The 57,671-nt window shown below is 51.9% G+C and carries 52 protein-coding genes and 1 tRNA gene (2 of these 53 cut by a window edge); 39 read left to right on the forward strand and 14 right to left on the reverse strand.

Features of this window, described 5'->3' with window-relative positions:
- Positions 1-42: the start of a S9 family peptidase gene (locus DWB84_RS09210; RefSeq protein ID WP_187409466.1), read on the reverse strand. The gene continues 1,905 nt to the left of window position 1, outside the view; 42 of the gene's 1,947 nt are visible here — the first part of the coding sequence; it begins with the start codon at positions 40-42; its stop codon lies off the left edge, out of view.
- A gap of 45 nt (positions 43-87) precedes the next feature.
- On the opposite strand from DWB84_RS09210, the gene tilS reads away from it, so the two are divergent.
- The 7 genes from tilS to ispF all read left to right on the forward strand — a co-directional run bounded on the left by tilS (position 88) and on the right by ispF (position 7,159).
- Positions 88-1,404, forward strand: a complete 1,317-nt coding sequence (gene tilS, locus DWB84_RS09215) for a tRNA lysidine(34) synthetase TilS (protein WP_187409467.1) — start codon at positions 88-90, stop codon at positions 1,402-1,404.
- Positions 1,405-1,697: 293 nt separating this feature from the next.
- Positions 1,698-3,341 (forward strand): CTP synthase, encoded by a 1,644-nt coding sequence (locus tag DWB84_RS09220; RefSeq protein ID WP_187409468.1) that lies wholly within the window; start codon positions 1,698-1,700, stop codon positions 3,339-3,341.
- Positions 3,338-4,186, forward strand: coding sequence for a 3-deoxy-8-phosphooctulonate synthase (gene kdsA, locus DWB84_RS09225; protein WP_187409469.1), 849 nt, complete (start codon positions 3,338-3,340; stop codon positions 4,184-4,186). Before DWB84_RS09220 ends, kdsA begins: the two co-directional genes overlap by 4 nt.
- A gap of 84 nt (positions 4,187-4,270) precedes the next feature.
- Entirely contained in the window at positions 4,271-5,560 is a 1,290-nt protein-coding gene (gene eno, locus DWB84_RS09230) for a phosphopyruvate hydratase (RefSeq protein WP_187409470.1), read from the forward strand.
- Between the two features lie 90 nt (positions 5,561-5,650).
- The gene (locus tag DWB84_RS09235; protein WP_187409471.1) at positions 5,651-5,944 is read left to right on the forward strand and encodes a septum formation initiator family protein; all 294 of its coding nucleotides are present in this window, start codon (positions 5,651-5,653) and stop codon (positions 5,942-5,944) included.
- Between the two features lie 3 nt (positions 5,945-5,947).
- Positions 5,948-6,649: a 2-C-methyl-D-erythritol 4-phosphate cytidylyltransferase gene (gene ispD / locus DWB84_RS09240; protein WP_187409472.1), complete on the forward strand. Its 702-nt coding sequence runs from the start codon at positions 5,948-5,950 to the stop codon at positions 6,647-6,649.
- A 30-nt stretch (positions 6,650-6,679) separates the two neighbouring features.
- Positions 6,680-7,159, forward strand: coding sequence for a 2-C-methyl-D-erythritol 2,4-cyclodiphosphate synthase (ispF, locus tag DWB84_RS09245; protein WP_187409473.1), 480 nt, complete (start codon positions 6,680-6,682; stop codon positions 7,157-7,159).
- Here the strand turns inward: ispF and DWB84_RS09250 are convergent, their stop codons facing one another.
- On the reverse strand, positions 7,160-7,741 hold the full coding sequence (locus DWB84_RS09250) for a phosphoribosyltransferase (RefSeq protein WP_187409474.1): 582 nt from the start codon (positions 7,739-7,741) through the stop codon (positions 7,160-7,162).
- A gap of 240 nt (positions 7,742-7,981) precedes the next feature.
- Here DWB84_RS09250 and truD point away from each other — a divergent pair, with 240 nt between their 5' ends.
- The 4 genes from truD to rpoS all read left to right on the forward strand — a co-directional run bounded on the left by truD (position 7,982) and on the right by rpoS (position 12,051).
- Positions 7,982-8,950, forward strand: a complete 969-nt coding sequence (gene truD / locus DWB84_RS09255; RefSeq protein WP_187409475.1) for a tRNA pseudouridine(13) synthase TruD — start codon at positions 7,982-7,984, stop codon at positions 8,948-8,950.
- Between the two features lie 168 nt (positions 8,951-9,118).
- The gene (locus DWB84_RS09260) at positions 9,119-9,757 is read left to right on the forward strand and encodes a protein-L-isoaspartate(D-aspartate) O-methyltransferase (protein WP_187409600.1); all 639 of its coding nucleotides are present in this window, start codon (positions 9,119-9,121) and stop codon (positions 9,755-9,757) included.
- 248 nt (positions 9,758-10,005) lie between these two features.
- A complete protein-coding gene (locus DWB84_RS19265; RefSeq protein WP_304610848.1) occupies positions 10,006-10,788 on the forward strand; it encodes a peptidoglycan DD-metalloendopeptidase family protein in 783 nt (260 codons plus the stop codon).
- A gap of 324 nt (positions 10,789-11,112) precedes the next feature.
- Positions 11,113-12,051, forward strand: coding sequence for an RNA polymerase sigma factor RpoS (rpoS, locus tag DWB84_RS09270; protein WP_222868120.1), 939 nt, complete (start codon positions 11,113-11,115; stop codon positions 12,049-12,051).
- A gap of 67 nt (positions 12,052-12,118) precedes the next feature.
- Here rpoS and fdxA read toward each other — a convergent pair whose 3' ends face one another.
- Together fdxA and mutS are read right to left on the reverse strand one after the other, a co-directional pair.
- Positions 12,119-12,442 carry a ferredoxin FdxA gene (fdxA, locus tag DWB84_RS09275; RefSeq protein WP_187409477.1) on the reverse strand — a complete coding sequence of 108 codons (324 nt, stop codon included), beginning with the start codon at positions 12,440-12,442 and terminating at the stop codon, positions 12,119-12,121.
- Positions 12,443-12,556: 114 nt separating this feature from the next.
- Complete coding sequence (mutS, locus tag DWB84_RS09280) at positions 12,557-15,199, reverse strand: DNA mismatch repair protein MutS (RefSeq protein WP_255428910.1); 2,643 nt, start codon at positions 15,197-15,199, stop codon at positions 12,557-12,559.
- A gap of 122 nt (positions 15,200-15,321) precedes the next feature.
- Between mutS and DWB84_RS09285 the strand changes: the two genes are divergently transcribed.
- From DWB84_RS09285 to DWB84_RS09305, 5 genes are all read left to right on the forward strand, one after another.
- Positions 15,322-15,828 (forward strand): CinA family protein, encoded by a 507-nt coding sequence (locus DWB84_RS09285; RefSeq protein WP_187409478.1) that lies wholly within the window; start codon positions 15,322-15,324, stop codon positions 15,826-15,828.
- Positions 15,829-15,964: 136 nt separating this feature from the next.
- The gene (gene recA / locus DWB84_RS09290; RefSeq protein WP_187409479.1) at positions 15,965-17,002 is read left to right on the forward strand and encodes a recombinase RecA; all 1,038 of its coding nucleotides are present in this window, start codon (positions 15,965-15,967) and stop codon (positions 17,000-17,002) included.
- A 51-nt stretch (positions 17,003-17,053) separates the two neighbouring features.
- A complete protein-coding gene (locus tag DWB84_RS09295) occupies positions 17,054-17,524 on the forward strand; it encodes a regulatory protein RecX (protein WP_187409480.1) in 471 nt (156 codons plus the stop codon).
- A 155-nt stretch (positions 17,525-17,679) separates the two neighbouring features.
- On the forward strand, positions 17,680-18,345 hold the full coding sequence (locus tag DWB84_RS09300; protein WP_187409481.1) for an SDR family oxidoreductase: 666 nt from the start codon (positions 17,680-17,682) through the stop codon (positions 18,343-18,345).
- Between the two features lie 139 nt (positions 18,346-18,484).
- Positions 18,485-19,063 (forward strand): hypothetical protein, encoded by a 579-nt coding sequence (locus tag DWB84_RS09305; RefSeq protein WP_187409482.1) that lies wholly within the window; start codon positions 18,485-18,487, stop codon positions 19,061-19,063.
- Between the two features lie 26 nt (positions 19,064-19,089).
- On the opposite strand, the gene DWB84_RS09310 is transcribed toward DWB84_RS09305, so the two are convergent.
- On the reverse strand, positions 19,090-20,256 hold the full coding sequence (locus DWB84_RS09310; RefSeq protein WP_187409483.1) for a TonB family protein: 1,167 nt from the start codon (positions 20,254-20,256) through the stop codon (positions 19,090-19,092).
- A gap of 275 nt (positions 20,257-20,531) precedes the next feature.
- Between DWB84_RS09310 and DWB84_RS09315 the strand changes: the two genes are divergently transcribed.
- The 3 genes from DWB84_RS09315 to DWB84_RS09325 all read left to right on the forward strand — a co-directional run bounded on the left by DWB84_RS09315 (position 20,532) and on the right by DWB84_RS09325 (position 22,408).
- Positions 20,532-21,182: a cyclic nucleotide-binding domain-containing protein gene (locus tag DWB84_RS09315; RefSeq protein ID WP_187409484.1), complete on the forward strand. Its 651-nt coding sequence runs from the start codon at positions 20,532-20,534 to the stop codon at positions 21,180-21,182.
- Positions 21,183-21,239: 57 nt separating this feature from the next.
- Positions 21,240-21,800 (forward strand): hypothetical protein, encoded by a 561-nt coding sequence (locus DWB84_RS09320; RefSeq protein WP_187409485.1) that lies wholly within the window; start codon positions 21,240-21,242, stop codon positions 21,798-21,800.
- A gap of 179 nt (positions 21,801-21,979) precedes the next feature.
- Entirely contained in the window at positions 21,980-22,408 is a 429-nt protein-coding gene (locus tag DWB84_RS09325) for a biopolymer transporter ExbD (protein WP_187409486.1), read from the forward strand.
- Between the two features lie 252 nt (positions 22,409-22,660).
- On the opposite strand, the gene DWB84_RS09330 is transcribed toward DWB84_RS09325, so the two are convergent.
- The 3 genes from DWB84_RS09330 to DWB84_RS09340 all read right to left on the reverse strand — a co-directional run bounded on the left by DWB84_RS09330 (position 22,661) and on the right by DWB84_RS09340 (position 26,312).
- Positions 22,661-24,367 carry a hypothetical protein gene (locus DWB84_RS09330; RefSeq protein WP_187409487.1) on the reverse strand — a complete coding sequence of 569 codons (1,707 nt, stop codon included), beginning with the start codon at positions 24,365-24,367 and terminating at the stop codon, positions 22,661-22,663.
- Between the two features lie 44 nt (positions 24,368-24,411).
- The gene (locus DWB84_RS09335) at positions 24,412-25,728 is read right to left on the reverse strand and encodes a conjugal transfer protein TraF (RefSeq protein WP_187409488.1); all 1,317 of its coding nucleotides are present in this window, start codon (positions 25,726-25,728) and stop codon (positions 24,412-24,414) included.
- 173 nt (positions 25,729-25,901) lie between these two features.
- Positions 25,902-26,312 (reverse strand): SMI1/KNR4 family protein, encoded by a 411-nt coding sequence (locus DWB84_RS09340; RefSeq protein WP_187409489.1) that lies wholly within the window; start codon positions 26,310-26,312, stop codon positions 25,902-25,904.
- A 725-nt stretch (positions 26,313-27,037) separates the two neighbouring features.
- Between DWB84_RS09340 and DWB84_RS09345 the strand changes: the two genes are divergently transcribed.
- On the forward strand, positions 27,038-29,242 hold the full coding sequence (locus DWB84_RS09345; RefSeq protein WP_187409490.1) for a FimV/HubP family polar landmark protein: 2,205 nt from the start codon (positions 27,038-27,040) through the stop codon (positions 29,240-29,242).
- 46 nt (positions 29,243-29,288) lie between these two features.
- Here the strand turns inward: DWB84_RS09345 and uvrA are convergent, their stop codons facing one another.
- Positions 29,289-32,159, reverse strand: a complete 2,871-nt coding sequence (uvrA, locus tag DWB84_RS09350; protein WP_187409491.1) for an excinuclease ABC subunit UvrA — start codon at positions 32,157-32,159, stop codon at positions 29,289-29,291.
- Positions 32,160-32,291: 132 nt separating this feature from the next.
- Complete coding sequence (locus DWB84_RS09355) at positions 32,292-32,939, reverse strand: LuxR C-terminal-related transcriptional regulator (RefSeq protein ID WP_370589693.1); 648 nt, start codon at positions 32,937-32,939, stop codon at positions 32,292-32,294.
- Between the two features lie 269 nt (positions 32,940-33,208).
- Between DWB84_RS09355 and DWB84_RS09360 the strand changes: the two genes are divergently transcribed.
- The 3 genes from DWB84_RS09360 to DWB84_RS09370 all read left to right on the forward strand — a co-directional run bounded on the left by DWB84_RS09360 (position 33,209) and on the right by DWB84_RS09370 (position 36,107).
- Positions 33,209-34,567 carry an MFS transporter gene (locus DWB84_RS09360; protein ID WP_370589694.1) on the forward strand — a complete coding sequence of 453 codons (1,359 nt, stop codon included), beginning with the start codon at positions 33,209-33,211 and terminating at the stop codon, positions 34,565-34,567.
- 75 nt (positions 34,568-34,642) lie between these two features.
- Entirely contained in the window at positions 34,643-35,164 is a 522-nt protein-coding gene (ssb, locus tag DWB84_RS09365) for a single-stranded DNA-binding protein (protein WP_187409492.1), read from the forward strand.
- Positions 35,165-35,240: 76 nt separating this feature from the next.
- A complete protein-coding gene (locus DWB84_RS09370; protein WP_187409493.1) occupies positions 35,241-36,107 on the forward strand; it encodes a sugar nucleotide-binding protein in 867 nt (288 codons plus the stop codon).
- A gap of 67 nt (positions 36,108-36,174) precedes the next feature.
- On the opposite strand, the gene fabB is transcribed toward DWB84_RS09370, so the two are convergent.
- Together fabB and fabA are read right to left on the reverse strand one after the other, a co-directional pair.
- Entirely contained in the window at positions 36,175-37,392 is a 1,218-nt protein-coding gene (fabB, locus tag DWB84_RS09375; protein WP_187409494.1) for a beta-ketoacyl-ACP synthase I, read from the reverse strand.
- 179 nt (positions 37,393-37,571) lie between these two features.
- Positions 37,572-38,096: a 3-hydroxyacyl-[acyl-carrier-protein] dehydratase FabA gene (gene fabA, locus DWB84_RS09380; protein WP_187409495.1), complete on the reverse strand. Its 525-nt coding sequence runs from the start codon at positions 38,094-38,096 to the stop codon at positions 37,572-37,574.
- Between the two features lie 259 nt (positions 38,097-38,355).
- Here fabA and galU point away from each other — a divergent pair, with 259 nt between their 5' ends.
- The 8 genes from galU to secF all read left to right on the forward strand — a co-directional run bounded on the left by galU (position 38,356) and on the right by secF (position 47,115).
- A complete protein-coding gene (galU, locus tag DWB84_RS09385) occupies positions 38,356-39,186 on the forward strand; it encodes a UTP--glucose-1-phosphate uridylyltransferase GalU (protein WP_187409496.1) in 831 nt (276 codons plus the stop codon).
- A gap of 17 nt (positions 39,187-39,203) precedes the next feature.
- Entirely contained in the window at positions 39,204-40,544 is a 1,341-nt protein-coding gene (locus tag DWB84_RS09390; protein ID WP_187409497.1) for a phosphomannomutase, read from the forward strand.
- A gap of 66 nt (positions 40,545-40,610) precedes the next feature.
- Positions 40,611-41,573, forward strand: a complete 963-nt coding sequence (locus DWB84_RS09395; protein ID WP_187409498.1) for a DUF523 and DUF1722 domain-containing protein — start codon at positions 40,611-40,613, stop codon at positions 41,571-41,573.
- An 85-nt stretch (positions 41,574-41,658) separates the two neighbouring features.
- Positions 41,659-41,735: transfer RNA gene (locus DWB84_RS09400), tRNA-Met, on the forward strand.
- A gap of 168 nt (positions 41,736-41,903) precedes the next feature.
- Complete coding sequence (queA, locus tag DWB84_RS09405) at positions 41,904-42,965, forward strand: tRNA preQ1(34) S-adenosylmethionine ribosyltransferase-isomerase QueA (RefSeq protein WP_187409499.1); 1,062 nt, start codon at positions 41,904-41,906, stop codon at positions 42,963-42,965.
- 31 nt (positions 42,966-42,996) lie between these two features.
- Positions 42,997-44,130 carry a tRNA guanosine(34) transglycosylase Tgt gene (gene tgt, locus DWB84_RS09410; protein ID WP_187409605.1) on the forward strand — a complete coding sequence of 378 codons (1,134 nt, stop codon included), beginning with the start codon at positions 42,997-42,999 and terminating at the stop codon, positions 44,128-44,130.
- Positions 44,131-44,266: 136 nt separating this feature from the next.
- Positions 44,267-46,156, forward strand: coding sequence for a protein translocase subunit SecD (secD, locus tag DWB84_RS09415; RefSeq protein ID WP_187409500.1), 1,890 nt, complete (start codon positions 44,267-44,269; stop codon positions 46,154-46,156).
- Between the two features lie 14 nt (positions 46,157-46,170).
- Entirely contained in the window at positions 46,171-47,115 is a 945-nt protein-coding gene (gene secF, locus DWB84_RS09420; RefSeq protein WP_187409501.1) for a protein translocase subunit SecF, read from the forward strand.
- A gap of 66 nt (positions 47,116-47,181) precedes the next feature.
- Here the strand turns inward: secF and DWB84_RS09425 are convergent, their stop codons facing one another.
- Positions 47,182-47,379, reverse strand: a complete 198-nt coding sequence (locus tag DWB84_RS09425) for a hypothetical protein (protein ID WP_187409502.1) — start codon at positions 47,377-47,379, stop codon at positions 47,182-47,184.
- A 290-nt stretch (positions 47,380-47,669) separates the two neighbouring features.
- On the opposite strand from DWB84_RS09425, the gene DWB84_RS09430 reads away from it, so the two are divergent.
- Positions 47,670-49,709: a PAS domain-containing protein gene (locus DWB84_RS09430; protein ID WP_187409503.1), complete on the forward strand. Its 2,040-nt coding sequence runs from the start codon at positions 47,670-47,672 to the stop codon at positions 49,707-49,709.
- A gap of 34 nt (positions 49,710-49,743) precedes the next feature.
- Here DWB84_RS09430 and DWB84_RS09435 read toward each other — a convergent pair whose 3' ends face one another.
- Positions 49,744-50,544 (reverse strand): inositol monophosphatase family protein, encoded by an 801-nt coding sequence (locus DWB84_RS09435; protein ID WP_187409504.1) that lies wholly within the window; start codon positions 50,542-50,544, stop codon positions 49,744-49,746.
- Positions 50,545-50,648: 104 nt separating this feature from the next.
- Between DWB84_RS09435 and trmJ the strand changes: the two genes are divergently transcribed.
- The 7 genes from trmJ to DWB84_RS09470 all read left to right on the forward strand — a co-directional run.
- A complete protein-coding gene (gene trmJ, locus DWB84_RS09440) occupies positions 50,649-51,455 on the forward strand; it encodes a tRNA (cytosine(32)/uridine(32)-2'-O)-methyltransferase TrmJ (RefSeq protein WP_187409505.1) in 807 nt (268 codons plus the stop codon).
- A 65-nt stretch (positions 51,456-51,520) separates the two neighbouring features.
- The gene (gene iscR / locus DWB84_RS09445) at positions 51,521-52,006 is read left to right on the forward strand and encodes a Fe-S cluster assembly transcriptional regulator IscR (protein ID WP_187409506.1); all 486 of its coding nucleotides are present in this window, start codon (positions 51,521-51,523) and stop codon (positions 52,004-52,006) included.
- Positions 52,007-52,027: 21 nt separating this feature from the next.
- The gene (locus DWB84_RS09450; protein WP_187409507.1) at positions 52,028-53,176 is read left to right on the forward strand and encodes an IscS subfamily cysteine desulfurase; all 1,149 of its coding nucleotides are present in this window, start codon (positions 52,028-52,030) and stop codon (positions 53,174-53,176) included.
- 81 nt (positions 53,177-53,257) lie between these two features.
- Positions 53,258-54,697, forward strand: a complete 1,440-nt coding sequence (gene sufB, locus DWB84_RS09455) for a Fe-S cluster assembly protein SufB (protein ID WP_187409508.1) — start codon at positions 53,258-53,260, stop codon at positions 54,695-54,697.
- Positions 54,698-54,749: 52 nt separating this feature from the next.
- On the forward strand, positions 54,750-55,499 hold the full coding sequence (sufC, locus tag DWB84_RS09460; RefSeq protein WP_187409509.1) for a Fe-S cluster assembly ATPase SufC: 750 nt from the start codon (positions 54,750-54,752) through the stop codon (positions 55,497-55,499).
- Entirely contained in the window at positions 55,499-56,818 is a 1,320-nt protein-coding gene (gene sufD / locus DWB84_RS09465; protein WP_187409510.1) for a Fe-S cluster assembly protein SufD, read from the forward strand. Before sufC ends, sufD begins: the two co-directional genes overlap by 1 nt.
- A 13-nt stretch (positions 56,819-56,831) precedes the next feature.
- Positions 56,832-57,671: the 5' portion of an aminotransferase class V-fold PLP-dependent enzyme gene (locus tag DWB84_RS09470; protein ID WP_187409511.1), read on the forward strand. 381 nt of this gene lie beyond the right edge of the window; 840 of the gene's 1,221 nt are visible here — the first part of the coding sequence; it begins with the start codon at positions 56,832-56,834; its stop codon lies off the right edge, out of view.

Consider the following 57,671-nt stretch of genomic DNA (forward strand, 5'->3'; position numbering starts at 1 on the left):
CAGGCGCGAGGTCCAGGTACCATAAGCAGCAATTTTCTTCATGATGTTGGCTCAGGTTCGCAATCAAAAGTGGCTCAATATACCCAAATGAATAGGTTGCCCCAACTCGTTCGCGGTTTTGTCGCACTAACTCCGCAGGTGCGTCGAGTGGTTTTGGCTGTGTCCGGCGGGCTGGACTCCATAGCGCTGCTGCATGCCGCTGTGCAGGCCGAGCTTGAGCTCCCGCTGCTTGCCATCCATATCAATCACCAGCTCTCACCTAACGCAAACAACTGGCAAGACTTTGTCATGCGCGAGTGCACACGCCTGGGTGTGAGGCTTATCTGTATAAAAGTTGAAGTCAACCCGGCCGGCGTGGGGGTGGAGGAGGCGGCCCGCTCAGCGCGCTACGCCGCCATCGAAAGTCAGTTGCAGGTAGGCGATCTCGTATTGATGGCCCACCATCAGCTGGATCAGGTCGAGACCTTTTTCTTGCGGCTGGCTCGCGGAGCCGGCGTTAAAGGGTTGGCTGGCATGGCCGCTTTGCGCCCCTGGGGAGCCGCTACACTCGGGCGCCCATTTATAGAGGTGGGCAGGGAGGAAATCGAACAATTCGCCCGTTCGCTGGGCTTGAGTTGGGTGGAAGACGAGAGCAACGCAAGCGAGAAATACGACCGCAATTTTCTGCGTCTCAACATTCTGCCGAACCTGCAGAAACGCTGGCCGGAATTGCCTGCGCGGGTGCAGCAAACATCCCAGCTACTGCGGGAAAGCGATGAATTGCTTGGTGAATATGCAGAACAGGACTTGAGTAGTTGCAGTCCGCGCACGGAAAGAGTTGGCTGCAGTATCGGATTCAAGCTGTTGATGTGCTGGTCAAACGCCCGCCGCCGCAATCTTCTGCGGCATTGGCTGACGAAGCAGGGTTATCGTCTGCCGTCACTCAAGCGCTTGGACGAGTTTGAGTCGGTATTGAATGCTCGGCAGGACCAAAACCCTTTGCTCCATCTCGGCGATTGCGAAATCCGCCGCTATCGCGAGCGGATCTACTGCCTGCCTGCGCATTGGGATAGAGCGATTTTCCAAGAAGTACAGACTGTCAGCACCAACAAACCGTATCCATTAAGCGACGGCAGCGAGATTGTTTGGCAGGCTGCTCAATGGGGCCTGCCATCGGGCAATTACCGGATAATGCCGCGGTATGCGGCCTCGCATATCCAACGCGCCCATCCCAAGGGGCGCCAACATTCGCAATCCCTCAAAAAACTGTTGCAGGAATACGCGCTGGAGCCATGGTTGCGCGAGCGGGTGCCGCTGGTGTTCGATGGCGAGCGGCTGGTGGCAGTAGCAGATCTTTGGGTCGAGCACACGGCAGCGGTGGAGCAGGGCTTATGGCCGCAATGGCACTATCCATCGGTCATATAGAACCCGGTATCGGATTGAGGCAAAAAGGCTTTTCTGTTACCCTGGCGCCCCATCTTGAAAGCGATGGTACAGCCAGAGAAGCCTGCAACCGAACTGACAGTCTGCTGCTCTGGTTTGCAAAATCTCACCGTTTGATTGGCTCCCGCTTTAATACGAAATGCACCCGTTTGACGGGCTCCGCGTGTTTTTTTCGCGGTATACCGGTGCAAGGGTTGCGGGCTTTCTTTTGTGTCCGCACCGCTGCCGCCGGGCCGCAGCAGAAGTTTGACCCTGGTTTTACATAAAGGCATTCAATGACTCGATTTATTTTCGTTACAGGCGGCGTAGTTTCGTCACTGGGTAAAGGTATTGCTGCAGCTTCTTTGGCGGCGGTTTTGGAAGCCCGAAAATTAAAAGTCACGATTCTTAAGCTCGACCCCTATATCAACGTCGACCCAGGTACCATGAGCCCGTTCCAGCACGGCGAGGTATACGTGACGGAAGACGGCGCCGAAACGGATCTGGACCTCGGCCACTACGAGCGTTTCCTGCGTACCAAAATGACTCGCCGCAATAACTTCACCACCGGCCGAGTCTACGAGACCGTGCTGCGCAAAGAGCGCCGTGGCGATTACCTCGGCGGTACAGTGCAGGTGATTCCGCATATCACAGATGAAATCAAACGCCGCATTCTGGAAGGCGGTAAGGGTTATGACGTCGCCCTGGTGGAAATCGGTGGAACCGTGGGTGATATCGAATCCCAGCCTTTCCTCGAAGCGGTGCGCCAGCTCAAAGTCGAGCTCGGACCGCAGCGCTCATTGCTGATCCATTTGACCCTGGTGCCCTACATCGCCACGGCGGGTGAAACCAAAACCAAGCCGACGCAGCACTCCGTTAAAGAACTGCGCTCCATAGGTTTGCAGCCCGAAGTTTTGTTGTGCCGCTCCGACAAAGTGATCGATGACGATTCACGCCGCAAAATTGCCCTGTTTACCAACGTGGAAGAGCGCGCGGTCGTTCCACTTCCGGATGCCAATACCATTTATGCCATTCCCCGCATGTTGCAGGGCTACAAGCTCGATCAAATCGTGTGCGAGCGCCTGAATATAGATGCGCCGGAAGCCGATCTCTCCGAATGGGATCGCGTGGTCGACGGCAAGTTGAATCCGGAACACGAAGTGACCATTGCCATGGTCGGCAAATATATGGATTTGTTGGATGCGTACAAATCGCTCAACGAAGCCCTGACGCACGCCGGTATCCACACCAAAACCCGCGTCAATGTCCGTTATATCAACGCGGAAGACATTGAAGAAAAAGGCGTTGAATTGCTGAAAGACGTAGATGCGATTCTGGTTCCCGGCGGTTTTGGCGAACGCGGCATGGAAGGCAAATTGGCCACGGTGCGTTATGCGCGTGAGAACAAGATTCCCTATTTGGGAATTTGTCTTGGCATGCAGTCAGTCGTTATCGAATTTGCGCGCAATGTATTGAATTTGCCCGAAGCCAACAGCACCGAATTCGATCGCAAAACGCCTCATCCGGTAGTGGGCTTGATCACCGAATGGACCACTGCGGAAGGCTCAGTCGAAAAACGCGATGAAACCTCTGATCTCGGTGGCACTATGCGCTTGGGTGCACAGGAATGCCGCTTGGAGAAAACCTCGAAAGTGCGCGAAATCTACGGCGAAGACGTGATTGTTGAGCGTCACCGCCACCGCTACGAAGTCAACAATCGCTATCTGGATCAATTGCGTCAGGCCGGTCTCTCCATCGGTGGATGGTCTGCGGACGACACTTTGGTAGAAGTCGTAGAACTGCCCGACCACCCGTGGTTTATCGCCTGCCAATTCCACCCGGAATTCACCTCCACTCCGCGCGACGGCCACCCGCTGTTTATCAGCTACATCAAAGCGGCGTTGGAGCAACATGAGCGAACAAAGGCTGCAGCTAAATGAAACCTGTCATCGAAGTCGGCGCTGTAAAAGTCGGTAATCATCTGCCCATGACGCTGTTTGGCGGCATGAATGTATTGGAATCGCGCGACCTGGCGTTGCGCACTGTGGAAAAATACGTCGAAGTTACCCAGCGGTTGAATATTCCTTACGTTTTTAAAGCGTCCTTCGATAAAGCCAACCGTTCTTCCATACATTCCTACCGCGGTCCAGGTATGGAAGAGGGGTTGAAAATTTTTGCCGAAATCAAAAGCACTTTCGGCGTGCCCATCATTACCGATGTGCACGAAACCTGGCAGGCACAGCCAGTGGCCGAAGTGGTGGATGTGATTCAATTGCCGGCATTTTTGGCGCGCCAGACGGATCTGGTAGAGGCAATGGCGCGCACTGGCGCGGTGATCAATATCAAAAAGCCGCAATTTTTAAGTCCCGGCCAGATGAAAAACATCGTGGAAAAATTCCGCGAGTGCGGTAACGACAAAATCATTTTGTGTGAGCGCGGCACCTGCTTTGGTTACGACAATCTCGTCGTCGACATGTTGGGTTTTCGCACCATGCGCGAAGTCAGCGGCGATTTGCCGGTGATTTTTGATGCGACTCACGCGCTGCAAACCCGCGATGCACTCGGTGCTGCGTCCGGCGGTCGCCGTCGTCAGGTGCACGAACTGGCGCGCGCCGGGTTGGCGGTTGGCTTGGCGGGATTGTTCTTGGAAGCGCATCCCGATCCGGATAACGCCAAATGCGACGGACCTAGCGCTCTGCCGCTGCATTTGTTGGAGCCATTTTTGGCGCAAATGAAAGCGCTGGATGACTTGGTCAAAAGTTTTCCTGAGCTGCAAATTAATTAATTGCAAGCACGACTAAATCCATTCGCCAGGCCTTTGCGTCTGGTTCCCATTCAGTAAATGCGACTAAACGGAGACGAAACTCCCATGAGTAAGATTGTTGATATCAAAGGCTTTGAGGTGATGGACTCCCGCGGCAACCCGACCGTGATGGCGGAAGTCATTCTGGAATCTGGCGCAGTTGGCGCTGCCTGTGCTCCGTCTGGTGCTTCTACAGGTACTCGCGAAGCGCTCGAACTGCGCGATGGCGATAAAAGCCGTTACCTCGGCAAAGGTGTATTAAAAGCCGTAGCCAACATCAATGACGTGATCAAACCTCTGTTGCTCGGCAAAAATGCCGCTGAGCAGCGCGTACTCGACCAGATCATGATCGACGCTGACGGCACTGAAAACAAATCCAAACTCGGTGCTAACGCAATTCTCGCCGTATCTTTGGCCGCTGCCAAAGCTGCTGCGATCGATAAAAAAGTTCCTCTGTACGCCCACATCGCGGATATCAACGGCACTCCTGGCCAATACACCATGCCTGTTCCGATGATGAACATCGTCAACGGTGGTGAGCACGCCGACAATAACGTCGACATCCAAGAGTTCATGATTCAGCCAGTTGCTGCTCCGACTTTCGCTGAAGCTCTGCGCGTAGGTGCAGAAGTATTCCACTCACTGAAAAAAGTGTTGGCAAGCCGCGGCTTGAACACTGCTGTAGGTGATGAAGGTGGTTTCGCTCCTAACCTGCCGTCCAACGAAGCTGCTTTGCAAGCGATTGCAGAAGCGGTAGCCAACGCTGGTTATCAACTCGGTAAAGATGTGACTCTGGCACTCGACTGCGCGTCTTCTGAATTCTACGAAAACGGCGTCTACGATCTCGCTGGTGAAGGCAAGAAATTCACTTCTGCTGAATTCGCCGATTATCTGGCTGACTTGGCAAACCGTTACCCGATTCTGTCTATCGAAGATGGTATGGATGAGAGCGACTGGGAAGGTTGGGCTGGTTTGACGCAAAAAATCGGCAACAAAGTTCAGTTGGTGGGTGACGACCTGTTCGTAACCAACACCAAAATCCTGAAAGAAGGTATCGAAAAAGGCATCGCCAACTCCATCCTGATCAAATTCAACCAGATCGGTTCTCTCACCGAAACTCTGGATGCCATCAAAATGGCGAAAGATGCGGGATACACTGCGGTTATTTCTCACCGCTCTGGCGAAACCGAAGACACCACCATTGCTGACTTGGCAGTTGCAACTTCTGCTGGCCAAATCAAAACTGGTTCTCTGTCTCGTTCAGATCGCGTTGCCAAGTACAACCGTCTGCTCCGCATCGAGGCGGAATTGCAAGGCAAAGCACCTTATCGCGGTCGCGCGGAATTTAAGAACTAAGCCGCGCCACTGCGATCACAATAAGGACTATGCTATAAGGGCCGGCGTTATGCCGGCCTTTGATATTGCACGCAGGAATGCACCACTTATATGAAATCGTTGTTGGCTGCTTTTTTTGTTGTTTTTGTGTATCTCCAATCCCGTTTGTGGATTGGCGAGGGCAGTATTGCCAATCTGGTGCAGCTGCAAGGGGAAATTGAGACACAGCGAGCGGAAAATGCGCGTTTGCAAGAGCGCAATCGTTTGTTGGCGGCGGAAGTCCTCGCTCTCAAAACCAATAAAGATGCAATTGAAGAGCGTGCCCGCACCGATCTCGGCATGATTAAAAAAGGCGAAACCTTCTTTATGGTTCTCCAGCCTTCCACTGCAAAAAAATCTCTCTAGCCTATGACAGCTTCAGCGGACTTATGGGTCCTTGTGCCTGCGGCCGGATCCGGGCGCCGTATGGGCATTTCTCAGCCCAAACAATATTTACAGATTCAGGGCAAAACCGTTCTGGAAATCACGCTGGCAAAACTTTTGTCAGTGCCGGGTATCCGCAGTGTTGTTGTCGCCTTGGCGGAAAACGATCCCTATTTTGCGACTCTGTCGTTGAGCGGCAATATTCACACTGTAACTGGTGGAGCCGAGCGCGCGGATTCCGTATTTCAGGGGTTAAGTTACATTCTCGAGCACGGCCGCAAAGAGGATTGGGTATTGGTGCACGATGCCGCCAGACCCTGTGTTCGACCGGATAATATTCGCCGCTTGATCGAGAAGGTTTTACAGGAAAATTGCGGCGCAATTCTGGCAGCACCAGTATCCGATACTTTGAAAAAGGCAGATGGCGAGAATATTTCGCACACGGTCAGTCGCGAGTACTTGTGGGCTGCTCATACGCCGCAGATGTTTCGTGTCGGCGAATTGCACGCAGCCTTGCGCAAAGCCTTGGAAAATTCTCTGCCCGTAACTGACGAAGCCTCTGCAATCGAATTGGCAGGCGGCAGAGTCATGTTGGTGGCTGACAGTCGCGACAATATCAAAATCACCCAACCGGAAGATTTACCACTGGCGGAAATTATCCTGCACCAGCAAATTTCCGCCGAATAATTTCACTGTTATATCCGCACAGGAATTTCTATGGGTTTTCGAATAGGGCAGGGCGTAGATGTTCACGCGTTTGGGCCGGGTGACAAAATTGTGATCGGCGGTGTGGTGATTCCGCACACGCACCGCTTAATTGCTCACTCCGATGGCGATGTATTGGTCCATGCGTTAAGTGACGCGCTCCTGGGGGCTGCGGCTCTCGGCGATATAGGACGCCATTTTCCCGATACGGATCCGCAATACGCCAACGCGGACAGCCGCGCGCTGCTGCGTTTGGTAATGTCAAAACTCAAAGCCAAAGGCTTGCGTGTTGTTAACGCCGATATGACGATCATCGCGCAGAAACCGCGTATGGCGCCTTATATTCAGCGCATGCGGGAAAATATCGCGGAAGATCTCGGTTGCTCCGTAGACGATATCAATGTCAAAGCAACTACCACAGAAAAACTCGGCTTTAACGGGCGGGAAGAGGGGATTACGGCTCTGGCGGTTGTGTTACTTGAAACTCCCTGACTATTCGGGATTTTTCCGCTGCCGTGACGCACGATAAATAATGTCGCCGATTTCGGTACCTTTGCCTTCGAGGATTTCTTTCAGCGTCAGCCCTTGCAGCTCGTGGGGGAACACCAGCCAATTATCAGTCGCATGCACATAAAAATCCGGTGTGAGATTGGTTGCATTGCGGCTGGGTTTATACCAGGGGCACGCCGTTTTGATGACCGCCGGTGTATTTTCTCCGGCGCGCAGGCGGATCTGCTCGATAATTGCCTGCAGTGAACGCCCGGAATCAAAAACGTCGTCGACAATCAGTAGCGAGTGGTTCGGTCGCAGATTGTCGAGTACGTAATTCAAGCCAAACACTTTGACTTCCTTGTGCTGCTCGTCGATTCCGTAATAGGACGCCGTGCGGATCGCGATATGGTCGCTGTGTACCCCCATAAACTCCAGATACTCCTGCACAGCAATCCCTACCGGTGCACCTCCGCGCCACACCCCGACGATAAAATCGGGATAAAAATTGCGCTGATAGATCAATTCGGCCAGGCGAAAAGAGTCCAAAAGCAATTCATTGGCGGAAATAAATTGTTTTTTCATGTACAGGGGTTCCGTAAAACGGCGTTTTAGCGGCGATATTGAGAGTATAAGTTAGACCCTTTGGCTGGCGCTGGATATAGATGCAACAGCCGTCACCAAAAAGCCTGCACTTGTCATCTCAGTTGCTGATATCAGATGCGTGCGGATGATGCAGCGGTAACCAGATGCTGTGAGTTCTGCTAAGATTCCTCAGCCCAAACCCCAGGCAATGCCTGGGGTTTTTTGTTTCAGGAGTCTTTGATGAGCTACACACTCGATACCCCTTTTGCCCATGGCGGGCCGCTCGGTCGAGCCGCTTTCCGCCAACAGCCGGAAGATTTTATTGTGCAAGAGGAGTTAGGTTTTGCGCCGGAGGGGGATGGTGAACACCATTATTTGCATCTGCAGAAGCGCGGCGTGAACACTGACTGGGTCGCGCAGAAAATTGCGCGCCTGGCCGGAGTTAAACCCGCTGATGTGGGTTTTTGTGGACTGAAAGACCGGCATGGCGTGGCCGATCAGTGGTTCAGTGTCTATCTTCCTAAAGGGAATGTTCCAGATTGGCACAAGCTCGAAGAAGACGCTGCTATTAAAGTGCTGTCTTTATCCAAAGGTCGACGTAAATTGCGCCGCGGCCAACATGCGAGCAACCGCTTTGTCATTCTGCTGCGCAATGTGTCCGGCACATCGGAAAATGAACTCCAAGAGCGATTGTTGGCGATATCGAAATCAGGGGTTCCAAATTATTTCGGTGAACAACGTTTCGGTCGCAATGGCAGCAATTTGGTATCGGCGAAACGCTGGCTGGAGGATGGTGTGCCGCTGAATAAAATGAGCGGTAAATCCATGATCATGTCGGCTGCACGATCGCATTTGTTCAACTGTGTTGTGGCAGAACGTGTTCGTCAGGCGAATTGGAATACGGAAATTCCCGGGGATGTCTTGCTTGAGGGGACACCAACTGGTCCGTTATGGGGGCGCGGCCGCAGCCGGGCGAGTGACGAGGCTTTGGTGTTGGAGCAAAACGCATTGGCCGAGTATTCATCCTGGTTGAACGGTTTGGAGCATTGCGGGCTGTCGCAAGAACGACGATCTATTGTGCTGTCCCCGGTGAAATTGGATTGGGCACTCGAAGGACAAAATCTGCGGTTGTCATTGGATCTGCGACCCGGAGAATTTGCCACTGCGGTTCTGCGGGAAGTGCTGCAACTTGATAATCTCAGCGCTTGATTAGTTGGAGCTCGGCTTCGATCAGGGTGCTATCGGTTTCGATCAAGGTATTATAGGCAGCGCTGATATATGCGTACGGTATCGATTATGCGGGTTCGCCACACAATCGATGCGATGTTTTTGAGGTGAAAAACAGTTTTGAGCGAACTTCATTTTGATGGCATAGGTATGACTTCCCGGCGCACTCGCGATCGTATGATCCAGCGCCTGGAGGAGCAGGGCATCCGCAATCAGCGTGTTTTACAGATTATGGCGAACACGCCGAGACATTGGTTCTTGGACGAAGCTCTATCTCACAGAGCCTATGAAGATACAGCACTTCCTATCGGCTACGGCCAGACGTTATCCCAACCTTATATAGTGGCGCGGATGACGGAGTTACTTCTCGATAATCATGCCGCCCCGAGACGGGTGCTTGAGATAGGGACTGGGTCGGGTTATCAGACCTCAATATTGGCCCAACTGGTGGAGAGAGTGTGGACTGTTGAGCGTATTCGCCCTTTACAAAACAAAGCGCAACGTCGCCTCGGCCGCCTCAAGCTTTACAACGTTCAATATAAATATGCCGATGGTGGGTTCGGCTGGCCGGAGCACGGCCCATTCGACGGCATTATTTCCACTGCCGCTCCCGCGGAAATTCCTCAGGATTTATTGTCTCAACTGGCTCCGGAAGGCGTTTTGATCATCCCGGTAGGACCTGATTCCGCGCAAAATCTGGTACTAGTTAAACGCGAAGCTGATGGAAATTTGCGCCGAAAAGTTATTGAACCGGTGAGATTCGTCCCGCTTTTGCCTGGTGTTTCGTAATGCTTGGTGTATCAAAATTAATACTTTCTTATTGGTTTAAAAAATTTGTTATTGGTTACTAAGTGAATATTTTCGACCTTGATAAGCCAAAAATATTCAGAAAAAGTCGGATTTATGGCCCTATTACTCCTCTTTTTTTCCTATTTTTTTAGACTAATTTCTAATAAGTTTTTTGGTTCTATTCATTTCAGTTATAAAAAAGAAAGGTTAAATTTTGACCATAAAGGCCATGGCGGAGGAGGGAAAATATGCGGTGCAGCAGAAAAATGATTAGGTTGATCATTATTTCAATCGCTTTTGGGGTGTTTATTGGATGCTCTTCCACGCCTTATAAAGCGCCGGTTGTCGACGCCACCCCTATCCCGGATCACCGCATCAAAACCCACCATGTCGGACCGGGTGAAACACTGTATTCCATCGCGTTGCGCTACGACCTAGACTATAAAAAACTAGCTGCAGTCAATAAGTTAGATTCATCTTATCGAATTTCGCCGGGACAGATTTTAAGCCTCGATACGAGCAGTTACCGCCCGCCAACTGCCTCCGTGGTTCCAGCCAAAAAGCCCACTTCGTCAACTTCAATCACGCAGGCTGCTAGTTCAAAAATTGAATCGGTTGCCAAAATAGTTTTTCCGGCGCCAGCCAAGCAGGCCGGGGCATTGAAATGGCAGTGGCCAGTTAAGGGAGAAGTATTAGAAGCGTTTCAAGCTGGAGACGGTCTGAATAAGGGTATTGATATTCGTGGAAAATTGGGGGAGCCTGTGCTTGCGGCCGCCGATGGAGAAGTTGTCTACTCCGGTACGGGGCTGCGGGGATATGGACAGTTGGTCATCGTCAAACACAACGAACAATTCTTAAGCGCCTATGCGCATAACAGAGTGTTGGTGGTGGCCGAAGGGGATAAGGTTAAGGCGGGCCAGAAAATTGCTGAGGTTGGTTCATCGGGTACTAACACGGCAAAGCTGCATTTCGAAATTCGCCTTGATGGTCAGCCTGTAAATCCGCTGGCTTATTTGCCGCGTCTCCAGTGATCCCCTCAACTTAGTTGAGTACCTGCCGATAAGCATCTACCTGTGCCCGGCGGGGTGGTGCGAAGCCAAAAGCAAAGCCTGCGCCTGTAACGAGTTGAGATATACGGTTTAGCGCGCCAATCCGCTAACTGTAAAAAGGCAATTTTGGACGGAAATTGTCGATATTCAGCTTAGGGTACATCTTTCAAAAAGCAAGTTCTTGAAGTTACGCCAATTAGGTGCGTATTAGAGCTTAAAAAAATAACCTATTGGTCCGAGGATTATGCGATGGCAGCTCAACATTTCGATCTTGACGTGTTCAAAGGTGATGACGACTCCATATTTATGTCTGACTTCGATCTCGATGAGGACATTGATTTAGCGGAGGACGAATTCGAACAGATAACCCGCAGCAGTCATCACATAGAAGAGGACCTGTACCAGAAAAATCTGGACGCAACCCAGCTTTATCTGAACGAAATTGGTTTTTCTCCACTGCTGAGCGCGGAAGAAGAAGTTTTTTATGCCCGCAAAGCTTTGCGCGGTGACGAAGCTGCCCGCAAACGCATGATCGAAAGCAACCTGCGTTTGGTTGTCAAAATTTCACGCCGCTATGTGAACCGTGGCTTGGCGCTGCTGGATCTGATTGAAGAGGGCAACCTCGGATTGATCCGCGCCGTAGAAAAATTCGATCCGGAGCGCGGTTTCCGCTTTTCCACATATGCGACTTGGTGGATTCGTCAGACCATCGAGCGCGCTATCATGAACCAAACCCGTACTATCCGCCTGCCAATTCACGTCGTAAAAGAATTGAACGTGTATCTGCGTGCGGCGCGTGAGCTGTCGCAAAAACTCGACCACGAACCCTCTCCGGAAGAAATCGCCAAGCTGTTGGAGAAGCCGGTAGAAGATGTCGAAAAAATGCTGAGCCTCAACGAGCGTGTCACTTCCATGGATACGCCGATTGGGCCTTCATCCGATAAGACCCTGGTCGACACGGTTGCTGATCAGCAGGTGTCCGATCCGGTTGAGCTGCTGCAAGACAGCGACTTGAGCGCCAGTCTTGACAGTTGGTTGGATGAGTTGAGCGAAAAACAGCGCGAAGTTGTGGCCCGCCGCTTTGGTTTGCGCGGTCACGAGTCCAGTACTTTGGAAGAAGTCGGCCGTGAAATTGGCTTGACCCGTGAGAGAGTGCGTCAAATTCAGGTCGAGGCGTTACGTCGCCTGAGAGATATCCTGGAAAAACAAGGTTTGGATGCAGAAGCTCTATTTGGCGGGGCCTAATAGGCGGCTGTATTGAACGAGAGCGAATTAAAAAGCGCGCTGTTGCAAAACAGCGCGCTTTTTTGTTTTAGCGCTCCAGATACTGGAGTTTGTTAGGTACGCCGTCCCATTTTTCGGCTTCGGGCATGGAATCTTTTTTCTCGGTGATATTGGGCCAAATGGCTGCCAATTCAGCGTTGAGTTCGAGATAGACTTCCTGGCCTTCCGGCAATTCATCTTCTGAGAAGATCGCGTCTACAGGACACTCTGGTTCACACAGGGCGCAGTCGATGCATTCGTCAGGATGAATAACCAAAAAATTAGGGCCTTCGTAGAAACAATCTACTGGGCAGACTTCGACACAGTCGGTGTGTTTGCAATTGATGCAGTTATCGCCCACTACGAATGTCATGAATTACACCTCTTGAATTGGCTTGATCTTCAGGCGGAGCCGGCGCGGCATTTTAAACAGGAGTTCTCGGAATTTAAACCCTGTTTCACCTCTATACCATTCGGTTGTACCGATTTACTTCTTCACTAATGCTTTTAAATCGTAAAGCGTCTGCAGCGCAGCGAGCGGTGTCAGATTATCGAGGCTCAGATTTTTCAGCCGTTCCTCCACCAGGCTGGGAGAGGATTGAGCAAAAAGATCTGCCTGCAACGCGTCAGCCGCTGAACTTTTGCCGCGTTTGTTTGGTTGCTGCAGATTGTCGCTTGGTTTGAGGCTTTCGCTGGCGGTCAGCGCATCTGTGGAAACCTTGCTGCCAGACTGCTCCAGATTGGCGAGCTGTTGTTTGGCGGATTCCAGCACTATCGAGGGAATACCTGCGAGCTTGGCAACCTGCAAACCGTAACTTTTGCTGGCCGGCCCCTGGCGAATATTGTGCAGAAAGACGATGTTGTCATTGTGCTCGGTCGCATCCAGGTGCACGTTGGCCATTTCGCTGATCACCTCCGGCAGGGCGGTGATTTCGAAATAGTGAGTGGCGAAGAGCGTAAAGGCGCCGACATATTTGGCCAGGTGTTCCGCGCAGGCCCAAGCCAAGGCCAAACCGTCGTAGGTGCTGGTGCCGCGGCCGATTTCATCCATCAACACAAGGCTGGAATTGGTGGCATTGTGCAGGATATTGGCGGTTTCGGTCATTTCCACCATGAAGGTCGAACGTCCGCCAGCGAGGTCATCGGAAGAGCCTATGCGAGTGAAAATGCGGTCGACCAGACCGATACGGCAACGACTGGCAGGTACAAAACTGCCGATTTGCGCCAGCAGAACGATCAGCGCCGTCTGCCGCATATAAGTTGATTTACCGCCCATGTTAGGGCCGGTGATGATCAACATGCGGCGCTCGTTGTTCAGCTCGAGGTCGTTGGGCACAAACGGCGTTTCCAGCACTTGCTCCACCACGGGGTGGCGCCCTTCGACTATATGAATGCCCGGTGCATAGGTCAGCTCGGGGCGGCAGTAGTTGAGCTGATCGGCGCGCTCGGCCAGTGTCGTCAGCACATCGAGTTCGCTGATGGCATTCGCCGTATCCTGCAGCGGGCGGAGATCGACGTTGATTCGCTCCACCAATTCATCATAAAGCGCTTTTTCGCGGGCCAAAGCACGGCTTTTGGCGGACAGAGCCTTGTCTTCGAAGGCTTTGAGTTCAGGGGTGATAAAGCGCTCGGCGTTTTTCAAAGTCTGGCGGCGTTGATAATCGACAGGGGCGTTATCAGCCTGGCCGCGGCTGATTTCAATGTAGTAACCGTGAATGCGGTTGTAGCCGACTTTCAGCGTCGAGATGCCCGTTCTTTCCTTCTCGCGAGCTTCCAGCTGTACAAGGAAATCGCCTGCGTTGTTACTCAGGTTGCGCAGCTCGTCCAACTCTTCGTCGTAGCCCTCGGCTATAACACCGCCGTCCCGAATCACTACCGGCGGGTTATCCACCAGGGCTCGTTGGAGCAGGTCGACTAATTCCGGGTAAACACCAACGGCGGATGCCAGCGCCTGGATATGCGGGGATTTGATTTCCGCCAGGAGTGGTTGAAGTTGTGGCAGAACCGCAAGGGAAGCTCCCAGACGCGATAAATCCCGTGGGCGGGCAGAGCGCAGGGCGACGCGGCCGAGAATGCGCTCAAGGTCGCCGATGTGCTTGAGCAATTTGCGACAACTTTCAAAAGCGTAATTTTCCAGCAGTGCCGCTATAGCATCCTGGCGAGCGTTGAGTTTTTCCAGGTTGCGCAGTGGGCGATGCAGCCAGCGCCGCAACAAGCGGCTTCCCATAGCGGTTGTGGTGGTGTTTAAGACCGCATAAAGCGTGTTGTCTTCTTGCCCTAAGAGATTGGCATCCAGTTCCAGATTTTTTCTGGTGGCGCTGTCCATGGCGACAGTTTCATCGAGATGCTCGACTATGGGCGCAGAAAGGTGTGAAAGATCGGTGCGCTGGGTTTCCTTGGCGTAGTTGTACAGGGCTGCAGCGGCAGCAATGGCGGCGCGCATATGGTCACAACCAAAGGCAACCAGATCGCGAGTGCCGAAATGTGTCGTCAGCAGACGGCGGCCGACATCCGCATCAAATTCCCAATCCGGGCGTTTGCGTAAACTGCGCACGGCCTGCAGCGGGGGCAGGTAAAAGGTTTCGGGCACCAGCAGTTCGGCGGGGCGGACACGCTCCAGTTCAGCGATCAGTGCTGCTTCAGAGTTGACCTCCTGCACAGTAAATCGGCCGCTGCCCATATCCAATGTGCCTATGCCGAAGGCATCTTCCAGAGCGGTAATGGCGACCAGAAGATTGTCGCGACCTGATTCCAAAAGAGCTTCGTCGCTGACCGTGCCCGGCGTCACAATCCGCACGACTTTGCGTTCGACTGGCCCTTTACTTGTTGCCGGATCGCCTATTTGCTCGCAGATCGCCACAGAAACGCCGTGGCGCACCAGCTTGGCCAGATAGCCTTCTGCCGCGTGGTAGGGGACGCCCGCCATGGGAATCGGCTCGCCGGCGGTTTTACCGCGGGCGGTAAGGGTCACGTCCAGCAGCCGGGCGGCAGTTTTGGCGTCGTCAAAAAACAGTTCGTAAAAATCCCCCATGCGGTAGAAGACCAATTCATTGGGATGTTGAGCTTTGATGCGCAGATACTGCTGCATCATGGGAGTGTGCTGATCGAGAAGGACTGTATCGTCTGCCATGGTTCCGCTCTGCTGGCGTCGAAGCTGATGCTAGGTTGTGCTAAGCCGAAAAAGTTGGAGATTGTAGCAGAATGACCAGCGACCCTTGCGTCTATGACATCCCATGACTTAAGTTGCCCGCCATGAATGAACTCAACTCCTTCCAACTTGCCACTCGCCTGGGTGAGCTTCTGCTAACTCTCGGCGCCAAAGTGGCCACCGCTGAGTCCTGTACTGGCGGCGGCATAGCGCACGCCATTACTGAGGTGCCAGGCTCCTCTCAATGGTTCGATTACGGTTTTGTCACCTACAGCAATCAGGCGAAACATGAGTTGTTGGGTGTCGATGAATCCCTGCTTTCTCAATACGGCGCTGTGAGCGAACGGGTGGTGCGGGCTATGGTTAAAGGGGCTATGGCGAAGGCATCTGCGCAGTTCGCGGTGGCGGTAAGCGGAATAGCCGGGCCTGGTGGTGGATCAGCCGCCAAGCCTGTTGGCACAGTTTGGCTTGCATGGGGGCATCCAGAGGGAGTTCTCGCCGAGCGTCATCAATTCGCTGGCGACCGCCATGCGGTGCGGGAGCAGGCTGTGAATGTCGCTTTAAAGCGATTGGTGGAGCTGGGTGAACGATACTGTATAAAAACACAATAGCTGTTTGCATATACAGTATCCTTGGTTTATTCTTAACGACATCAGGGCGCTTAAGGTGCGGCCGGTACAGATGCTTTGAGTGGGAATACTCGGGCGTCGATCTTGTGAACAATACTGTCAGGTAGAGGAGTGATTAATGGACGCGAATAAAGAGAAAGCGCTTCAGGCCGCTTTAGCACAGATTGAGCGCCAATTCGGTAAAGGTACCGTAATGCGCATGGGGGATTCCGAGCGAGCAGCGATTCCCTGTATATCGACAGGATCTCTCGGCCTTGATGTGGCTCTGGGCATTGGCGGTCTGCCGCGCGGGAGAATTGTTGAAATCTTCGGACCTGAGTCTTCCGGTAAAACCACCTTGACCCTGCAAGTGATTGCAGAAGCTCAACGTAATGGTGGAACTTGCGCCTTCATCGACGCCGAGCATGCATTGGATCCTATCTACGCGGAAAAACTCGGTGTCAAAGTTGATGAGTTGATCGTCTCTCAGCCCGATACTGGTGAGCAAGCATTGGAAGTGGCGGATATGCTGGTTCGCTCTGGCGCAATTGATGTATTGGTTGTCGACTCCGTTGCAGCCCTGACGCCGAAAGCGGAAATCGAAGGTGATATGGGCGACCATCACGTAGGCTTGCAAGCGCGTTTGATGTCGCAAGCCCTGCGAAAAATTACCGGTAATATCAAAAACGCTAATTGTCTGGCGATTTTCATCAACCAGATTCGTATGAAAATCGGCGTTATGTTTGGCAACCCAGAAACCACCACTGGCGGTAATGCACTGAAATTTTATTCTTCCGTACGTTTGGATATTCGCCGTATTGGCTCGGTGAAAGAAGGCGAGGAAGTTGTAGGTTCAGAAACCCGCGTCAAGGTTGTTAAAAACAAAGTTGCTCCACCTTTTAAACAAACCGAATTCCAGATTCTCTACGGCCAAGGCATCAACCGTCTGGGCGAAATCATTGATTACGGGGTCAAGCTCGGCCTGATTGATAAAGCGGGAGCCTGGTACAGCTACCAGGGCGAAAAAATCGGCCAGGGCAAACAAAATGCGATCCAGTATCTGCGCGACAATGCAGCACTGGCGCAAAGTCTGGAAGCAAAAATCAAGGAAGAATTGTTGGGGCCTGCAGGAAAATCTGTGGCTTCCAAATATGTTGAAGAAGATGTAACGGAATAATGCAGAGACGGCGGGCAGATAATCTGCCCGCCGTCAAATTTGTGTATTCCCGTGAACGATCAAGATCCCGTCAAACAAATCTATAACTTCGCTCTCGGCCTTCTGTCGCGCCGCGAGCATTCCCACCATGAGCTTCAGCAAAAATTGCTGCAGCGTTTTTCTTCTCATGCAGAATCCATCGAGCAGGTGTTGGCTCAATTAGCCGATCAGGGTTATCAGTCCGATGAGCGTTACGCAGATGCCTATATTCGCGGGCGGCGAAGCAAGGGGTATGGTGATAAGCGAATTGCTCAGGAGCTGCGTCTGCGGGGAATTGAGTCTGGTCTTATCGAAAAAACCCTGAGTGAACATTCAGTGGATGAGCATCAGGATCGTTCTTTATTCCATGTGTGGAATAAAAAATTTAAAACCCCACCGCAGGATTTACGGGAAAAATCCAGACAAATCAGTTTTTTGCGCTATAGGGGGTTTTCCATGTCCGAAATAGAGCGGTTATTCGAACAGATCGCTCAGGATCATTAGTGTTTATTAGGTATTCTGTAGACCTACCTACTAAGTGCTGCATTCTGTTCTGCTAGGCGAAACCTAATCAGTCGGCTTTATTGCCTCGTTTGAATGGAAGACTGCATACATCTACCATTTGCCGATCTTTACGGGTCATCTTGCGGAGAATACCTATGAGTAAAACTATCGTTGTGACGGGCGCGAATCGCGGAATTGGTCTGGCGTTTGTGCAGCTGTATCGGGCGCGAGGGGATCAAGTTATTGCTCTGTGCCGGAAGACTTCGCCCGAGCTCAGCGCTTCTGGAGCCAAGGTGATTGAGAATATCGATGTCACCAGTCCAGACTTGCCTGCACAGCTCAGCAAGGCGCTCGCTGGCGTTTCCATTGATGTACTGATCAATAATGCCGGCATCTTGCGCGAAGAACGCTTGGGCAGCATCAACTATCAAACCATTCTGGAGCAGTTCAATGTCAATGCAGTTGCTCCTTTGCGTGTTACTGAGGCGCTCCTTTCCAACTTGGGCAAGGGGTCCAAGGTCGCACTGATTACCAGCCGTATGGGCTCGATCGCCGACAACTCGTCAGGTGGTTATTACGGCTATCGCATGTCAAAGGCCGCATTGAATATGGCGGGGACGTCGCTTGCCAAGGATCTGAAGAGCAAGGGCATAGCTGTCGCGCTTCTCCACCCGGGGTATGTGCAGACCGAGATGGTGGGCTTCGGCGGCGATATCAGTGCCGACGTGGCAGCGCAACGGTTGGCGGCCAGGATAGACGGCCTCTCTATCGAGAATAGCGGGTCGTTCTGGCATTCCAACGGAGAAATTCTTCCCTGGTAAGGACTTCGTCACTTGGGATAGAGAAAAAGAGGGCTGGACACAGAGAAAGCTTGCCGATCACAGACTAGACTTAGATGGACTGCCGTTAGCGCATCCCCGCGCAACGGTGTAGGGCTGTGATCGGAGAGCAATTCCACCCATGTATGAAGATCTGAACAACATTGATGTCGGTAAGAAAGACGACAACAAGGATCTGATTTGGGATCTTGATGCATTCAAACAACGCAAGCGCGCGCATGAGTTTGTTTTGAATTTCGAGAACAAACTGTGTGTGTTTTCGGGCTCAGTTGAGCAGCTCTACACCAACTACAACATCTTTATGCCAGCGGAAGAGAACAGCCGGCTGGTGATCCTGCCTAACCCCTACGCCCATCACGACATTTTTCAAGGCATACCGGAATCGGCCGTTAAGGCCACGGGGCTGTACATTGTGCCGGGAAATAATGGTGAGTTGATGCTGCGCATTCCGGTGAAAAGCACGGAAAGTCCCTATCGCACTGTGCCTCTCCAGATTGGCTTTCGCATGATCAACCAGCGCCGTCCGCCGAATTTGCCGCTGTTGCCTGTACTGGTGAAAGGCGATTTGCGCGAGCTGGATGCGCGCACTCCCTGTCTGCACTTGCACGCTATTTCGCTCAGCAATATGCCTAGATTGTCGCCGCTGGAACTGAACGAAATTCGCCGCACGATCCTGGACCGAATGAAGGTGTTGATTTAGAGATAATGAGGCAGGCAGCCTCATATTTAGTTCATCCGAAAGACCACAGGGACAGTAAACAAGAAACGATCGCCTTTGATCGTATCCGGCACCGCAGGATAGGGGCTGGCACTTCTGACGGCTTTCACCGCTGCCTTATTCAGTGTTTCATGCTCGGACTTTTCCAATATCTGCACATCGCGGACGCGGCCGTCGCGGGAGAGGGTTACCGTCAGGCGTACGGTACCTTGGTGTTCGTTTCTCAAAGCATTGCGAGGATAGTTGACGAAATTGGTCGTCCATTTGGTGAGCTTGGCGATATAAATCTGTTCGCTTAACAGGTTTTCCGCTGTGAATGAAAATCCATCCTCTTCTTCGTCTGACAAAATTTCCTCGTCATTAAATAGAGATGCTTCCGTCAGCAGCTTTTCTGGCTCGGGTGGTGTTTGCGGTTGCTCGACTTCTGGCTGAGGTTCTTCTGCCTGCGGTTCGGGTACAACCGCGACAGCGGGTGGTGGCGTTGGGATTTCAGGGGCGACAGCAGGTGGAGCAGGGGGCGCTTGCCTTGCGGGTTCGGGCAATTTTGTACCTTTCAGCAGAGTTGCGATTTCCGCAATTCTTGCGCTCGTAGGGCTGATGTCGGCAAAACGCTCTGCCAGTTCAGGTTTGACGGTGCCACCACCCAATAGACTCTCTTTAAACTCGGAAGATAAAGGTACAGGGCCCAGCCAAGTGCGAAGCAGCAAATCGAAAAAGTGTGCGTCCGCGATAGTGTCCAGAGTTTGTCTATTCAGAATGACAGTAGTGGTATTTTTCGCCGCAGATCGTTCTATTCGCAGAATATCGCCTTTGACTAATTTGATTTTCAACAGATTGCTGAAATTGGCGAGGTTCTGTGCATGGCGCTCCATTTCTGTTGCGCCGGCGTTGATGGCGATCCCTTCAATCCACATACGCTGAAACCGTCGTGCATAGAGGTCGTCGGTCAATATGCGCAACTCCATTGCCTTATCTTCTTCTTTTGTTAATGCGTCGCGGGCATTGGAAGTTGGTGTGGTGAGATAAAGGGCAGCAATAAATTGCTCTTTACTGAGTTGAACATGGAGGGCCATGCCGTTGAGAGTAGGGGCGCCCTGGGCGAGTCCAAGGCTGCAGAAAACCATCAGCAAAGCTAGGGCGGCAAGAACGGTTTTGCGATATTTGGCTATCATCATAAATCTCGTTTCTGTTCTTATCTGCGGGGCGGTCTACGAAGATCCTCCCTCTGCGGTCGCTATGTTTTGAGCTTGGCCAGACACAATCGATAGCCGGCTTCATGATTTTAAGCGCAATTGATAACACTATACTTCATCGATCAGGGGTAATGCCTACTCTTAACTGTATATGTTTGTTGGGCAGCATCAAGTTTGTGGCCTGTATTAGGCCAAATGACCGGCCCTGATCCGACGAATGTTTGACCAACCGAGTTTAGCGGCGACGGTTTCGTCTTATGGAAGTTCAGTCACTTCAACATTGTTCTCAGCAGACCATAGATGGGCTGCTCGGTTCTGTGTCTTTGTATAAACAAATCTACACAATGGATCCGCAACAATTTGAGGTTTTGCTGCATTACTCTCAGCTAGTGCAGGCGCGACCCGGAGAAGTGCTGATAGAAGCTGGGCAAATTGATACGTGGTTATATTTCTTGTTAAAAGGACAATTAGCTGTTTATGCCGGCGGTAAATCCATTAAAAAGGTCAATTCCATTACGCCGGGAGAAATTTTTGGCGATATGGCGATATTGCTGGATTTACCGCGTTCAGCCACGGTTATTGCCGACGTTCGGGTTAAAACCAATGTCATTCTACGCACGGATTTCTCGGTTTTTGGCGAGCCTAAGGATTTCGGCTGCATTTGCCTGCCAGTGAAATTGCTGTTCTACCGAACTATGGTTCACAACTTGCGATGGAAGTTGGAGGTCTATAGATCCCTCTTTCCGCAATACCGCTTATCTATGGATCACCGCAAAATCCGCCTTTACGCCGGCCCGCGAGATACACTCGAAGAGCTGCTGAGTCTGGATGAGCAGGCGAGAGGGCTTGCGGAGATGCTATTCATCTGGAATTCGAAGCTGACCAATGACGATATAGATAGTGAATGAAGAGAGATGGTTGGCGGTAATGAAGATGCTGTACAGCTATTAATGAAGATTGTTGTTATGAGTAGATTTTCTGTCGCGCTGTGCTGTTTAGCGCTTTTGTTTACCAATGCCGCCCTGGCCCTGGATAAAGAACGTCTCTGGTTACCTGTAAAATATCAGTCTTTATATCTGTCCCTGGTGAAAGCGGCGGAAACCGCGGAAACCTTGGATCGCTGCGCTGCGGTTGTAGAAGGGACCTTGGATATTGACCAGAGTACGCCGGATCACCCTATCTATCGGATTTTGTGTCGTCAGGACAACGGTCTGACCTACAACGAGATGGTCGATGGACTCACATTTACGACTTTGACGACTCCGGGAGCTAATCAGGGAAACCGTTGGCTGGAGTATGTGTGGAAGGTCTGTCGTAACCAATTGATGGAGCGAACCAGCTTGATGACGGAGCTTACCTGGATTACCGACCTCAGATCTCCCCCTCAGCCGGACTTTTGGGAAGGTAACAAGGTGCAGTTTGTGGCCAACTTTGATGCACGGGGCGTGCGGGGAGAGCGGCTGCAATACGCAGCGGAATGTACCGTATCCGGAGGGACGGCCGAAGTGTCGATCCGCAAGCGCTGAATCGACACGCAGAAAGTTTGAAATGTGATGGATTCGTGAGCAATGATACTGGAGCCAAGCGAAATAATTTGATGTACACTTAGCGCCCAGACTGGTCCGCCGGTTGGGTGGAGTGCTCCACCTCTCGAACCCATAATAAAGATGTCGGCCTTTTTCAGGCCCTATTTGGAGACTTAACGGTGAGTCGTAGAAAACGTAAGCACCAAGACGACGGTGACAAGGCCGAAATCGACCTGACCCCCATGTTGGACGTTGTGTTCATCATGTTGATCTTCTTCATCGTGACAGCGTCTTTCGTTAAAGAAAGCACTCTCAACGTCAACGTTCCTGAGAATTCTAATGCGCCACCACCGCCTCCCAGCGACAATAAAACTATTCTGATAGTGGTGGATTCGGCTAACGATGTCTTTATTGACGGTCGCCGCGTGGATATCCGCTCTGTTCGTTCTTTGATCGCACAAAAAGCAGCTGCAAACCCAGGTGGTGGCGTAGTTGTAAGAGCGCACGAGAATTCCAATACAGAGACCTATATCAAAATCGCCGACGCCTCTCGTGATGCCAGTGTTTTTGATATCTCTCTGGTTCCCTACAAAGATACCCGACGTTAATTTGTATTCAGACCAGCGGATTCCCCGCTGGTCATCTCACTCTCTCACCGATCTCTCCTTTCTCTCCCTCAGCTTTCTGCACCATTGATTCATTTCTAAGCGTAAGCCCATTGCGCGCGGTCGATCTGTCTACCGTTTTAAAGGTAAATCGGCTAAACGCTATGGGAGTCAGGCGATTAGGATTCGGAGATGGAGGGAGAAGGGGAGAACCGGCACTTGTGTGCCGGTTTGCGGATAGATGCCGGTAGAAGATCAGATGCCGATACGCGATGGGAGTCGTTCAGCACAATCTGTGTTTGAAGTGGGCAATTGACCCTGAGGTTCAAAACCATTAGCGCTATACCAGGTGTTGAGATCACCGGCATAGTCAAACCTTATGGCCTGCATTTCCGCGTCATCGAATTTCGCAAAACCTGCGGGCTTTAGGATGGCTTGGTAGGTGGAGCCGAGAAATTGAATCGTCAGCAATAGGCTGTAGGATTCGCCAGCGTTTTGCTGTGCACCCAATAAACTCCAGTAGCCAGACACCAATTCACCGCGTGTATTTGCATCCCCCAATTTTCCATCGCTGCTTGCATCTTCTATGTATTTGACGCAGGCATTAAACCGGCCGCTGGTGGTCTCGCTGTCGCCGTGAAAATAAAACTCCACTTCTGAGTCATTGAGATTATTTGGGGCGAAGCCTAAATCCATGTCAGAAACGCGCAATTGTTGGCCGCCGATTTGGGAAAATGCTTGGGTGCCAGACGGTAATTGGGCAATTTCTCGAATTGAGTCGGATGAGCTGAATTTGTCGCCCGCAAAATTGTGATTTGCCAAACCATCAAGGTCGGATCGGTCTGAAATTAGAGCATCAATCAGATCTCTTACCAAACTTGCGTTATCAGATGACTGCAAAAAGCTGATCGCATTGTTGAAATCATCACTGTCGTAAGGTGCGCGCATGGCTTTTATAACCAGCGTCTCAACCAATTTGGCTACGCCGTTAATGTTGTCCTGGTCGACATCAGTGCCATCGGCGGGAACCAATTGATCGATGATTTCGTTTAATGCGCGGCTTTTCTCTATTACCGCTGCGTAATTAATGTCGATATAGGGCAGGTCCATGTCCCACTGGTCGTAGATATTGTGCGCATCCGCTTCTGTTCGGCGCAGGATATTTTCGAGGCTCTCAGCGCTGGCTACCAACGTATTAAAACTGATTTGTTGCGTCAGCAACTCATTGGCTATGTGGCGATAAATGGAAGAGGTGAGATCGTTGGCGGTGCCAGAATGATTGCCAATTTCCTCGTAGTGAAGACCGATAAAATGGTTCATCACGCTGATGGTTTTGTGCAGTTTCAGTGCAGCGTTCAGTAGAGCATGATTTAATCCGGAAGCATTGTCAGAATTGAAATAATCGACATCCAGATCCGCTTCGGTAATGCCCAGAGCTGAAAGGAGCGCATTTTTTTGCTCCGCAGAACGGACATCCGTTAAAAGAGTGGTCAATGGAGATACAACGACATCATTGACTACGCCAGAAGAGGAAATGCTGATACGACGACTCAGCTGACCATGAAATGGCTCGCCAGTGGAAACATCATACCCGCCGTCGACACGAATCACTGCTTCCGTCAATGAGCGCTTCGATTTTAAGCAGTAAATTTGTAATTCAGCGGGTGCATCAGTGGCACAATAATCCGTGTTAATGATGGGGTTGAACGAGTAATAACCGGCGTCGTCGGTGAAGGCAAAGGGTTCCCAGGGATCGCGTGTGCTGTTGTTGTCGTAATCCAGAAAAACCATGGCTCTTGCGAGGTAGCCATCAATGACTACGCCACGAAAAGATTGATTGTAATTAGCGGAGGCGCTTCCTTTGTCCTGGCCGGACCCGCCGCACCCTTGCAGGGTGACCGCTGCCGCAAGGCAGAGTGCAGCGGCTTTAATGATTGAATGTGAAGTGTGGTGGTGTGACATATCAATACTCCATTAAATTGAGCTTCTTAACGCCGGGCGCAGCATTAAAATTTCTCTTCAAATGCGATGGAAAATGCGACGCTGCGAGGAGCTTTATCACCGTCTATGGTGACCTCATCCAGGGCTATGCGGGCGTCGAGTGTGACTGTGTCAAAAAACGAAAGTCCGACTGCAGCGCTCGCCAATTTGGAGCCGGCCAGATTTTTGTGATATCCGAGGCGGATATCCGGAATCCAAAGCGATTTGGTATTGATTGCAGTTGATAAGTTAAACATCTGAGTTTCCATGCCGACTATGTCGTCATAGGAAGCGAGGTCTGCTGAGGCGCTGAGGGACCAAAAGGATGTCGGATAAAAACTGCCATCGACTGTGGCGGTCGCATGTTTTTTGTGTTTTTCGTAGGCATTGATTTCGCCTGCTTCGAAAGCGAAATAGGCCGCAGCTTCACAATTATTACGACCGAAACTGCCTTCTTCGTATTGCGCGCAATTGACGCCGACAGTTCCGTATTTAAACGAAGGAGAATTGATATTTTTCAGGGTAAAACCCGCGCTGTAGAAACGAGTCACCCAGCTGATACCGACGTCGATACCGATATTGGTAGTGGATTTCAAATTGTTGTCGTATTCGTCTTCCATAACATCTTCAATATCACGACCTTCCAGAAGTTGAAGACGCATGACTTGTTTGCTCAATTCAAGATTCATCAGCTTTAATTTGGCGCCTGCATACAGCTGGCCGCCATATTCTGCGGATTTTCTTTCATCGAGCATTGGCTTGGCGTAGCCAAGAGAAATTCTTTTTTCGATACCGCTTTTCAAATAAGCGGAAGAGCCGGTGGAAAAACTTTCGTGCTGGTCGTCATAGACCAATGGTTGATCCAGCAGGCCCAAGCGCACTTGCGCGTCGACTCCAGCTTCCATAAAGAAGGTTCCGGAGAATTCGCTGGGGCGCCAGTAAATCGGAAAAATAGGAGCAGTAATGCCGACGCCCACTTTGGCGTAGCCGTTCTCGCCCATTTCTTTTAATACGCGATTAAAACGGTCCAGGGTTTCTTCGATGGAGTCGGTCGCCAGAGATGAGTCGTCGAGGATATCGATCAACTCGTCGAGCTCGTCGACAAAGTCGTTTACATCACCCACCTCAGTGGAAAAACTGATGCTGGGCAGATATGCAATCCGCCAATTTTCATCTTTGCCAACCGTCAAAGCGGCTACAGCAGGATTGTGGGTGGCGGAATAAAGTGCGTGACCGTTGCTGACCGGTCCGGTGGTTAGAGTTGATCCTGGGGAAACGTGGCCGGAATCGGCATGAGCAAACCCTGCTGCGGCGCAGAGTATCGATAGATAAACTTTCTTCACATAGGCTCCTAGAGAACGGAAAGTGCGTGTTACGGGGCGCGTTACGTGAATCACTCTTTTCGCGCATATCAATAACAGCAGCTAAAGTCCAATCCCTCCAGGCTTATTCCAAGATAATCTGGATCCTCTAGTGGACTAATCGGCGCGCCATAAAAGCCTATGTATATCGGGTTTTAACGGCCTGCGCTTGCCAGCCAGACGTCCTCCGCCCACTCCCAAATACTGTCCCATTCCTGTTCGCCAAATTTACCTGACGCCCAATAGCCCACCAGCCCATCTGGGTCTATGCAGTAAAAGCCTTCCTTGAATCGGCAAACGGGAATGAGATGCCGCGGCAAGCCTCTGTCCCAGGCTTCTGCGGCGAGCTCCGGAATATAGGTGTGGGAGTGCGGGTCAGCGGCGGTGGCGGGTTCGAGAGTGCCGAGCACCAGGTCGCTAACACTGAGAAGAAACTCGCGGTATTCGGCCGGCAATGTTAAGAACAGCTGTTCTTCGACGTTGATTAAATCGTCTTCGGTTGGCAAATCTAAAGGGACCGGAACATCTTCAGCGGATTCGCGTAAGGTAGTGATAAGTTCTTCCATTGTGTCTCCGGATTGAGGTATGAGCGAATAGATAGGCGGTTGAGTATAGAGGGCGAACGGAAGCCCACACTAGTAGCTGTCAGTCAGATGCTATTACTATCAATTAGATCCCATTAATAGAGAGGGGAGGAACGCTCTCAGACAAATGTATTGGGAATTTTTTGTGTGCTTACGGAAAAAGGATGAGCTGGAAAGATTCGTCCGACAAATGCAGTGTTGTTTCTGTGCTCAACGCAAATGAACTGTAGTGTCTATCCCTTCTTTTCTGGATGCCAACGTATATAATGCGCCAGTTTTCTCCACGGTTTTAGAAGGCATATTTCCTGAAGTATATTGTGAAATAGGTGACGGCCATTTCACACTAGGCAAATGATTTTGCCATTTCTGCAGGACCTTATGCGCGCATCCTGATAACGCGCGCCTTGCAAAGCTAGGAGCTATTAACTGCATCGATCAGTTATATAAAGCCGTAGAACTATAAAATCGTCCGAGCACCACGCGAGACGAAATGTGATTCAACATGGAGCGCAAATCTTTCTGGTCAATTTGAGATCAGATGCTCTGGCTCATTAATTGCTTCAGGTCAGAAAATACAATAATTGATTAAATTTTGATCGCCTGCTAGGGTGATGTCGTAACGGATTTCATCACGGGAAACCGGCCTGCGCACGGGCTCGGGGCTTCTTCCAGTCAACGCCTGTAGTAAGAAAAATTGAGGTATAGACGTGAGTTCATTCGGTGACAATGGTCTGAAAAACAATAAAAGTGAAAATAGGCTATTGGCGATCCCATTCCCGCCACGTCCTAGCCTGAGGCGTGCTATAGCGGCGTTGTGCGGCGCGACCTTTGCCTCAGTTTCCTCTCTGGCCTTCGCCCTGGGGCTTGGCGAGATGAGTTCCAGCTCTTACTTGGGGCAGCCTTTGAAAGCCACCATCGATCTGGTCTCCCTTGAAGGGGATATAGATCCTCAGACGATCATCGTGCGCCAAGTGGCACCGGATGAAGCCCGCAAAATGGGTGTCGACATTTTTAACGTCCCTTACCGAATTGACTTCCAATTGGACGCTCGTAAAGGCGCTCCCTCGGTCACATTGACATCCCGCGAGCCTATTAATGAACCTTATCTCAGTTTGTTGGTGGAGCTGCGCTGGCCAAAAGGTGTGGTATATCGCGAGTATCCGCTGTTGCTCGACCCGCCCCCGCTGGTACCTGTTCGCGAAGTTCCCAAAGAAACCCCTCGTGTTGTTTCGCAGCCTGCTACTTCCCAGCCGTCTCGATCGACACCAACTTCCACCCGTTCTGCGCCTTCACAAATTCGCCTTGAACCTCTGGTGACCGACCAGGGCAAATACAAAGTCAAGCCGGGTGACACTCTGTCGAAAATCGCCGAAAGATGGCGTGAAGGCACAAGCCAGAGTATCGGCGATACCGCTCAGTGGTTGTTCGAGAACAATCCCCATGCATTCGCCAACAACAATATCAACCGCTTGCGCGCGGGCGCTGTGCTGCAGATGCCGGATCTGACAGCTTATCGATTGGATGAGACGGCTAGGACAACAGCCCCCAGCCTGGCGCCTTTGCCTAAAACCGGTTCGGGTGAAGGTTTATCCGGAGCGGAAGCTGTTGCTGATCAAGCTGCACAGGAAGCCCGCAGAAATGCAGGTAATGATGCGGCGCAAAGTGGCAGCGTCCGCGGATTGCTGACAATTGGAACCGACAGTCGGGACGATAGAACGCGCGAATTGATCGATTTGCTGGTCAGAGAAAATGAAACTCTAAAAGCGCGTATGGAGAAGCTGGAGAGTTCTGAGTATCTCGACACTCTGAAGCAATTGATCGTTTTGCAGCGCCAGCAGATCTCCGATCTGCGCGAAAAATTAGGTGTTCCTGACAATGATGTCTCCCAGGAGATGGACACTCTGTTGGGTGAAATCGGCGTTCCTGTCGACAACCGCAAAAAAGCGGATGTATCTCTGGCAACGCAAACAAGTGCGCCTGTGCCCCTGGAAAATAATGTACAAACCGAGTCCATCATCGATGTTGAACCGGCAATTACACCTCCGGTCACCGAGAAAGAATCCAAAAGTTGGCTGATGTGGCTGCTATTTGGTGCTGCCGTTGCGCTAAGCGCTCTGTTCATTGGCATGTTCGCCTACTACCGCCGCATGGTTCCGGCGAAACGAGTGGATGAAGAGCCGGTAGGGCCGCGTTATTACTCCCCTGCGACATCTGTAGCCGAAAAACGCGTTGCACCTGTGCAAGAGCCGGATCCAGTGGAATTTGATGATGGCGACTTGACGCCTGTATATGCGCATAAAAAGAAAAACGAAGAAGACTGGATCGGCGAGAAAGTCACTCCGGTTGATCCTGTTGCCGAACAGGAAGATGAAACGGTTCGGGAAGTGCAGGAAGCCTTTGAAGATTTGGTTTTGGACGAAGACATTCTCAAAAGCTTGGAGTCATTGGACGATCTCCCAATCGAAGATTTGACTCAAGCATTGCCGGAAGCTGAAGAATTTTCTGTGCAACCTGTTGTTGGTGCTGAAACTCCAATAGTGATCGAAGAGCCGACGAAAAAACGCAGCAAGAAAGATAAAAATGCACATCCGACGCGCCGTCCTGATGAAGAAGTTCGTATGTCTATCGCGGAAAAAATGGCGCAGTACAATCCGGATGAGTACCGCAAGGAAATGGAAAACCTTGAATTAATGGAATTGGATGAAGTAGAACTGAATGATGCTACGGAAGAGGATGTGGAAACGGTTGTCTATCGCGCGATGATGTTTTGTGAATTCAAAAAATACGACAAAGCGCGCGAAGTCATCGAGGGGAAAATGGCATTCACGCGCGACGCACGTTTGATTGAAGCTTTGGACCAAATTGATAGCCTCGAGCGCGAAGCTCAGGCAAATTCCAAAAAGGCAATATAGGCCAAAATCAAATCAAGCGTAAAAAATAAACCCAGATCTGCTGGGTTTATTTTTTTGTGCGGCCTTTTTCTTTTTTCGGTGGACTGGCAGGGTTGCCGGATAATAAAGGTTTTAAGAAGCGACCGGTATGTGAAGCTGAAATTTTGCAAATATCTTCCGGCGTTCCCTCGGCAATAATTTGTCCACCACCACTGCCGCCCTCCGGACCTAAATCGACAATCCAATCTGCGGTTTTGATAACGTCCAGATTGTGTTCAATAACTACGATTGTATTGCCTCTGTCGCGCAATTGATGGAGAACAGATAAAAGCTGTTGGATGTCGTGGAAGTGCAAACCGGTAGTCGGTTCATCGAGGATGTATAAGGTTTTTCCGGTATCGCGTTTGGACAGTTCGCGCGCGAGTTTCACGCGTTGCGCTTCACCGCCAGAGAGCGTGGTCGCCGACTGTCCCAAGCGGATATAGGAAAGCCCGACGTCGATCAGGGTTTGTAATTTACCTGCAATGGCTGGCACTGCATCGAAAAATGCGCGCGCATCTTCGACAGTCATTTCCAGCACTTCGTGAATATTTTTGCCCTTGTAGTGAACGTCCAAGGTCTCCCGATTGTAGCGTTTACCTTTACAGGTATCGCAGGGGACATAAATATCCGGCAGGAAGTGCATTTCCACTTTGACCATGCCGTCGCCCTGACAGGCTTCACAGCGTCCGCCTTTGACGTTGAAGCTGAATCTGCCGGGCTGATATCCGCGCGAGCGCGCCTCCGGCGTTGCGGAAAATAAATCGCGGATCGGTGTGAAAATTCCGGTATAAGTTGCGGGGTTGGAGCGAGGCGTGCGACCGATCGGGCTTTGGTCGATATCGACGCATTTATCAAACAGCTCCAAGCCATGAATAGCGTCGTAAGGCGCCGGCGTGAGCGTGGTCGCACCGTTCAATTCGGTCGCCACAATCGGATAAAGCGTGTTATTGATTAAGGTCGATTTTCCTGAGCCGGAAACGCCCGTAACGCAAGTCATCACACCAACAGGAATGCGCAGAGTGACGTTCTGCAAGTTATTGCCGCGCGCACCTTCCAATATCAGCCATTTATCTTTATCGACGGCCAATCGCTGTTTGGGAACCGCAATGGATTTGCGCCCGGAAAGATAGGCGCCGGTAATGGATTTTTTGCTTTTGAGAATATCCGGTAGAGCTCCCTGGGCAACAATTTCGCCGCCGTGCACGCCTGCGCCGGGGCCTACGTCAATAATGTAATCTGCGCTGCGTATGGCGTCTTCGTCGTGCTCAACCACGATCACGGTATTACCGAGATCGCGCAAATGGGTCAGGGTTCTTAACAAACGGTCGTTGTCGCGTTGGTGGAGGCCGATGGATGGCTCATCGAGAATATACATAACACCGACCAGGCCTGCGCCAATCTGGCTGGCCAGACGTATTCGCTGAGCTTCACCACCGGACAGTGTCTCGGCGCTTCTGCTCAGTGTTAAATAATTCAGACCAACGTCCACCAGAAAACGCAGGCGATCGCGCAATTCTTTTAAGATTTTGTCGGCAATTTTCCCGCGTGCGCCGGTGAAGGATAATTTGCAGAAATACTGGTGCGCATCGCCAACAGGCATATTGGTAATTTGCGGCAGCGTTTTGTTGTCCACAAAAACGTGGCGCGCTTCCAGTTTTAATCGGGCGCCTTCACATTCCGGGCATGCTTGGCTCGCTAAATATTTGGCGAGATCTTCGCGTACGGAGCTGGATTCAGTATCGCGATAACGTCGCTCTAAATTGGGAATGACACCTTCAAATACATGATGTCGGTGAAAAGAATCACCGCGGTCGTTGACGTAGACAAAATCAATTACTTCGTCGCCAGACCCATAGAGAATAATTTGCCGTTGTTTTTTTGTCAGTTTGTTCCACGGCGTATCCAAGCTGAATTTGTAGTGTTTGGCAACTGACGACAGCATGTGGAAATAATACAGGCTGCGTCTGTCCCAACCTCGAATAGCACCATCTGCAATGGACTCTTCGGGGAATTGCACCACTTTTTCTTCAGCAAAAAATTGTTTAACGCCGAGGCCGTCACAGCTCGGGCAGGCGCCTGCCGGATTGTTGAAGGAAAATAAGCGCGGTTCCAGTTCTGGAATTGAATAATCGCAATGCGGGCAGGCGTGTTTGGCAGAAAAAATTTGCTCGGGTTTTTCGCCGTCGATAAAACCGATCATTGCCAAGCCGCCGGAAAGCTGAATGGCGGTTTCAAAACTTTCGGCAAGTCGCTGTTGAATGTCGGGGCGCGCTTTAAAGCGGTCGATCACTACATCGATGGTGTGTTTCTTTTTTTTGTCCAGCGTTGGTACATCATCCAGGTCGACCACAATTCCATCGACGCGAACCCGGACGAAACCGTCACGTCGCAGCGATTCGAAGACGTGTAAATGTTCGCCTTTGCGCTCGCGCACCACGGGCGCCAACAGCATCAGTTTGCTGCCTTCCGGTAGGGCGAGAACCTGGTCCACCATTTCACTGATGGTCTGTGCAGCCAGAGGTACGCCGTGAATCGGGCAGCGCGGCTCACCGATGCGGGCAAACAACAGGCGTAGGTAGTCGTAAATTTCCGTGATGGTACCGACAGTGGAGCGCGGGTTGTGTGAGGTAGATTTTTGCTCGATGGAAATAGCGGGACTCAGGCCTTCGACATGATCGACATCGGGCTTTTCCATCATGGAGAGAAACTGGCGGGCATAGGCCGACAGGGATTCCACATAACGTCGCTGGCCTTCAGCGTACAAAGTGTCAAAAGCCAGAGACGATTTACCGGAGCCAGACAAACCGGTTATGACGACCAGCTTGTCGCGGGGAATATCGAGGTCAATATTCTTGAGATTATGGGTGCGCGCCCCACGAACCAAAATGCGATCCACAAGCTACCTCTTGCAGTGAGAATTGAGCTTTAAGCGGAGAGCGGGCGCCGCAGAGGGCGCCGCTAAAAGGGGGCTAGTATACGGAAAACTGGCGAGAGAGGATGAGGTTTTTCGTTGACAACCTGTATAAATCTACAGGTCTTCCATGTCGCGCACCCAGTTGCTCGCTTCCAGGCGATTGCGCACGCCGATTTTTTTGTAAACGTTGTACAGATGGCTTTTGACGGTGTGTTCGCTGACTTCCAGCGCCGCCGAAATATCCAGGTTGGTCGCGCCGTTTTTGATCAGGCGCAGGATCTGGCGTTCGCGTTTGGTCAGTTTGATATCCGTATGGCGGATTGACGGAGCGCGACGGTTCTTTTCCAGGAAATGATGCAGCAGGCGGCGGGGAACCCAGTATTCTCCCTGTAATAAACATTCCAGTCCGCGGATCAACTGTTCTTGATCGGTATCGACAAAGAACAGACCGGAAATGCACGGCCAGTCGAGCAGGTTTTCGTGCTCGCTGTTGTATTGCGCGTTAAGCAGGGCGGCGGTCAATGGCTGGCTGTGGGAGTGAACTTCGTTGATCAGTTCGCGCAGGTCGTCGCCGCTAAGTCCCTGGCAGTCAATAAGCAATAAATGATCGGCGGTGGTATCCGGGGCGAGTTGCTTGATGATGGAACAGGTAACCCCGATTTTTTCGGTAATCAGCGAGGCCAATAGTCCCGTTTGCAAGCTGTTGTTTAAAGAGTACAGCGATATACCCTTGACATCGGGGCGTGCTGAAGTCGCGGTCACAATATTGTCTGCCTTATGTTGATCCTGACCTGGGTGTCCGGAAGCGGGATTGATTACCAAAAGCGGCGGGAATTATGCCTAAATTCCTGTTTTGCCGAAAGAGTAAAAAACCATCGCTCTCGCCTGAGTTGCTTGTCAATTTATCACTTTTAGCAAAATTTCCTTTCATTTTTGTCGCTGGGCGGAGCTAATCAAGTGCGACACAAATCCTTTGGACCGACAGTCACCGCTGTTAGAATGCCGCTCTTTTGTGATTGGCGAGGAACGATGTGAGTAGCGGTCGACCGATTTCCGAAGTGCGAGTGACAGTAACTCTGGCGCTGTTGTATGTGTTTCGCATGCTCGGTTTGTTCATGGTGTTTCCTGTCATGATGATTTTTGGTTCCGAGTATGAAGGCGCCACGCCGTTCTTGCTCGGGCTGGCCTTGGGCGGTTATGGACTGACCCAGGCGATCTTCCAGGTGCCTCTTGGACTGCTTTCCGATATCTGGGGGCGCAAGCCGGTTATCTATCTCGGCTTTGCCATTTTTATGGTCGGCAGCATTGTCGCTGCCAGCACGGACTCGATTTGGGGGCTGGTTATCGGCCGGGCTTTGCAAGGCGCGGGAGCTATTGCTGGCGCGGTTATGGCCTTGGTGGGCGATCTGACCTCGGAACAAAATCGCACCCGCGCTATGGCAGTTATAGGTGCGTCTATCGGCCTGTCTTTTTCCGTTGCCATGATCTTGGGACCGCTCCTTGCCTCCATGGGCGGTTTGCCAACCGTTTTTTGGACCTCTGCCTGCCTAGCGTTTATTGGTATCGCAATTCTCCGCCTGCTCGTTCCTGACCCGCCGGCCGGCAGAAAAGCCGGGTCCGATGGTTTGGCAGTGCCGACGCTGCTAGAGAAAGCTGTCCGCAACCGTGAATTGATGCGCCTGAACGTCGGTGTGTTTGCGCTGCATTTTGCGCTGACGGCGATGTTCGTGGTTGTGCCGCTGGTGTTGGACGACGCTGGTGTCGGTACACGCCAGCACTGGCACTACTACCTGCCTGTTATGATGATTGCGTTTGTGCTGATGCTGCCGTTTATGTATGTCGCTGAGCGTCGGCGCAAAATTAAAACAGTCTTTATAGGTGCGGTTGCGTTATTGGGCCTTGCTGAAGTCTTTCTTGTTTACGTCCATAGCTTGGAATATTGGCTGCTGGGTCTGTTGATCTTCTTCACCGGATTTAATCTTCTGGAAGCTATGCTGCCATCGCTGGTCAGCAAAATGGCACCCGCGGGCAACAAGGGTACGGCTATGGGAATCTTTTCGACGTCTCAGTTTCTCGGCGCTGCATCCGGTGGTGTGATCGGAGGGCTGTGCTATCAAAACTGGGGTTTCGACAGCGTTTTGATCGCAGCCTTGTGTGTCAACATCGTGTGGTTGATTATGGCCGTCGGTATGCGTGCGCCTCGTTACCTCACCAGCGTTTGTGTGCCTCTAGAGCATGACGTGCCCGTAGAAGCCATCCAAAATGCGGTGCCCGGTGTGGTGGAAGCCTTATGGGTGAAGGAGCAGGCGCTCCTGTATCTGAAAGTAGATGATCAGTTTTTCCAGAAAAGCGAGTTGAATGCATTCCTGCAAAAGGCTGCGGTTCCCTGAGGCCAATATCCTTGGCAGTGATTTTTTCCTGTAGACTTGTGCGTTCAGCATGGTATTTGAAATTTGGAGGGTAGAGTGGCGAGCCGTGGCGTAAATAAAGTGATATTGGTGGGTAACCTCGGACAAGACCCCGAAGTCCGTTACACACCGGGTGGAAGTGCCATAGCAAACATCAGTGTGGCGACGTCGGAAACTTGGAAAGACAAGCAGACTGGTCAAGCGCAAGAGCGCACTGAATGGCACCGCGTAGTTCTGTTCAATCGGCTGGCTGAAATTGCGGGAGAATACCTGCGCAAGGGCAGCAAGGTTTATATCGAAGGATCTCTGCGTACTCGTAAGTGGCAGGATCAGCAGGGGCAGGATCGTTACACGACTGAAATCGTTGCCGCTGAACTGCAGATGCTGGATAGCCGCGCTGGCGGCGTCGATACTTCATCATCGTCTGCTCAATACGGCGGTCCGGATTACGGCGCGCCGCCATCGGCCCCCTCAGCTCCGCGTCAAAGCCCACCGCAACACTCCGCTCCCCATTCCTCTCCGGCGGGCTCATCTCAAGTGCCCGACTTTGACGGATTCGACGACGACATTCCGTTTTAAAATTGGCCGGCGCCATCTTCAATGATGGCGCTCCTTCAATCCAGAGTTCTCGACTCTCGCGAGCGGTGGCAACGCAGTGGCGTTCAAAGTTCTAGTTACGGATCAGTTTTCACCCTTAGGCGCTGCGCATGTGAAGGCTTTAGAAGCCAACACAATTCCCGTGGTATATCCGGATGCGCCCGATAGCGATGCCCTCAGTATTCAAATTGAGCGCAGCAAGCCCTCTGTTGTTGTCGATACCCGCCTGTGGAGCGATTGGCTGGAGCCGGAAGCCGCAGTGGATTATGCCCGCCATCTGGCTGATCTGTGCCGCCAGCATCAGATTGTGCTGATCAGTCTTTCCTCCCATGAAGTATTTGGAGTGGCGCAGCAAACCATTGGTATGTCGGAACAGGATCAGCCGGAGCCAGATACGAATATCGGGGCGTTATTGCTCGCCAAAGAGCAGGAGGCTGCCCGCTGGGAGAAGTCGATCATTATTCGTTTACCTTGGGTGCTGGATCGTCCTTCAGGTGTTTTGCATCGTCTCTGCGAAGCCCTTTTGTATCGAGGAGAATGTGTCGTCTCCGATACCTGGAGAGGATCACCGGTGTTCATAGAGGACGTGGTGAGATTGGTTCAGGCGATGATCCAGCAGATTTTTTGCGGCGCGCAGAACTGGGGGGTGTTTCATCTCCACGCCAGTGACAGCTGCTCGGAAGCTGAGTTGGCCGACCATGTGGCTCGGCTGCTGCAAAAGGCGGGGTATGAGGCCGGCGCCATCTCTCTCGGCGCGCTGGAGCAGAGATTTACTCCTTACAGCGGCTGGCTGAAAGGGCAGCGCTGTACCAATAATTTCGGTTTCCAATACCGCAGCTGGCGCCAGGGAATCAAAAGCAAGGTATCGGAATGGTTGGAGAGGGAGATCCAAATGGGGCGTCTGGTGCGGGCAATGTCAGCTTAAGCTGATTTGAGATTTGAGCATCAATGGCCGCGACTCCTTTCGCGGCCATTTGGTTTTTAGCGGGTGATTAACCGTTGTAACGTTGGAAAATCAATGTTGCGTTTGTACCGCCGAAACCAAAGCTGTTTGACATAACTTTGTTCAGTGTTCTGTATTGGTTTTCCAGCGCAATCGGCATGCCTTCAGCTTCAGGATCCAATTTGTTGATGTTGGCAGAAGCAGCGATAAAGCTGTGCTGCATCATCAGCAAGCTGTAAATCGCTTCTTGCACACCAGTGGCTCCCAAAGAGTGGCCAGTCAGGGACTTGGTGGAGCTGATAGTCGGGATCTTATCGCCGAACACTTCTTTGACTGCGCGCAACTCTGCGATATCACCGACTGGAGTACTGGTGCCGTGAGAGTTGATGTAATCGATGGCGGTGCTGTCGGTCATGGCGATCGCCTGACGCATGCAGCGCGCCGCGCCTTCCCCGGACGGAGCGACCATGTCGTATCCATCGGAGGTGGCGCCGTAGCCGACCAGTTCGCCGTAGATTTTGGCTCCTCTGGCGAGGGCATGGTCGAGTGATTCAATCACCAGGCAGCCGCCGCCGCCTGCGATCACAAAACCATCGCGATCCGCGTCATAAGCGCGCGACGCCTGGGAGGGGGTGTCATTGTATTTAGTGGACAGGGCGCCCATGGCGTCAAACAAGCCGGTCAGGGTCCAGTGTTCTTCTTCACCGCCGCCTGCGAATACAACGTCTTGTTTGCCGAGTTGAATCAGTTCCATCGCGTTGCCGATACAGTGCGCGCTGGTAGCGCAAGCGGAGGAGATGGAGTAGTTGATGCCTTTGATTTTGAAGGGGGTGGCCAAGCAAGCAGAGGCAGTGCTTCCCATGGTTTGGGTTACACGGTAGGGACCGGCTTTTTTAACGCCCTTACTGCGCATTATGTCGGCAGATTCCACTACGCTCTTGGTCGAGGCGCCGCCAGATCCCATGATGATGCCGGTGCGCTCATTGGAAACGTCCGCTTCACTCAGGCCGGAATCCCGAATGGCGTTTTGCATGGCAACGTAAGCAAAACCAGCTGCGTCGCCCATGAAGCGTAAACTTTTGCGGTCGATATGCTCGGCGAGATCTATCTCTACTGACCCGGACACTAGGCTACGAAAACCCTGCTCTTCATAGCTCGGGTTGTACTTAACCCCGGATTTACCGTTTTTCAGAGCGTCCAGTACGGTTGCGATATCGTTGCCTAAACAGGACACAATTCCCATTCCGGTAACAACAACACGTTTCATAAAAAGCCTCTTGTAACTGGATCAGAATTGAAATGCATTAATCCGGAGTGGTCCGGATGGTCTTCCGGATAGAGCATCCGGTTGATAAGCGGATCGGTCGGGAGATATGTAAGACAGATGTCTGACAACAATTCTCCCTTCCTGCTTCGCTTGGCGCGCATCGGTTTTATGCTGCAGCCTTAAAAGGTTTCTGTATTGGTAAACAGGCCAACTCGAAGGTCTTTGGCAAAGTAGATGTCTTTTCCATCTACGCTCACTCTACCGTCTGCGATTCCCATCACCAGCTTTCGTTCGATTACGCGCTTCAAATTGATGTGATAGGTAATCAGCTTAGCGGATGGAAGAACTTGGCCGGTAAATTTCACCTCTCCTGCGCCCAGGGCTCTGCCTCGACCGGGGTTGCCTCGCCATGCCAAATAGAACCCGACGAGCTGCCACATGGCGTCGAGGCCCAAGCAACCTGGCATAACGGGGTCGCCGGGGAAGTGGCAAGAGAAAAACCACAGATCGGGATGAATGTCCAGCTCGGCTACGATTTCGCCTTTGCCAAACTCACCACCTGTATGGCTGATATGGGCAATCCGATCAACCATCAACATATTTGGCTTGGGAAGCTGCGCGTTGCCGGGTCCAAACATGGCGCCATCGCCACAGGCGAGCAATTCATCGCGTCCGTAGGAGGGTTTCGGCTCGAAAGGCTGCATAGGGTACTCGTTGTTTAATCGTATGTGGTTGATCGCGTGAGAAGAATCTACGGGCGTCGGATTAGTTTTATTCTGAGCTGCGACGATTCGGCCGCCAACACAGGTGCCAAGTCGCCGGGGAGTGCCATTCTAGCGGTAAAACGCATGATGTCCAGCAAAAAGCGCTCAGCTGTGGGGTCTCCGTTGTATTTCGTTAAAAGCCGTATGGTATAGTCGGCGCCTTGTTTAATCGAGCCATCAGCCCTAAGGATTGATTTTTATGATTAAGAAGTGCCTGTTCCCTGTTGCGGGTTATGGTACCCGTTTCCTCCCCGCCACCAAGTCCATGCCCAAAGAAATGCTTCCGATTGTAAATAAGCCACTGGTGCAATATGGAGTGGAAGAATCGTTGGAAGCAGGGCTCAACGAAATAGGTTTTGTTACAGGTCGAGGAAAAAGGGCAATTGCTGACCATTTCGATGTCAGCTATGAATTGGAACATCAAATTGCCGGAACTTCCAAAGAGGAATATCTCAGCTCGATTCGTTCTGTTATGGCCCGGGGCTCTTTCTCCTTTACCCGTCAAAGTGAGATGAGAGGGTTGGGGGACGCCATATTAAATGGTAAACGTTTGATCGGTGATGAGCCCTTCGGTGTTGTACTGTCTGACGACTTGTGCGTATCTGATGGTGACACTCCCGGGGTTTTGGCGCAGATGGTCAGCCTTTACCGCCAATTTCGCTGCAGTATCGTTGCTATCCAGGAAGTACCAGAAGACCAGATTTCCAAATTCGGTGTGATCGCTGGCAGTCAGATCAAAGCTGATCTGGTGCAAGTCTCCAACATGGTGGAGAAGCCGGATCCTAAGGATGCCCCTTCCAATCTGGCGGTAATCGGCCGCTACATTCTTACTCCTGATATTTTCGACATCCTGGAAAAGACTCCTCCAGGGAAAAATGGCGAAATTCAGTTGACTGACGCGCTGCTGACTCAGGCGCAGACTGGATGCGTGTTGGCTTATAAATTCAAAGGTCGTCGGTTTGACTGCGGTAGCGTTGAAGGCTTCGTCGAAGCGACCAACTACGTCTACCACAACATCTACAAAGGCTAAGTATTACGGACGATGCGATGAAGATTGAATGCTTCAAGGCCTACGACATCCGCGGCCGCGTTCCTGAAGAGTTGAACGAAGAGGTCGCCTACAGAGTCGGCAGAGCTTTTGTCGACTTTCTCGATGCCAAAAGTGTTGTTGTTGGACACGATATACGTTTGACCAGCGCATCCCTAACGGATGCGCTGGTGCGTGGGCTGACGGAAGCGGGTGCGGATGTAACTCATATAGGCCAGTGCGGTACCGAAGAGGTGTATTTCGCCACCTTTCATTTAGGCGTTGATGGTGGTATCTGCGTGACTGCCAGTCACAACCCGATGGACTACAACGGGATGAAGCTGGTGCAAAAAGGCTCACGTCCTATATCCAACGATAGTGGCTTGAGTGAAATCCGTGCGCTGGCCGAAAGCGGCATCTTCAAAGCGGCAAAGCGTGTGGGGTCGGTCACCAGACAAGATATGCGGGCAGCCTATGTGGACCACCTGCTCAGCTATGTCGATGTCAGCAAGATCAAGCCTCTCAAGGTAGTGGCGAACCCGGGTAATGGTGGTGCTGGTGCAGTGGTAAATGCGTTGGAATCCTACCTGCCGCTGGAGTTTGTCAAAGTCCATTTCGAGCCGGATGGCAATTTCCCCAATGGCATTCCCAATCCGATCCTGGTGGAAAACCAAGGCGTTACCTCGCGCGCTGTCATTGAAGCCAAAGCCGATATCGGCATTGCTTGGGATGGGGATTTTGACCGCTGTTTCTTCTTCGATGAAAAAGGCAATTTCATTGATGGTTACTATGTGGTCGGTCTTTTGGCGGAGTCCTTTTTGGCCAAATACCCCGGCGCTTCCATAGTTCACGATCCACGTCTGGTGTGGAACACGGTGGACTTGGTGGAGAGCAACGGCGGCAAAGCGGTGCAGAGCAAAACTGGTCATGCCTTTATTAAGGAGCGCATGCGCCTGGAGGATGCCGTTTACGGTGGCGAAATGAGTGCGCACCATTATTTCCGCGATTTTGCCTATTGTGACAACGGCACCATCCCCTGGTTGTTGCTGGTTGAATTGATGAGTCGCCGCGGGCAGACATTGTCGGAAATGGTCAGTGAGCGAATCGCCAAATTCCCTTGCAGTGGTGAAATCAACCGCAAAGTGGCCGATCCTGTCGCTTTGTTGAAGCGCATAGAAGAAATCTATTCTCCAGAAGCATTGCAAGTGGATAAAACGGATGGTTTGTCGATTGCTTTTGCTGACTGGCGCTTTAATGTACGCAGTTCCAGTACTGAACCGGTATTTCGCTTGAATGTGGAAGCGCGCGGCGACGTCGATTTGATGAAGCGGAAAACCGAAGAATTGCTCGCTTTAATGTAAAGCGTTTTTTATCGCGACAAAGCCGACCACGAGTCGGCTTTGTCATTTCTGGGGCCGCAAAATTTCATGCAAGAACCGCATAACGAAAAAATTCCTGTAGGTATTTCTTCCTGTTTGTTGGGAGAACGGGTGCGGTATAACGGTGGCCACAAATACCATAGTTTTTGTGCCGAACAATTGCATTTGTATTTTGACTTCAAGCCATTTTGTCCCGAGGTGGCCATTGGTTTGGGAGTTCCTCGCGAAACCATTCATCTGGTTGCTGATAAAGACGGAAGCGTGCGTGCAGTTGGCACGGCAAATTCGAATATGGATGTTACGGATCGATTAAGGGAGTTTGCTGAATCTATTGCTGACCAAGCCAAAACTCTGCGCGGCTATATTTTTATGAATAAATCGCCGAGTTGCGGTCTGGTCAGTGCCAATGTTTACAGTAATGATGGGAAAACGGTTGTTAAAGGCTCGGGCGTATTTGCGGAACGTTTGCGCAATTTATTTCCATTGTTGCCGGTGGAAGAGGCAGTGCACTTGGATGATCTCTATGTGCGGGAAAATTTTATAAGCCGGGTTTTTCTCTACGATCGATGGATAAAAGAAGTAATGGAAAATCCCAGTGCAAAAAATCTTATTGAGTTTCACTCCCGGCAAAAATATCTGGTGATGTCCTATGGGCAAGCGCTTTATCGGCAAGCTGGTGCGATTATTTCCGGTGCCAACCGCAAAAATCTTCAAAATGTCATGGGGCGTTATATTGAAGTTTTAATGCAAGGAACCGTGAGGCCACCGACGCGAAAGGGACATGTGAATGCTCTTCATCATGTGGCGGGATATTTGCGAGACAGTTTGTCTGGAGAGTTGCGGCAAAATCTGGCGGAAGTCATCGAGCAGTATCGCATCGGCCAAGTTGCGCTCGCTGTGCCAATCAATCTGTTGCTTCAGTATTTGGAGACCAGCACCAATGCATACATTAAGCAACAAACCTATTTGCGCCCTTATCCCGTCCAATTGAGATTGCGGGAAGAAATTTAATGCAAATGAAAATAATGGTTGACGCCCCTGTGGGTGCTCCCTATAATTCGCGGCCTCAGCTAAGCCGCTAGGTTAGTTGATCAGGTGCGGGGTGGAGCAGCCTGGTAGCTCGTCGGGCTCATAACCCGAAGGTCGTTGGTTCAAATCCAGCCCCCGCTACCAATTCTTAATTTCTTGTCTTTTTTCTTTTCTCAAAAATCCCTTTTGTCGTCTCTCATGTGCCCAATCTGGGTTTGAGCTTGTCAAGTGGATTTTGCCGGCGAACAAGCGATGCATTACCTGGCATTTTCCTATACCCTTGCGCCTTTCTTTTTTTGAGCCTTGATCTCCATGTGGCGCCAGGATTTTTATTTCGACCTGCCTGAAGAATTAATCGCCAAAGCGCCCCCTGCGGAGCGGCGCGCTAGCCGTTTGTTGTGTCTCGAGGGTGCCAGCGGTAATTTGCAGGATCGCCAATTTGCCGATGTGCTATCGCTGGTGCAGCCGGGCGACTTAATGGTCTTCAACGATACGCGCGTTATTCCTGCGCGTGTGTTTGGCCAAAAGGCGACGGGCGGAAAAATCGAAATTCTGGTGGAGCGTGTCCTGTCAGACAACAAAGTGCTGGCCCACGTCCGTGCCAGCAAGTCGCCTAAAATCGGCAGCCGTTTATCCCTGGAAAACCTAACAGAAGTAACCGTCGTTGGGCGCAGTGAAGATCTTTTTGAACTGAGTTTCCCTGCGGACCGTTCGGTGATGGATGTTCTGGATGAAATCGGCCATATGCCGCTACCTCCATATATTGATCGCCCGGATCAGCCAGAAGACCGCGAGCGGTATCAAACTGTTTACGGACGCAACCCCGGCGCCGTAGCGGCTCCCACTGCAGGTTTGCATTTCGATGATCTGCTGCTTAAACAGCTCGCAGAAAAAGGTGTGGAAACGGCTTTTGTGACGTTGCATGTGGGAGCGGGTACCTTCCGCCCCGTGCGCGTCGACGATGTGCGCACCCATACCATGCACAGTGAGGTGATGGCGGTGTCGGCAAAAGTGTGCGAGCAAGTCGCAGCAGCCAAAGCGCGCGGCGGACGGGTCATAGCGGTGGGCACCACCAGCGTGCGCTGCCTGGAAACGGCGGCGAAAAGTGGCACGCTCGCGCCATTTGAAGGGGAAACCAATATTTTCATCTACCCGAGCTACCGTTTTAAGGTGGTGGATGCCCTGGTAACGAATTTTCATCTGCCTGAATCAACCCTATTGATGTTGGTCAGCGCTTTCGCCGGATACCGCCATACTATGGCGGCTTACCAGCATGCAGTCGCTCAGAGGTATCGCTTCTTCAGCTACGGCGATGCCATGTTTATCACCCGCAATCCGCAGGCAGAGGCGGATTTGCCCAACTCTAACGCCTGACACTTAGTTAAGAATTCAGCCTATGTCGTTTATGCAGTTTGAATTGGATTGTGAGGACGGGCTTGCCCGTCGCGGTCGCTTGCGCTTCCCGCGCGGTGTGGTCGAAACGCCCTGTTTTATGCCGGTTGGCACCTATGGCACCGTCAAAGGTATTTTGCCGCGAGACATAGAGGCGACCGGTGCTCAGATTGTTTTGGGCAATACCTTTCACCTGTATCTGCGTCCGGGCACACAGGTGATTCAGGCGCACGGAGATTTGCACGATTTTATGGGTTGGAAAGGACCGATCCTGACCGACTCGGGCGGTTTCCAGGTCTTCAGCTTGGGCGATCTGCGCAAGATTACCGAAGAGGGCGTTACCTTCCGCTCGCCCATCGACGGCAGCAAGGTGTTCCTGAATCCAGAAGTTGCCATCCAAGTCCAACGTGAGCTGGGGTCGGACATTGTGATGATTTTCGACGAGTGCACCCCTTACCCGGCGACTTGGGAGCAGGCAAAAGAATCCATGGAGCTTTCCTTGCGCTGGGCAGAGCGCAGTAAACGTGCGCACGGCGATAATCCTTCGGCTCTGTTCGGTATTGTGCAGGGTGGCATGTACGAGGATTTGCGCTCGATCTCGTTGCGAGGTTTAAAAGAAATCGGCTTCGACGGCTATGCCATCGGTGGCTTAAGCGTCGGAGAACCCAAGGCGGATATGCTGCGCGTTCTCAATCATTTGACACCGCAGATGCCGAACGACAAACCGCGTTATCTGATGGGAGTAGGCAAGCCGGAAGATATAGTGGAGGCCGTAGTGCGCGGCGTGGATATGTTCGACTGCGTAATGCCGACGCGCAACGCGCGCAACGGTCATCTCTTTACCAGTACTGGCGTGGTCAAGATCCGCAACGCCGCGCATAGACACGATACTGGTCCGTTGGACGCTGAATGCGATTGCTACACTTGCCGCAACTTCAGTCGCGCCTATCTGCACCACCTGGATCGTTGCGGCGAAATGTTGGGCGCTCAACTCAATACCATTCACAACCTCCATCATTACCAACAAGTCATGAGAGAGTTGCGTGCTGCGATTGAGAACAAGCGCTTATCTGCGTACGTGGAAGAGTTTTATCGCCGCCGGGATATGTCGCCACCTGCACACTTGCAGGATTTGGTGGAAGGCTGAACTGTCAGCCTTGCGCAGGCCGGTTATAATGCGCCCCCGCTGTGGCGGAAGTGGCCGCGGGACCATGTGGCTACCGCTGAAGTGAAAGCTTTTAGATACGAATAACTATTTTTAACAAGAAACGTTGGACTGACTCATGAATCGTTTTCCTTTATGGAAGTACGTCTTGCTGATTGTCGTCATCAGTGTCGGCTTCATTTATGCCTTGCCAAACCTTTACAGCCCGGACCCCGCCATTCAGGTCACCGCCAACTCCCGCGCCGCCAATGTGGATGATGCTCTGTTGAAAACCCTTGGCGCTGCTTTGTCAGAAGCGGGTATCGAACATTTTGGTGAGGAAATCACCGAGGCTGGCAGCGCTATGATTCGTCTGCGTGACGGATCTCAACAGCTTGCCGCCCAAAAGGTTGTGCAGTCGACCTTGAACAGTGCCGAATTTCAGGCGGCCGACAAGCGTTATGTGGTTGCGCTCAACCGCGCTTCCAATACCCCTGATTGGCTGTTGTCCATAGGCGCAAATCCGATGAACCTCGGGTTGGACTTGGCCGGCGGTGTGCACTTCTTGTTGGAGGTGGATACGCCGAGAGCCGTTGCTGACCGTATGACGGATATGCAGGAAACGATTAGAAAAGGCATCCGCGAGCGCCGTTTATTCAATGTGGATGTGAAGCAGGAAGAACGTACTTTCGTCATCACTGCGCCGAGTGAAGAAACTCAGCGCGAGCTGATGAAATTCCTGCAAGACAACCTGCCAGACCTGGTGCGCCAGCGCGGCAGCGACAGCAAAGGCTATTGGATTCGCGCGCAGATTTCCGATCAGACGATTCGCGAAATCGAAGATCACGCGGTCTCGCAGAACCTGACCACCTTGCGCAACCGGGTGAATGAATTGGGTGTGAGTGAACCCTTGGTGCAACGTCAGGGCCGCAATCGCATAGTAGTCGAGTTGCCGGGCGTGCAAGATGCCGCTGGTGCCAAGCGAATTCTCGGCAAAACTGCCAACCTCGAATTCCGTCTTGAAGCTCTGCCGGAAACTCCAGTGACGCAAAAAGAAAAGTTCGAGTTTTATACCGAACAGGATCGGCAAATGCGCGGACCCAAATACCTGGAGCGCCGGCGCATTATTACCGGTGAGCGTGTAATTAACGCGATGGCGGGTTTCGACGACCAGAGTAACAGCCCCAAAATCGATATCACCCTGGACAGCGAGGGCGGCAACCTGATGCACCACGCCACTCGTAATGAAGTGGGCCGCAATATGGGTGTGCTGTTTATCGACTATTACACCGAGAAGCAGCGAGTAGTGGAGAACGGCGAAGTCGTAGAAAAAGATGTGACCAAGGAAGATCGCAAAATCATCAACTTGGCGACGATTCGCAGTGCACTGGGTGCACGCTTCCAGATCACTGGTTTGGACAGCTCACGCGAAGCCAACGACGTGGCTCTTCTGTTGCGCGCGGGATCTCTGGCAGCGCCTATGGTGTTCGTCGAAGAGCGCACCGTGGGTCCATCTCTGGGAGCGGAAAACATCGCCATGGGTATCAAATCCGTGCAGATCGGATTGCTGCTGCTCGTGATCTTCATGTTGGTTTACTACAAGGTTTTCGGCATTGTCGCGAATATAGTGCTGACCATGAACCTGGTATTGCTGACGGCGCTTATGTCGATTTTGGGCGCGACACTTACCATGCCGGGTATCGCCGGTATCGTTTTGACCTTGGGTATGGCGGTGGACGCGAATGTGTTGATCTACTCGCGCATCAAGGAAGAGCTTAAAGCAGGGCTGTCGCCGCAAGGCGCCATTCGTGCCGGCTTTGATCGTGCCTTTACTTCCATCATAGATGCCAACCTGACAACTTTGATCGTTGCCTTCATTTTGTATGCGATCAGCTCTGGCTCGGTGAAAGGTTTCGCCGTTACTCTGTCTCTCGGGATTGTCACCTCAGTATTCACTGCCGTGGTAGGTACTCGCGCAATTGTGAATCTCATTTACGGCAATCGAAACGTTACCAAACTGTGGATCTGAGCGGGGTATAGTCCATGAATAACGAAAAAATCATTAATTTTATGGGCGCCCGCAATTGGGTGATGGGCGTTTCTTTAGTTTTATGTTTGGTCGCTTTGGTTTCGTTTGGGGTCAGAGGTTTCAATCTCGGATTGGACTTCACCGGCGGGACCTTGCTCGAACTCCACTACGATCGTCCTGCGAACCTGGAAACTGTGCGCCAGCAGCTGAGCGAGGCGGGATATCCAGGTGCGGTTGTCGTGCATTTCGGTTCAGAAAATGAGCTTTTGGTGCGCCTGCAAAGCGATACGAGTGAAGACGGAGAAAAGGTAACAGCCAATATTGGGGAAGCCATTGCCGATGCTCTTCGCCAGCGTACACCGGGTGTTGATATCACTCTGACGCGCAGTGAAATCATAGGGGCGCAAATTGGTGAAGAGATGGCCACCAACGGTATTCTCGGTCTGCTGGTCGCATTTGGAACTGTGTTCATCTACGTCGCCGTGCGCTTCCAGACCAAATTCTCGGTTGCGACCATAGTTTCCCAAGTATTTGACGCGCTGATTCTATTAGGGGTGTTCTCTTTATTTCAGCTCGATTTTGATCTGACGGTTCTGGCTGCGGTTTTGGCGGCCAATGGCTATTCATTAAACGACTCGATCGTTGTGGCAGACCGTATTCGGGAAAACTTCCGCATTTTGCGTACGGAAACGACGGAAGAAATTATCAACATATCCCTGACCCAGGTACTGGGTCGTACCGTGATCACCTCCGGTACCACCTTGATGGTACTGATTGCGCTCTATTTGTTCGGTGGGGAGCTGCTGGAAAACTTCTCCATTGCCTTGATCATCGGTGTGATTGTCGGAACTTTCTCATCTATTTTCGTCATGTCACCAGCGATTGTCTGGATGAAACTGACCCGAGAAGACTTGATGCCGCCAGTGAAGGAAGGAGCGGAACTGGACGAGCTGCCTTAAGCAGCGAGTGGTTACAAAGCAAAAAGGGGCCTAGGCCCCTTTTTTATTGGATTCGGTTTATCGGACTCAACGGGAAGCAGGCTTGGACGGATCGGTTACCTTATCGGTATCAATATCGAGATTTTTTACCCGTTCCAAAATGTCTTGAATCGAAACAGTCTCATCAAGACGATGCGCCTCTTCCGGTAGGCAGCTGCCGCCTAAATTGACGAACAAATTCTCAATCTCGTCGGATAAATTCTTGCTGAATTCCCGAAACTTCATAGGGCAACTCCTCTGCTGTCGAACAGGTTTTAACAGCATTGCCGCAGGGAAACGGCATTTTTGCTGGTGCTTTGACTCTCTTGCTCAGCGCTTTTGACTACTTTGCGGGCGCTTTTGAAAAGTATAGACTCGGCCCCATTTGCGCGAGTCGCCCGCGGATCTAATGAGAAAAGAATCTAGCGAGCCGTTTCTTGATTCCCCTTAGCTTGATCGAACGAGAAAGTTAGGTTCTGGTAGATGGGAAAAGGGTAGGACGGGGGCAGAGCACGGAATAGGAGGGAAGGGCTTTCATGAAATTCTTAAAAACCTTATTTACATCGGACCACGAAAAGGAACTGAACGAGCTGCGTGAAGCTGTGGCGCGTCACCAAAGGATTTTCCATGGAAGCCACGGATACGGTTATTTCGATTGGGATTTGATGGCCCGGCGCATGGATTGGAGTGGTGGCTACTGGCGTTATCTCGGTTATACCGATGAGGATGTCGACTACATTTCCGTCTCAACCAACTATTACGATTACATCCACCCGGACGATGTGGACAAGGTGCGTGAGGCTGTTGGTCGCATGCTGAAGAAGCCCGGTCCTGGCGAAGTCACCTATCGCACACGCCGCAAAAAGGGCGGTTATATCTGGTCCGAGATTCGCGCCGATTCCGTACGCGATAAGAATGGCTGGGTGTTGTACATCAGCGGTATCGCATTCGATGTCACCAAACAGAAGCAGACCGAGCAAGCGCTGCTGATCAGTGAAGCGCGCCACGCGCGCATTATTCAATCTTCCAATGACGGTATCTGGGAATGGTCAGCCGAACACGGCGGATTCCATTTTTCCAATCGGTGTTGGGAGCACCTTGGCTACACCGACCACGACGATGTGGTCAATCAGGGTATCGACCGCATCCAAGCCTGGCGCCGCCGCATGCACCCGGAAGACGGCATTGCCTTCGACAAAGCACTTGCGGCTCATATTCGAGGTGAGGCGCCGTTCGACGTTGAATACCGAATTCGCGGCAAAGACGAAAAGTGGCGCTGGATACGCGCGCGCGGCCAGATGACCTTCAATGAAAAAGGCGAGCCGCTGCGCATGTCCGGCACCAATATGGACATCACCGAACTCAAGCTCGCCGAAGAGCGGGTATTGAAAGCCAAAGAAGTCGCGGAGAAAGCCAATAAAGCGAAATCCGAATTCCTGTCCAGCATGAGCCATGAGCTGCGCACGCCATTGAACGCAATTCTCGGCTTTGCCCAGCTGATTGAAATGGACGCTTCCGTATCGCCCAGCTTGCAAGAGAGCGCTGCGGAGATTCGCGCTGCCGGTGAACATTTGTTGCAGCTGGTGGGTGATGTGCTCGACTTGGCCAAGATCGAAGCCGGCAAGTTGGTGCTGGCTATGGAGATCTTAAGACCGGTGGATCTCATTAAAGAATGCATCACCTTGGTGAAGGCCCAAGCGGAATCCCGCGGTGTGCAGTTGTGTTTGCAGACCAACGATTTGGCTGATCGAACCGTCAGCGGCGACAAGGTCCGGCTGCGTCAGGTGTTCCTCAACCTCATAGGCAATGCGATTAAATACAACCGCGAGCAGGGCAAAGTCGTGATTACCTGCTGTATCGCTGACGATCATTATTTCCGTGTGAACATTGAAGACACCGGTCGAGGCATCGCCAAAGAGCGCCATTCTGAAGTCTTCCAGCCCTTTAATCGGTTGGGGGCTGAGCTGGGCAGTATCGAAGGCAGCGGTGTGGGATTGGTGATCACCAAACAGCTCGTCTGCCATATGGGCGGGCGAATTGATTTCACCAGTGAAGAGGGAGTCGGCAGTCAGTTTTGGGTGGATTTGCCGCTTTGCGCCGAAGCTACGACAGGAGTCGCACTGGAGTCGCCCTCGAATACTGCGGTCGCTGCGGGCGACGAGAGCTTGTTCCAGTTATCGGTGTCAGGTCAGAAAAAAGTCCTCTATATCGAAGACAACGTTTCCAACCAGCGCTTGGTGGCGCGCCTGTTGGCCCGTTATCCCAACCTGCATTTGGACTTGGCGGTGGATGCTTTGCGCGGCTTGTATCTGGCGCGCACCAATAAGCCGCATTTGATCCTGATGGATATCAATTTGCCCGGCATGGACGGCTACGAAGCTCTGGCCGTTCTGAAAGCCGACCCCAATACCCGTGATATCCCAGTTGTGGCACTGTCTGCCAATGCTATGGCGCAGGATATAGATCGAGGGCGTTCTGCAGGCTTTTCGTACTACCTCACCAAACCGCTGAATTTGCAGCAGTTGATGGATGTGATGAACATATTGCTGGAGGAAGAGGAGAGTCCGGTGTCATAAGGCACCGGACTTGGGCCTGCATGGCTCTGGAGATTTAGATATTGCCCATATGCTTGCCGACGATTTGCAGCAAGCTTTTAAAGACTTTGGGAGTGGCGCACACGATATTGCCGCTGTCGAGATAATCGTTCCCGCCTTTGAAGTCGGAGACCATGCCGCCAGCTTCTTTCACCAACAAAAGCCCCGCAGCTATATCCCACTCCTTCAGGTTCATTTCCCAAAAACCGTCATAGCGGCCCGCGGCAACATAGGCCAAATCCAGAGCGGCTGAGCCCGGGCGGCGAATGCCTGCGGTTTGGCCTGCGATTTCACGCATGCAATCCAGATAGGCATCTATGTGTTCCAGGGCAAAGCCATTGAAGGGAATGCCAGTGCCGATCAGCGCGCCTTCCAGACTGCGGCGCGGGCTGACGCGGATGCGTCGACCATTCAGGGCGGCGCCTTTGCCTTTGCTGGCGGTAAATTCTTCGCGTTTTACCGGGTCCAGCACAACAGCGTGCAGCGGCTGGTCCTTATAAAAACAAGCAATGGACACGGCGAAATGGGGAATGCCGTGGAGAAAATTGGTGGTGCCATCGAGTGGGTCGATGATCCACTGGTATTCGCTGTCGGGATTGCCGACGGTGCCGGACTCTTCGCCGCGAAACCCGTGGGTAGGGTAGGCCTTCTTGAGGTGGTAGAGGACTTCCTGTTCTGCCTTGCGGTCCACTTCGCTGACAAAATCGTTGCGGCCTTTTTCTTCGATTTGTACTAAATCGACGCGCTCCAGGGAGCGTTCAATGAATTCACCGGCTTTGCGAGCTGCGCGCAATGCCATCGTTAACATGGGTTCCATGGAGTGACTCTCAAGACAGGATGGTGCAAAAGGCGCGGGATTATAACAGCGCCGAGCCGAATCTGCTAAACTCCGCGCCTTTTTCGCGACCTCCGGATTACAGCATGTTCGACAACATACGCATGGTTCTGGTGAATACCACCCATCCCGGCAACATTGGAGCTGCTGCGCGCGCCCTGAAAAATATGGGGCTTTCCCGTCTGGTGCTGGTGGATCCGCTGGAATATCCCTCTGAGCGAGCCGTCTGGCGCGCAGCCAATGCCCTTGATGTGCTGGACAAAATCCAGGTGGTCGGCACCCTGGAAGAAGCTGTGGCGGATTGCCCGCTGGTGATCGGCACGTCCGCGCGCGGCCGCCGAATTCCTTGGCCGCTGTTAACACCGCGCGAGTGTGGTGACCGGGTGTGGGCAGAATCCGCCAAACATGAAGTGGCCATTGTGTTCGGGCGCGAAGATCGCGGCTTGACCAACGAAGAGCTGCAGAAATGCCATTTCCATGTGCATATCCCGGCGAATCCCGAATACAGCGCGCTCAACGTCGCAGCGGCGCTTCAGGTGATTGCTTATGAGATTCGCATGTCCGCCCTGGCGGCGGAAAGCGGCGCGCCGGTTCATTTTGATGACTGGGATATGCCGCCCGCACAGTTTCAGGATGTCGAGATGTATTTCACCCATCTCGAAGAAACGCTGACCAAGCTGGGCTTTCTCACCGCCGACAATCCCCGCCAGACCATGACGCGTTTGCGCCGCCTGTATAACCGCGTGCGTTTGGACCAGATGGAGCTTGGCATTCTGCGTGGCGTGCTGACTTCAGTGCAGAACCATATCTTCCACTCACACAACAAAATCGCGGCTTTGGAAGCGCGTATACGTGAACTGGAAGGTGGTGACCCGGGTCAGGGCAATACTTGACTAAATTAGTAGGGTATTTGATAATCTTCGGCTTGTTTTCAGGGTGAAGCTCAAGGGGATTCGTCATGCGTCTGACTACTAAAGGCCGTTATGCGGTGACGGCAATGCTGGATTTGGCGTTGCACAGCTCGGATGGTCCGGTAAGCCTTGCGGACATCTCCCGACGCCAGGAAATCTCCCTTTCATACCTGGAACAATTATTTGCCAAGCTGCGCCAGAATGATTTGGTGTGCAGCGTGCGGGGGCCAGGTGGCGGTTATAAGCTCAAGCGCCCGCTGGAAGAAGTGTTTGTCGCTCAGATCATAGATGCGGTTAACGAATCGGTAGATGCCACCAATTGTGGCGGTGCTGGAAATTGCCAGCACGGTGAAGTCTGCTTGACCCACTATTTGTGGAGCGACTTGAGTGAACAGATTCATCAGTTTTTAAGCAGTATCAGCCTTGCGAGCTTGGTGGCTCGCCGCGACGTTCAGTCCGTATCTGCAAGACAAGACGGGCGCACGCAGCGCGATGACGAAGAAAGTGTTATCGCGGTTTCCTCTCTGAACTAATCTGCGAGAGTTCTTTACATCATGTCCATGCCGGTTTACCTCGACTACGCAGCAACGACTCCGGTCGATCCGGAAGTCGCGCAGCGCATGGCGGAATGTCTGACATTTGACGGCAATTTCGGCAACCCTGCCTCCCGCTCGCATTTTTATGGCTGGCGCGCGGAAGAGGCGGTGGAAGAAGCGCGCAACCAATTGGCCATTCTGCTGGGCGCGGATCCGCGCGAGATCGTGTGGACCAGTGGTGCTACCGAATCCAACAATCTGGCGATCAAAGGCATAGCCGAAAGCCGCGCCGACAAAGGCAAACACATCATTACTTCCGTCACTGAGCACAAAGCGGTGCTGGATGTTTGCAAGTATCTGGAACAGAAGGGCTTTGAAATTACCTGGCTGCGTCCGGATTCGTCGGGCATCGTCACCCCCGAGCAGGTCGCTGCAGCGCTGCGCCCCGATACCATCCTGGTCAGTTTGATGCACGTGAACAACGAAATTGGCGTTGTCACAGATATAGGCGCCGTGGGTGAGCTCTGCCGCTCCAAAGGCGTGATTTTTCATGTGGACGCGGCGCAAAGTGCCGGCAAATTGCCGATTGATGTTCACGAATTAAAAGTGGATTTGCTTTCGGTGTCGGCGCACAAAATGTACGGACCGAAAGGCATAGGCGCATTATTTGTCCGCCGCACTGCAGACTTCAAATTGGTGCCTCTGATTCACGGCGGCGGGCATGAGCGCGGTATGCGCTCTGGCACTTTGCCGACGCACCAGATTGTCGGTCTCGGCGAAGCGGCGCACATTGCGCAGAAAAATATGGTGGAAGAGCAGGCGCGCATCAAACAACTGCGCGACCGCTTTTGGCACAAGGTTCAGGAGCTCGATGACGTATATGTAAACGGCGCGCTCGAGCCGCGTGTGGCTGGCAACCTCAATATCAGTTTCGGTGGCGTCGATGGCGAACAATTGCTGATGATGTTGCGCGAATTGGCGGTATCGACCGGTTCCGCTTGCACGTCCGCGAGCCTGGAACCCTCATATGTACTCAAGGCCATAGGCTTGAGTGACCAGCTGGCGCACAGCGCGCTGCGCTTTAGTTTTGGCCGCTTCACCACCGACGCAGACGTGGATTTTGCTGCGGAAAAAGTGGTGAGTGTCGTGCGCGAAATGCGCGGCTAAATTCGTTATTAATCGTATAGGTGAAAGCTGAATTAATGTCAGTTTTGCCAAGCCCGGCAGGGCGCTAGAAAGGTTGTTTTTATGTCGCAAGAACAAATCGACAGTTTAATTCGCAAAGAGTATTCGGCGGGTTTTGTCACCCAGATCGAATCCGATACGCTGCCGCCGGGATTGGATGAAGACGTCATTCGGTTTATTTCCGCCAAAAAAGACGAGCCGGAATGGATGCTTGAATGGCGCTTGAAAGCCTATCGCACTTGGCGCGAAATGACCGAACCCACCTGGGCGCACGTCAGTTATCCCAAAATCGATTTTGATCAGATCTCCTACTACTCTGCGCCCAAAAGTCTGGCGGACAAACCTAAGAGTTTGGACGAAGTTGATCCGCAACTTTTGGAAACCTACAAAAAATTAGGTATTCCGCTGCACGAGCAGGAAATGCTCGCCGGCGTTGCGGTGGATGCGGTGTTTGACTCGGTTTCTGTCGCGACGACATTCCGGGAAAAATTAAAAGACGCCGGCGTTATTTTCTGTCCGATTTCCGAAGCCATTCGTGAATATCCGGAGCTGGTGCAGAAATATTTGGGCAGCGTAGTGCCGCAAAAAGACAATTATTACGCGGCCCTCAACAGCGCGGTCTTTAGTGATGGTTCATTTGTTTATATTCCGAAGGGTGTGCGCTGCCCGATGGAATTGTCCACCTATTTCCGTATCAACGAATCCAAAACTGGCCAATTCGAACGCACTTTGATTATTGCTGATGAAGGCAGCCAGGTCAGTTATCTGGAAGGTTGTACTGCGCCAATGCGCGACGAAAACCAGTTGCACGCAGCTGTTGTCGAGTTGGTTGCCTTGGATAATGCCTATATCAAATATTCCACCGTGCAAAACTGGTATCCCGGTGACGCGCAAGGCAAAGGCGGTATTTACAACTTTGTGACCAAGCGTGCTGTGGCGCATACCAATGCGCGCGTGTCCTGGACGCAGGTTGAAACCGGTTCTGCTGTGACCTGGAAATATCCGAGTTGTGTTCTGAAAGGTGATAACAGCGTCGGCGAATTTTATTCCGTCGCGCTCACCAACAATTTCCAGCAGGCGGACACTGGCACCAAAATGATCCATATCGGCAAAAATACCCGCTCCACCATTGTGTCCAAAGGTATTTCCGCCGGTAAAAGCTCCAACGCTTATCGTGGGCTGGTGCGCATGAACCCGGGTGCGAGTGGTGCGCGTAATTACACCCAGTGCGACTCCTTGTTGATCGGTGATCAATGCGCTGCGCACACATTCCCTTATATCGAAAGTAAAAATCCTTCCGCAGTCATCGAGCACGAGGCGACTACGTCCAAAGTCAGCGACGATCAATTGTTTCTCTGCCAGCAACGCGGCATAAGCGCAGAAAAAGCCGTGTCCATGATCGTCAATGGCTTCTGTAAAGAGGTATTTAAAGAACTGCCGATGGAGTTTGCCGTGGAAGCGGGCAAATTGCTGGAAGTGAGCCTTGAAGGGTCGGTGGGCTAAAAAGTTTGATTTGCGCTGCTATGGCCGCGCCGTTTTTGGAGAAATGAATTAAATGTTGTCGATTCGCGATTTGCAGGTGACTGTGGATGATAAGCAGATTCTGAAAGGCTTGAATCTGCAGATCAAAGCAGGAGAGGTTCACGCCATCATGGGGCCGAACGGCTCAGGCAAAAGCACCACTGGATATGCCCTGGCTGGGAAACCCGGTTATGAAGTTATCGGTGGCGAAGTGGAATTTCTCGGCAAAAATTTATTGGAATTGGATGCCGAAGAACGCGCTCGCGAAGGACTTTTTCTGGCGTTTCAATACCCGGTAGAAATTCCTGGTGTCAGTAATATGGAATTTCTCAAAGCTTCAGTCGATGCCCAGCGTGAGCATCACGGCCTCGAGCCTTTGGACGCAGTCAGCTTTATGAAAAAAGCGCGCGATATCTGCAAAGTGGTCGGCCTCGATCAGTCATTTTTGAAACGCGGCGTTAACGAAGGTTTTTCTGGCGGTGAAAAGAAACGCAACGAAATCATGCAAATGATGTTGCTGGAACCCAAATTGGCCATTCTCGATGAGACCGATTCCGGTCTCGATATTGACGCATTGCAGATCGTCGCCAATGGCGTAAACGCTCTGCGCAGTCCGGAGCGCTCATTTATTGTGGTGACTCACTACCAGCGTTTGTTGGATTACATAGTTCCGGATTATGTGCACGTGCTGGCCGGTGGTCGCATTATCAAGAGCGGCGATAAATCCCTGGCTCTCGAACTGGAAGAGAAGGGCTACGGCTGGATCGAGAACGAGGTTGCCTGATGTCTCAATTTCTTGAGCAATTGGCGAGCCTGCGCGCTGGCGGCCCAGCTTGGTTGCAAGCTGTTCACGACGCAGGCGCTGCTATTTTGCGCGATGCCGCATGGCCAACGCGAAAAACCGAGAGCTGGAAATACACGTCGCTGCGTCCGCTGGAACACATAAATTTTTTGGCCGAGCGCGGCCACGCCATTAATGCCGATTTGTCGCAGCATTTTGCTATAGCCAATTTCGATGCATACCGTTTGGTTTTTGTTAACGGCGTATTTTCTGCGAATTTGTCCGACCTGCAAGGTCTTCCCGCCGGTGTTGAGTTGATTCGTTTTGCCGATGCAAATGCTTCACAGCAGGAATTGTTGGTAAAGTATTTGAACAGCGTGGTGGAGGCGGATTGTCATCTGTTTGCTGCGGTCAACCAGCAGTTGATTGAAGATGGTGTGTTTTTGCATGTCGGCAAAAATATTGAGCTGAATAAGCCGGTTCAAATCGTTTGGCTGTCGAGCGCGCAGGAAAAACCGTTCCATATCCCTCAGCGATTTTTGTTGCTGGCGGAAAATCATTCCTCGGTGATTTTGGTGGAGCAATTTGTATCCACGGCAGACTCTCAGAACAGTTTTACTCACGGTGTGACGGAATTGTGTCTGCAAGATGGCGCGCGCTGTGAGCATTATCGAATTCATCTGGAAGAGCAGAGTGCGGTGCACGTCGGTGGCGTGTACGCATCCTTGGCAGCCAACTCCTACTTGGACAGTTTCCATCTCGGTTTGGGAGGTCCATTGAAGCGCGTGGATGTGGTGATCAATCACAATGGCCCAGGTGCGGATTGTCAGTTGAATGGTGTTTATCTGCCGCAAGGTAATCAGCAGATTGATTACCACACAACGATCGAGCACCGGGTGCCGAACTGTACGACCCAGGAAGTATTTCGCGGCATAGTTGCAGATAACGCCAAAGCCGTTTTTAACGGTCGCATTCATATCCACCCGCAAGCGCAAAAGACGCGCGCGGAACTCAGCAATAAAAATTTGTTGTTGAGCGATAAAGCCGAGGTCAATACCAAACCAGAGCTGGAAATCTACGCTGACGACGTGCAATGTGCGCACGGCGCGACTGTCGCCCGCATGGATGAAAATGCGCTGCATTATTTTTTGATGCGGGGCATTTCGCGCAAAGAAGCGGAAGTGATGCTGAGCTTTGGTTTCATTAATGAACTGATTGGTCAGCTCAAACAAGAGGCGCTTACAGATTATTTGCGACCAGTGCTGACCCATTGGTTCGGCCGGGAAACAAGCCTCGTAGACGAGTTGGCCGCGGCGGAATAAATCGGAGAGCACTTTGACTAGTTACGATGTAGAAGCTGTACGCCGGGATTTTCCTATTTTGCAGCAGCTGGTCCATGATCAGCCGCTGGTCTATTTGGACAGCGCTGCAACAACGCAAAAGCCCAGAGTCGTGATAGATGCTCTGAGCCAATATTATTTGCAGGATAATTCCAATGTGCACCGCGCGGCGCACGCATTGGCAGATCGCGCCACTACGGGTTTTGAAAATGCCCGCAAGCGCATTGCGCAATTTATCAATAGTCCGAAGCCAGAACAGATTATCTGGACGCGCGGTACTACAGAATCAATCAATCTGGTCGCAGCATCCTATGGCAGGGTTGCGTTGCAGCCCGGCGACAAAATTCTGGTTTCCACGCTGGAACATCACTCCAATATTGTGCCTTGGCAATTAATTGCGGCCGAACGCGGAGCGACTGTTATTCCAATTCCGTTGGATAATCGCGGCGATCTGGATTTGGATGCATACGCTGCTTTATTGGATGAGCGAGTCAAGATCGTTGCTGTCAATCAGGTGTCCAATGCGCTCGGCACGGTCAATCCGATTAAATCCATCGTGCAGTCTGCTCATGCCGTTGGTGCCAAAGTGCTGGTGGACGGCGCGCAAGCCATCGCGCATTTTCCTGTGGATGTACAGGATTTAAATTGCGATTTTTATGCATTTTCTGGCCATAAAGCCTTTGGACCGACGGGTATAGGTGTGTTGTGGGGACGTGAGTCCTTGCTGGAGCAAATGCCGCCGTACCAAGGTGGCGGAGAAATGATTGAATCCGTCAGTTTCAGTGGTACTACGTTTAATCAATTGCCTTACAAATTTGAAGCGGGTACTCCGGAT

Origin of the sequence: Saccharophagus sp. K07, from assembly GCF_014336955.1 — a bacterium.
Classification (GTDB): domain Bacteria; phylum Pseudomonadota; class Gammaproteobacteria; order Pseudomonadales; family Cellvibrionaceae; genus UBA5868.

What these genes read in the sequence shown, in the direction of transcription:
- tilS (WP_187409467.1), top strand. Translation starts at nt 88, where the DNA reads ATGAATAGGTTGCCCCAACTCGTTCGCGGTTTTGTCGCACTAACTCCG.
- DWB84_RS09220 (WP_187409468.1), top strand. Translation starts at nt 1,698, where the DNA reads ATGACTCGATTTATTTTCGTTACAGGCGGCGTAGTTTCGTCACTGGGT.
- kdsA (WP_187409469.1), top strand. Translation starts at nt 3,338, where the DNA reads ATGAAACCTGTCATCGAAGTCGGCGCTGTAAAAGTCGGTAATCATCTG.
- eno (WP_187409470.1), top strand. Translation starts at nt 4,271, where the DNA reads ATGAGTAAGATTGTTGATATCAAAGGCTTTGAGGTGATGGACTCCCGC.
- DWB84_RS09235 (WP_187409471.1), top strand. Translation starts at nt 5,651, where the DNA reads ATGAAATCGTTGTTGGCTGCTTTTTTTGTTGTTTTTGTGTATCTCCAA.
- ispD (WP_187409472.1), top strand. Translation starts at nt 5,948, where the DNA reads ATGACAGCTTCAGCGGACTTATGGGTCCTTGTGCCTGCGGCCGGATCC.
- ispF (WP_187409473.1), top strand. Translation starts at nt 6,680, where the DNA reads ATGGGTTTTCGAATAGGGCAGGGCGTAGATGTTCACGCGTTTGGGCCG.
- DWB84_RS09250 (WP_187409474.1), bottom strand. Translation starts at nt 7,741, where the DNA reads ATGAAAAAACAATTTATTTCCGCCAATGAATTGCTTTTGGACTCTTTT.
- truD (WP_187409475.1), top strand. Translation starts at nt 7,982, where the DNA reads ATGAGCTACACACTCGATACCCCTTTTGCCCATGGCGGGCCGCTCGGT.
- DWB84_RS09260 (WP_187409600.1), top strand. Translation starts at nt 9,119, where the DNA reads ATGACTTCCCGGCGCACTCGCGATCGTATGATCCAGCGCCTGGAGGAG.
- DWB84_RS19265 (WP_304610848.1), top strand. Translation starts at nt 10,006, where the DNA reads ATGCGGTGCAGCAGAAAAATGATTAGGTTGATCATTATTTCAATCGCT.
- rpoS (WP_222868120.1), top strand. Translation starts at nt 11,113, where the DNA reads ATGTCTGACTTCGATCTCGATGAGGACATTGATTTAGCGGAGGACGAA.
- fdxA (WP_187409477.1), bottom strand. Translation starts at nt 12,442, where the DNA reads ATGACATTCGTAGTGGGCGATAACTGCATCAATTGCAAACACACCGAC.
- mutS (WP_255428910.1), bottom strand. Translation starts at nt 15,199, where the DNA reads ATGGCAGACGATACAGTCCTTCTCGATCAGCACACTCCCATGATGCAG.
- DWB84_RS09285 (WP_187409478.1), top strand. Translation starts at nt 15,322, where the DNA reads ATGAATGAACTCAACTCCTTCCAACTTGCCACTCGCCTGGGTGAGCTT.
- recA (WP_187409479.1), top strand. Translation starts at nt 15,965, where the DNA reads ATGGACGCGAATAAAGAGAAAGCGCTTCAGGCCGCTTTAGCACAGATT.
- DWB84_RS09300 (WP_187409481.1), top strand. Translation starts at nt 17,680, where the DNA reads ATGAGTAAAACTATCGTTGTGACGGGCGCGAATCGCGGAATTGGTCTG.
- DWB84_RS09305 (WP_187409482.1), top strand. Translation starts at nt 18,485, where the DNA reads ATGTATGAAGATCTGAACAACATTGATGTCGGTAAGAAAGACGACAAC.
- DWB84_RS09310 (WP_187409483.1), bottom strand. Translation starts at nt 20,256, where the DNA reads ATGATGATAGCCAAATATCGCAAAACCGTTCTTGCCGCCCTAGCTTTG.
- DWB84_RS09315 (WP_187409484.1), top strand. Translation starts at nt 20,532, where the DNA reads ATGGAAGTTCAGTCACTTCAACATTGTTCTCAGCAGACCATAGATGGG.
- DWB84_RS09320 (WP_187409485.1), top strand. Translation starts at nt 21,240, where the DNA reads ATGAGTAGATTTTCTGTCGCGCTGTGCTGTTTAGCGCTTTTGTTTACC.
- DWB84_RS09330 (WP_187409487.1), bottom strand. Translation starts at nt 24,367, where the DNA reads ATGTCACACCACCACACTTCACATTCAATCATTAAAGCCGCTGCACTC.
- DWB84_RS09340 (WP_187409489.1), bottom strand. Translation starts at nt 26,312, where the DNA reads ATGGAAGAACTTATCACTACCTTACGCGAATCCGCTGAAGATGTTCCG.
- fabB (WP_187409494.1), bottom strand. Translation starts at nt 37,392, where the DNA reads ATGAAACGTGTTGTTGTTACCGGAATGGGAATTGTGTCCTGTTTAGGC.
- fabA (WP_187409495.1), bottom strand. Translation starts at nt 38,096, where the DNA reads ATGCAGCCTTTCGAGCCGAAACCCTCCTACGGACGCGATGAATTGCTC.
- galU (WP_187409496.1), top strand. Translation starts at nt 38,356, where the DNA reads ATGATTAAGAAGTGCCTGTTCCCTGTTGCGGGTTATGGTACCCGTTTC.
- DWB84_RS09390 (WP_187409497.1), top strand. Translation starts at nt 39,204, where the DNA reads ATGAAGATTGAATGCTTCAAGGCCTACGACATCCGCGGCCGCGTTCCT.
- DWB84_RS09395 (WP_187409498.1), top strand. Translation starts at nt 40,611, where the DNA reads ATGCAAGAACCGCATAACGAAAAAATTCCTGTAGGTATTTCTTCCTGT.
- queA (WP_187409499.1), top strand. Translation starts at nt 41,904, where the DNA reads ATGTGGCGCCAGGATTTTTATTTCGACCTGCCTGAAGAATTAATCGCC.
- tgt (WP_187409605.1), top strand. Translation starts at nt 42,997, where the DNA reads ATGCAGTTTGAATTGGATTGTGAGGACGGGCTTGCCCGTCGCGGTCGC.
- secD (WP_187409500.1), top strand. Translation starts at nt 44,267, where the DNA reads ATGAATCGTTTTCCTTTATGGAAGTACGTCTTGCTGATTGTCGTCATC.
- secF (WP_187409501.1), top strand. Translation starts at nt 46,171, where the DNA reads ATGAATAACGAAAAAATCATTAATTTTATGGGCGCCCGCAATTGGGTG.
- DWB84_RS09425 (WP_187409502.1), bottom strand. Translation starts at nt 47,379, where the DNA reads ATGAAGTTTCGGGAATTCAGCAAGAATTTATCCGACGAGATTGAGAAT.
- DWB84_RS09430 (WP_187409503.1), top strand. Translation starts at nt 47,670, where the DNA reads ATGAAATTCTTAAAAACCTTATTTACATCGGACCACGAAAAGGAACTG.
- DWB84_RS09435 (WP_187409504.1), bottom strand. Translation starts at nt 50,544, where the DNA reads ATGGAACCCATGTTAACGATGGCATTGCGCGCAGCTCGCAAAGCCGGT.
- trmJ (WP_187409505.1), top strand. Translation starts at nt 50,649, where the DNA reads ATGTTCGACAACATACGCATGGTTCTGGTGAATACCACCCATCCCGGC.
- iscR (WP_187409506.1), top strand. Translation starts at nt 51,521, where the DNA reads ATGCGTCTGACTACTAAAGGCCGTTATGCGGTGACGGCAATGCTGGAT.
- DWB84_RS09450 (WP_187409507.1), top strand. Translation starts at nt 52,028, where the DNA reads ATGTCCATGCCGGTTTACCTCGACTACGCAGCAACGACTCCGGTCGAT.
- sufB (WP_187409508.1), top strand. Translation starts at nt 53,258, where the DNA reads ATGTCGCAAGAACAAATCGACAGTTTAATTCGCAAAGAGTATTCGGCG.
- sufC (WP_187409509.1), top strand. Translation starts at nt 54,750, where the DNA reads ATGTTGTCGATTCGCGATTTGCAGGTGACTGTGGATGATAAGCAGATT.
- sufD (WP_187409510.1), top strand. Translation starts at nt 55,499, where the DNA reads ATGTCTCAATTTCTTGAGCAATTGGCGAGCCTGCGCGCTGGCGGCCCA.